General features: G+C 65.7%; 46 protein-coding genes (1 of these 46 cut by a window edge). 29 read left to right on the top strand and 17 right to left on the bottom strand.

Features of this window, described 5'->3' with window-relative positions:
• The first annotated feature begins 57 nt into the window (after nt 1-57).
• The 7 genes from M1D55_RS01480 to M1D55_RS01450 all read left to right on the top strand — a co-directional run bounded on the left by M1D55_RS01480 (nt 58) and on the right by M1D55_RS01450 (nt 5926).
• On the top strand, nt 58-387 hold the full coding sequence (locus tag M1D55_RS01480; RefSeq protein WP_064574258.1) for an RNA chaperone Hfq: 330 nt from the start codon (nt 58-60) through the stop codon (nt 385-387).
• 189 nt (nt 388-576) lie between these two features.
• Nucleotides 577-1770: a flagellin FliC gene (locus tag M1D55_RS01475; RefSeq protein ID WP_023264267.1), complete on the top strand. Its 1194-nt coding sequence runs from the start codon at nt 577-579 to the stop codon at nt 1768-1770.
• A gap of 135 nt (nt 1771-1905) precedes the next feature.
• Nucleotides 1906-3354 (top strand): flagellar filament capping protein FliD, encoded by a 1449-nt coding sequence (gene fliD, locus M1D55_RS01470; RefSeq protein ID WP_064574259.1) that lies wholly within the window; start codon nt 1906-1908, stop codon nt 3352-3354.
• A gap of 21 nt (nt 3355-3375) precedes the next feature.
• Nucleotides 3376-3834: a flagellar export chaperone FliS gene (fliS, locus tag M1D55_RS01465; protein ID WP_006577181.1), complete on the top strand. Its 459-nt coding sequence runs from the start codon at nt 3376-3378 to the stop codon at nt 3832-3834.
• Nucleotides 3834-4169, top strand: coding sequence for a flagellar protein FliT (locus M1D55_RS01460; RefSeq protein WP_006577182.1), 336 nt, complete (start codon nt 3834-3836; stop codon nt 4167-4169). The genes fliS and M1D55_RS01460 overlap by 1 nt, the downstream gene beginning before the upstream one ends.
• Nucleotides 4170-4238: 69 nt before the next feature.
• Nucleotides 4239-5642 carry a flagellar hook-length control protein FliK gene (gene fliK, locus M1D55_RS01455; protein WP_456280898.1) on the top strand — a complete coding sequence of 468 codons (1404 nt, stop codon included), beginning with the start codon at nt 4239-4241 and terminating at the stop codon, nt 5640-5642.
• Nucleotides 5639-5926, top strand: coding sequence for an EscU/YscU/HrcU family type III secretion system export apparatus switch protein (locus M1D55_RS01450; protein WP_053823468.1), 288 nt, complete (start codon nt 5639-5641; stop codon nt 5924-5926). The genes fliK and M1D55_RS01450 overlap by 4 nt, the downstream gene beginning before the upstream one ends.
• Before the next feature lie 177 nt (nt 5927-6103).
• On the opposite strand, the gene fliE is transcribed toward M1D55_RS01450, so the two are convergent.
• Entirely contained in the window at nt 6104-6424 is a 321-nt protein-coding gene (fliE, locus tag M1D55_RS01445) for a flagellar hook-basal body complex protein FliE (RefSeq protein ID WP_198753044.1), read from the bottom strand.
• A gap of 461 nt (nt 6425-6885) precedes the next feature.
• Here fliE and fliF point away from each other — a divergent pair, with 461 nt between their 5' ends.
• The 8 genes from fliF (at nt 6886) to M1D55_RS01405 (ending at nt 17045) form a co-directional block, all read left to right on the top strand.
• Nucleotides 6886-8604 (top strand): flagellar basal-body MS-ring/collar protein FliF, encoded by a 1719-nt coding sequence (fliF, locus tag M1D55_RS01440; RefSeq protein ID WP_456280897.1) that lies wholly within the window; start codon nt 6886-6888, stop codon nt 8602-8604.
• On the top strand, nt 8594-9586 hold the full coding sequence (gene fliG, locus M1D55_RS01435) for a flagellar motor switch protein FliG (RefSeq protein WP_023264265.1): 993 nt from the start codon (nt 8594-8596) through the stop codon (nt 9584-9586). The genes fliF and fliG overlap by 11 nt, the downstream gene beginning before the upstream one ends.
• Nucleotides 9579-10520, top strand: coding sequence for a flagellar assembly protein FliH (gene fliH / locus M1D55_RS01430; RefSeq protein ID WP_082928351.1), 942 nt, complete (start codon nt 9579-9581; stop codon nt 10518-10520). Before fliG ends, fliH begins: the two co-directional genes overlap by 8 nt.
• Nucleotides 10513-11988 (top strand): flagellar protein export ATPase FliI, encoded by a 1476-nt coding sequence (gene fliI / locus M1D55_RS01425; RefSeq protein WP_456280896.1) that lies wholly within the window; start codon nt 10513-10515, stop codon nt 11986-11988. Before fliH ends, fliI begins: the two co-directional genes overlap by 8 nt.
• Nucleotides 11981-12439 carry a flagellar export protein FliJ gene (fliJ, locus tag M1D55_RS01420; protein WP_456280895.1) on the top strand — a complete coding sequence of 153 codons (459 nt, stop codon included), beginning with the start codon at nt 11981-11983 and terminating at the stop codon, nt 12437-12439. Before fliI ends, fliJ begins: the two co-directional genes overlap by 8 nt.
• 14 nt (nt 12440-12453) lie before the next feature.
• The gene (locus M1D55_RS01415; RefSeq protein WP_456280894.1) at nt 12454-13926 is read left to right on the top strand and encodes a flagellar hook-length control protein FliK; all 1473 of its coding nucleotides are present in this window, start codon (nt 12454-12456) and stop codon (nt 13924-13926) included.
• Between the two features lie 309 nt (nt 13927-14235).
• Nucleotides 14236-14901: a DNA oxidative demethylase AlkB gene (gene alkB, locus M1D55_RS01410; protein WP_456280893.1), complete on the top strand. Its 666-nt coding sequence runs from the start codon at nt 14236-14238 to the stop codon at nt 14899-14901.
• A 299-nt stretch (nt 14902-15200) separates the two neighbouring features.
• Entirely contained in the window at nt 15201-17045 is a 1845-nt protein-coding gene (locus M1D55_RS01405) for a PhoX family protein (protein ID WP_456280892.1), read from the top strand.
• A gap of 123 nt (nt 17046-17168) precedes the next feature.
• Here M1D55_RS01405 and M1D55_RS01400 read toward each other — a convergent pair whose 3' ends face one another.
• Nucleotides 17169-19424 carry an FUSC family protein gene (locus M1D55_RS01400; RefSeq protein WP_456280891.1) on the bottom strand — a complete coding sequence of 752 codons (2256 nt, stop codon included), beginning with the start codon at nt 19422-19424 and terminating at the stop codon, nt 17169-17171.
• Nucleotides 19425-19466: 42 nt separating this feature from the next.
• On the opposite strand from M1D55_RS01400, the gene M1D55_RS01395 reads away from it, so the two are divergent.
• A complete protein-coding gene (locus M1D55_RS01395) occupies nt 19467-19781 on the top strand; it encodes a hypothetical protein (RefSeq protein ID WP_456280890.1) in 315 nt (104 codons plus the stop codon).
• A 45-nt stretch (nt 19782-19826) separates the two neighbouring features.
• On the opposite strand, the gene M1D55_RS01390 is transcribed toward M1D55_RS01395, so the two are convergent.
• Nucleotides 19827-20525, bottom strand: coding sequence for an aspartate/glutamate racemase family protein (locus M1D55_RS01390; RefSeq protein ID WP_456280889.1), 699 nt, complete (start codon nt 20523-20525; stop codon nt 19827-19829).
• Nucleotides 20526-20954: 429 nt separating this feature from the next.
• On the opposite strand from M1D55_RS01390, the gene M1D55_RS01385 reads away from it, so the two are divergent.
• The 6 genes from M1D55_RS01385 to M1D55_RS01360 all read left to right on the top strand — a co-directional run bounded on the left by M1D55_RS01385 (nt 20955) and on the right by M1D55_RS01360 (nt 36109).
• Complete coding sequence (locus tag M1D55_RS01385; protein WP_456280888.1) at nt 20955-22709, top strand: ShlB/FhaC/HecB family hemolysin secretion/activation protein; 1755 nt, start codon at nt 20955-20957, stop codon at nt 22707-22709.
• 81 nt (nt 22710-22790) lie between these two features.
• The gene (locus tag M1D55_RS01380) at nt 22791-33308 is read left to right on the top strand and encodes a hemagglutinin repeat-containing protein (RefSeq protein ID WP_456280887.1); all 10518 of its coding nucleotides are present in this window, start codon (nt 22791-22793) and stop codon (nt 33306-33308) included.
• A gap of 83 nt (nt 33309-33391) precedes the next feature.
• Nucleotides 33392-33766, top strand: a complete 375-nt coding sequence (locus M1D55_RS01375; protein WP_456280886.1) for a hypothetical protein — start codon at nt 33392-33394, stop codon at nt 33764-33766.
• A 698-nt stretch (nt 33767-34464) separates the two neighbouring features.
• Nucleotides 34465-34863 (top strand): hypothetical protein, encoded by a 399-nt coding sequence (locus tag M1D55_RS01370; protein ID WP_456280885.1) that lies wholly within the window; start codon nt 34465-34467, stop codon nt 34861-34863.
• Nucleotides 34864-34950: 87 nt separating this feature from the next.
• Nucleotides 34951-35370 (top strand): hypothetical protein, encoded by a 420-nt coding sequence (locus M1D55_RS01365; RefSeq protein WP_456280884.1) that lies wholly within the window; start codon nt 34951-34953, stop codon nt 35368-35370.
• A 37-nt stretch (nt 35371-35407) separates the two neighbouring features.
• Nucleotides 35408-36109: a tetratricopeptide repeat protein gene (locus tag M1D55_RS01360; protein ID WP_456280883.1), complete on the top strand. Its 702-nt coding sequence runs from the start codon at nt 35408-35410 to the stop codon at nt 36107-36109.
• A gap of 4 nt (nt 36110-36113) precedes the next feature.
• On the opposite strand, the gene M1D55_RS01355 is transcribed toward M1D55_RS01360, so the two are convergent.
• Nucleotides 36114-36986, bottom strand: a complete 873-nt coding sequence (locus M1D55_RS01355) for a LysR family transcriptional regulator (RefSeq protein ID WP_456280882.1) — start codon at nt 36984-36986, stop codon at nt 36114-36116.
• 144 nt (nt 36987-37130) lie between these two features.
• Here M1D55_RS01355 and argH point away from each other — a divergent pair, with 144 nt between their 5' ends.
• Nucleotides 37131-38669 carry an argininosuccinate lyase gene (gene argH, locus M1D55_RS01350; protein ID WP_456280881.1) on the top strand — a complete coding sequence of 513 codons (1539 nt, stop codon included), beginning with the start codon at nt 37131-37133 and terminating at the stop codon, nt 38667-38669.
• Between the two features lie 74 nt (nt 38670-38743).
• Here the strand turns inward: argH and M1D55_RS01345 are convergent, their stop codons facing one another.
• The 4 genes from M1D55_RS01345 to M1D55_RS01330 all read right to left on the bottom strand — a co-directional run bounded on the left by M1D55_RS01345 (nt 38744) and on the right by M1D55_RS01330 (nt 42194).
• Entirely contained in the window at nt 38744-38938 is a 195-nt protein-coding gene (locus tag M1D55_RS01345) for a DUF1059 domain-containing protein (RefSeq protein WP_006575970.1), read from the bottom strand.
• 123 nt (nt 38939-39061) lie between these two features.
• Nucleotides 39062-39712, bottom strand: a complete 651-nt coding sequence (leuD, locus tag M1D55_RS01340; RefSeq protein WP_456280880.1) for a 3-isopropylmalate dehydratase small subunit — start codon at nt 39710-39712, stop codon at nt 39062-39064.
• On the bottom strand, nt 39705-41135 hold the full coding sequence (gene leuC / locus M1D55_RS01335; protein ID WP_456280879.1) for a 3-isopropylmalate dehydratase large subunit: 1431 nt from the start codon (nt 41133-41135) through the stop codon (nt 39705-39707). The genes leuD and leuC overlap by 8 nt, the downstream gene beginning before the upstream one ends.
• 84 nt (nt 41136-41219) lie before the next feature.
• Entirely contained in the window at nt 41220-42194 is a 975-nt protein-coding gene (locus tag M1D55_RS01330) for a tripartite tricarboxylate transporter substrate binding protein (RefSeq protein ID WP_456280878.1), read from the bottom strand.
• A 168-nt stretch (nt 42195-42362) separates the two neighbouring features.
• Here M1D55_RS01330 and M1D55_RS01325 point away from each other — a divergent pair, with 168 nt between their 5' ends.
• Complete coding sequence (locus tag M1D55_RS01325; RefSeq protein ID WP_232205406.1) at nt 42363-43289, top strand: LysR substrate-binding domain-containing protein; 927 nt, start codon at nt 42363-42365, stop codon at nt 43287-43289.
• 25 nt (nt 43290-43314) lie between these two features.
• Here the strand turns inward: M1D55_RS01325 and M1D55_RS01320 are convergent, their stop codons facing one another.
• From M1D55_RS01320 to M1D55_RS01310, 3 genes are all read right to left on the bottom strand, one after another.
• Nucleotides 43315-44772: an MFS transporter gene (locus tag M1D55_RS01320; RefSeq protein WP_456280877.1), complete on the bottom strand. Its 1458-nt coding sequence runs from the start codon at nt 44770-44772 to the stop codon at nt 43315-43317.
• On the bottom strand, nt 44772-45641 hold the full coding sequence (locus tag M1D55_RS01315) for a ParB-like protein (RefSeq protein WP_456280876.1): 870 nt from the start codon (nt 45639-45641) through the stop codon (nt 44772-44774). Before M1D55_RS01315 ends, M1D55_RS01320 begins: the two co-directional genes overlap by 1 nt.
• 153 nt (nt 45642-45794) lie before the next feature.
• A complete protein-coding gene (locus tag M1D55_RS01310; RefSeq protein ID WP_456280875.1) occupies nt 45795-47243 on the bottom strand; it encodes a Fic family protein in 1449 nt (482 codons plus the stop codon).
• Between the two features lie 101 nt (nt 47244-47344).
• Between M1D55_RS01310 and M1D55_RS01305 the strand changes: the two genes are divergently transcribed.
• Nucleotides 47345-47950 carry a uracil-DNA glycosylase family protein gene (locus M1D55_RS01305; protein ID WP_456281348.1) on the top strand — a complete coding sequence of 202 codons (606 nt, stop codon included), beginning with the start codon at nt 47345-47347 and terminating at the stop codon, nt 47948-47950.
• A 7-nt stretch (nt 47951-47957) separates the two neighbouring features.
• Here the strand turns inward: M1D55_RS01305 and M1D55_RS01300 are convergent, their stop codons facing one another.
• From M1D55_RS01300 to M1D55_RS01290, 3 genes are all read right to left on the bottom strand, one after another.
• A complete protein-coding gene (locus tag M1D55_RS01300) occupies nt 47958-49223 on the bottom strand; it encodes a HipA domain-containing protein (protein ID WP_456280874.1) in 1266 nt (421 codons plus the stop codon).
• Nucleotides 49210-49449 carry a type II toxin-antitoxin system Y4mF family antitoxin gene (locus M1D55_RS01295; RefSeq protein ID WP_006575980.1) on the bottom strand — a complete coding sequence of 80 codons (240 nt, stop codon included), beginning with the start codon at nt 49447-49449 and terminating at the stop codon, nt 49210-49212. The genes M1D55_RS01300 and M1D55_RS01295 overlap by 14 nt, the downstream gene beginning before the upstream one ends.
• 127 nt (nt 49450-49576) lie before the next feature.
• Entirely contained in the window at nt 49577-51019 is a 1443-nt protein-coding gene (locus M1D55_RS01290; RefSeq protein WP_456280873.1) for an aminotransferase-like domain-containing protein, read from the bottom strand.
• 121 nt (nt 51020-51140) lie between these two features.
• On the opposite strand from M1D55_RS01290, the gene M1D55_RS01285 reads away from it, so the two are divergent.
• The 3 genes from M1D55_RS01285 (at nt 51141) to M1D55_RS01275 (ending at nt 54615) form a co-directional block, all read left to right on the top strand.
• Nucleotides 51141-52478: a hydroxymethylglutaryl-CoA reductase, degradative gene (locus M1D55_RS01285; RefSeq protein ID WP_456280872.1), complete on the top strand. Its 1338-nt coding sequence runs from the start codon at nt 51141-51143 to the stop codon at nt 52476-52478.
• Between the two features lie 212 nt (nt 52479-52690).
• Nucleotides 52691-53200 carry a hypothetical protein gene (locus M1D55_RS01280; RefSeq protein WP_456280871.1) on the top strand — a complete coding sequence of 170 codons (510 nt, stop codon included), beginning with the start codon at nt 52691-52693 and terminating at the stop codon, nt 53198-53200.
• A gap of 23 nt (nt 53201-53223) precedes the next feature.
• Nucleotides 53224-54615, top strand: a complete 1392-nt coding sequence (locus M1D55_RS01275; RefSeq protein ID WP_006575984.1) for a tripartite tricarboxylate transporter permease — start codon at nt 53224-53226, stop codon at nt 54613-54615.
• A 57-nt stretch (nt 54616-54672) separates the two neighbouring features.
• Here the strand turns inward: M1D55_RS01275 and M1D55_RS01270 are convergent, their stop codons facing one another.
• The 3 genes from M1D55_RS01270 to M1D55_RS01260 form a co-directional block, all read right to left on the bottom strand.
• A complete protein-coding gene (locus tag M1D55_RS01270; RefSeq protein ID WP_456280870.1) occupies nt 54673-55173 on the bottom strand; it encodes a cupin domain-containing protein in 501 nt (166 codons plus the stop codon).
• A 180-nt stretch (nt 55174-55353) separates the two neighbouring features.
• Nucleotides 55354-56181: an IclR family transcriptional regulator gene (locus M1D55_RS01265; protein WP_456280869.1), complete on the bottom strand. Its 828-nt coding sequence runs from the start codon at nt 56179-56181 to the stop codon at nt 55354-55356.
• Between the two features lie 3 nt (nt 56182-56184).
• Nucleotides 56185-56958 (bottom strand): IclR family transcriptional regulator, encoded by a 774-nt coding sequence (locus M1D55_RS01260; RefSeq protein ID WP_456280868.1) that lies wholly within the window; start codon nt 56956-56958, stop codon nt 56185-56187.
• A gap of 307 nt (nt 56959-57265) precedes the next feature.
• Here M1D55_RS01260 and M1D55_RS01255 point away from each other — a divergent pair, with 307 nt between their 5' ends.
• On the top strand, nt 57266-57671 hold the beginning of the coding sequence (locus M1D55_RS01255; protein ID WP_456280867.1) for an MBL fold metallo-hydrolase. 554 nt of this gene lie beyond the right edge of the window; 406 of the gene's 960 nt are visible here — the first part of the coding sequence; the start codon lies at nt 57266-57268; its stop codon lies beyond the right edge, outside the window.

Genomic DNA, 57671 nt, shown 5'->3' with positions numbered 1-57671 from the left:
CTGATCCCCGTACCGTTGTCTGCCGACAGAACCCTATCGGGCTCGACCGGAGAAGTCGTGAAGTATCAGGAAATCAGAAGTATTCGTCCGGGCCGCCAGCTCCAGGACCGACAACTGGCCTTTCATCGCGCCAGCCGGCATCCGGTGGTGCTGCATCTGACCAGCGGCGTGCGCCTGCACGGGGTCGTGGTTGGCGCCGACGCCTATATGGTGTTGCTGGCCCTGGCCCACGGCGACCCGGCGCCGCAGATCGTCTACAAGCATGCGATCGCGGCGATCACCCCGGACAACGTCGACGGGCAGCCGATCGAGCTGCCCCGCGACGAGGTGCCGCCCGAGTTCGTGCGGCTGTTCACCCCCCGCACGCGGTCCCGCCGGCGCGCCTGAGCCAGGCCAGGAGCCGCCCGCAGCATTGCAATGACAGCTTTCCGCGCCACCGACTGAAAGTCACTCTAAACCTTTCGGCAGCCCGGTCGATAACCTTGGCAACGGAGGCACTTCACGCCCTGCAGTGCAGGCAGCCAACGTTACGGCACCCGCCGGAATGCGTAAAACATTGCAAATAGGAGTCGTACCATGGCGCAAGTCATTAATACCAACTCGTTGTCTCTGATGACTCAGAACAACCTGAACACGTCGCAATCGGCGCTGAACACCGCGATCCAGCGCCTGTCCTCGGGCCTGCGTATCAACAGCGCCAAGGACGACGCGGCCGGTCAGGCGATTGCCAACCGCTTCACCGCCAACATCCGCGGCCTGACGCAAGCGCAGCGCAACGCCAACGACGGCATCTCGCTGGCTCAGACGACCGAAGGCGCGCTGACGGAAGTCAACAACAACCTGCAGCGTATCCGTGAACTGTCGGTGCAAGCCGCGACCGGCTCGAACTCGGCTTCGGACCTGCAATCGATCCAGGACGAAATCAAGCAGCGTCTGGAAGAAATCAACCGTGTCTCGGAACAGACCCAGTTCAACGGCGTCAAGGTTCTGGCCAAGGACACCAAGATGAACATCCAGGTCGGCGCGAACGACGGCGAAATCATCGCCATCGACCTGAAGGAAATCACCGCCAAGACCCTGGGTCTGGACGGCTTCAACGTGTCGGGCCCGAAGGGCACGCCGGCCGCTCTGGTCGCCGCCGACTACCAAACCGCCTACGGCACGACGACGAACGTGACGACCACGGCCGTGACGGAATCGAACGCTGGTGACCTGGCTTCGCGCCTGGGCGTCGCCGCCGGTAGCGTGGTCCTGGCCGGTACGGCCGAGAAGGACGACAACGGCAACTGGTACGCCACCGTGACGATCACCGCCGCCGACGCGACCGAAGTCAGCACGCTGAAGGCCAAGGGCTTCGAAGTCGAAGCGACCGTTGCGAAGGAGTTCTACATCGCTCTGGATCCGCAATCGGCCGACGTGACCACGACCGCCGGTACCGCCGCTTTCGCGATCGACACCGCCAACATCCAACTGTCCAGCATCACCTCGGGCGCCAGCTCGAACCCGCTGGCCAAGCTGGACGCAGCGCTGGCGAACGTCGACACCCTGCGCAGCTCGCTGGGTGCGGTGCAAAACCGTTTCGACTCGGTGATCTCGAACCTGGGCACCACCGTGACCAACCTGTCGGCTTCGCGTTCGCGCATCCAGGACGCTGACTACGCAACGGAAGTGTCGAACATGACCCGCGCGCAGATCCTGCAGCAAGCTGGTACCTCGGTGCTGGCGCAAGCCAACCAGACCACGCAAAACGTGCTGTCGCTGCTGCGTTAATTCGCAACGGCGCGGAAAGCCGGGCCCGCAAGGCCCGGTTTTCCGCTGGGAATGCTTCGCAGGCAGTTCGCTGCCTGCAAAGCGTTTCTTGGGACGCGTTGACGTAGACAGGCTGAACAACAAAGGCAAAAGACTATGGCTACCATCTCCAACATCGGTGTCGGCTCCGGACTTGAACTTGGCGCGCTGCTTGAGAAACTCGAGGCCGCGGAAAAGACGCCGCTGAAGCTGCTCGAGACCCAGGCGTCCAGCTACCAAGCCAAGCTTTCCGCCTACGGCACGCTCAGCAGCGTGCTGTCCGCCTACCAGAGCGCCGCCAAGAAGCTCGCCGATGCGGCCACCTTTGGCGCCGCCAAGGCGGTGGCCGGTTCCACCGACATCATGACCGCCGCGGCAGGCTCCAACGCCGTGCCGGGCACCTACTCGGTCAACGTCACCAGCCTCGCGCAGGCGCAATCGCTGGTGGGCACCAACGTCGCCAGCCAGACCACCGCGATCGGCACCGGCAAGATCACCTTCGAATTCGGCACGCGCCAGGGCTACAACGAAGGCACCGGCGGCTACACCGATCCGCTGGGCTTCACCGCCGATGCCGCGCGCACCAAGACCGTCGAGATCAAGCCCGGCCAGAACTCGCTGCAGGGCATTCGCGACGCGATCAATCAAGCCAGCGTCGGCGTGACCGCCAGCATCGTCAACGACGGCAGCGGCACGCCCTATCGCCTGGTGCTGACCTCGAACACCACCGGCGAACAGTCCAGCATGCGGATTACCGCGGACAGCCCCGAACTGAGCAATCTGGTCGGCTTCGATCCGACCCAGGCGGTGCAGCCGAGCGGCATGCAGGAGACGGTGCGCGCGACCAACGCCAAGCTGAAGATCAACGGCATCGACGTGGTCAGCCAGAGCAATACCGTCACCGATGCGGCCCAGGGCGTCACGCTGACGCTGAACAAGACCGGCACCAGCAGCCTGACCGTGACGCGCGACACCGACGCGATCAAGGCCGCGATCCAGGGCTTCGTCACCGCGTACAACAACATCCAGAGCACGGCCAAGTCGCTGACCGCGTTCGACACGACCACCGGCAGCAGCGCCGCACTGAACGGCGACAGCACGCTGCGCTCGATCCAGACCAGCCTGCGCAGCATGCTGAACGTGCCGCAGCCGGACGGCAAGGGCGGCACCATCACGCTGTCGGAGATCGGCGTCTCGTTCACCAAGGACGGCACGCTGCAGGTCGACGACAAGAAGCTGACCAAGGCGATCAGCGAGAACCTCGGCGGCGTGACCTCGATGTTCTCGCACACCACCGGCACCGGCGGCTACGGCAAGCAGATCACCGACGCCATCGACGACCTGAACGAAACCAACGGGGCGATCAAGGTTGCCACCGATGGCCTGACCGAGAGCCTGAAGGACCTGGAAGACCGCTACGCGCAGGTCGAGGACCGCGTCAACACGACCATCGAACGCTACCGCGCGCAGTTCACCCAGCTGGACCTGCTGGTCAGCAAGCTCAATCAGACCCGCAGCTATCTGACCGAGCAATTCGCCGCGCTGGCCAACCAGACCAAGAAGTAACCAACGGCAAGGACCGCCATCATGTACGCGCGCCAAGCAATCAACGCTTATGCCCGGGTCGGCGTGCAGACCGGGGCCATGAGCGCGAGCCCGCACAAGCTGATCGCCATGCTGTACGACGGCGCGCGCTCGGCCATCGCACGGGCCAAGTTCCATCTCGATGCGGGCGACGTGCAGGCGCGCGGCCAGGCCATCTCGAAGGCGATCGACATCGTCGACAACGGCCTGCGCGCGGTGCTGGATCACGACACCGGCGGCGAGATCGCCGCCAACCTCGAAGCGCTGTACGACTACATGACCCGCCGCCTGCTGCTGGCCAATGTGCGCAGCGATGTCACGCTGCTCAACGAGGTCGACGCGCTGCTGGAAAACCTCGCCACCGCATGGGCGCAGATCGGCGAGCCGGAAGCCGGCGACCACGCCGCGCAATCGGCGGCCGCCGCTCAGCCGGAAGCCGTTGCCGTGGCGCAGGAGAACTGATGATGCATACCGTGTCTCCCACCGTGCTGAACTACGAGGAACTGCTGCTGCTGTCCGAGCAGATGCTCGAAGCCGCCGAGGCGGAAAACTGGACCGCATTCAACGATGTGCAGACGGTCTACCTGGCCGTGGTGGACCGCCTGCGCGAGCTCGAGCACAACGTGCCGGTCTCGGCCGAAGAACGGATGCGACGCCACGCGCTGCTCGACCGGATCCTGGCGTACGACGCCCGCATCCGCGACCTGATGCTGCCGCACCTGGCACGTCTGGGCCAACTGCTGGGCGACTCGCGCCGCCGCCAGAATCTTTCGCACGCCTACGGCAGCCTTGCCTGACCCCGCACCGGGTCCCGCTGGCCGTCGCCGGCAAGCCGGTGACCCAGCGGACCACCCGGAAGCCACCCCATGACCGCGATCCATCTGCCGCCCGGCTCGCCGTCAGGGCAAGGTCTCGATACCAACACGCTGCGCGCGCAGGTGTCGGCGAACAAGCTGGCGGCGCTGATTCCGACGGCCAGCCCCGGCGGCGCCACGGTGCGCCAGTCCGACGGCACCGCCACCGGCGCGGTCGAGCTGCCGGTGCGAACCGGTCCGCAGGGACAGACTTCGGCAAACACGCCGGTCGGCTCCACCCGCGAAACGCTCAGCTTTGCCGCCCGCACCATCCTTACCCTGCTGGCGCAGGGCTCGGCCGCGCCACTGCGCAGCGCCGGTCCGCTGCTGGCCGTGCCGCCTACGCGCCTGCCCGAAGGGACCGCACAGGTGCGGCAGGCGCTGATGCATCTGGTGCAAGACAGCGGGCTGTTCTATGAATCGCATCTTGCGCAGTGGATCGCCGGCGAACGCGGGCTGGCCAGTCTGGCGCGCGAGCCGCAGGCGGGAATCGGCCGGGATCCGTATCCGGGTAATAGCGCAGGCAACAGCGCCGGTAACAGCGCCAGAACCGGCGCCGGCGGTGCCGCGTCCGGTCACGGGGCCGCGACGGGCACCTACGGGCAGCAACCGGGGGCGCCGATGCAACCTTCGGGCACGGCGCCGCTGCCGACTCTGCTCCCCGCCTCGCCCACCGACGCCCAGGCCCTGAGCAGCGCGATCCAGGCACTGGCAGCCGCCGATCCCTCGCAGGCGGTGCTCGACGCCGCGTTGAATGCCGCGCGCTCCGCCACCACCGGCCTGGAGGCAGGCGCCGAAGACCCGGCCGCGACGCTGGGCGACGCCGCTGCACGCGCCAGCGACGCCCCACGCGGCAACGAAACGCCGCGCTCGTTGCAGGCGGCAGCACAGGCCTACCAGGCCGCCGCCAACGACGCCGCCCGCCAGGCCGGCTCGCAGACGCTGCTCAGCGCCAGCGACGACGCCCAGGCACGGCCGGATGCGACCGGCAATATGGCCAAGGCCGAAGCCGCACCGGCCATCCATCCGAATACCGAAGGCATCGTGCGCCAGCAGCTCGAGCTGTTGGCGACCCAGCAGTTCCGCTGGGCCGGCGAAGCGTGGCCCGGCACGCCGATGCAATGGGACATCGCCGAACAGCACCAGCACGGCGGGTCGGCGGAACACGGCGACGACGCCGACGAACGCGCGTGGTCGAGCCGGCTGGTGCTCGAGTTACCGCAGTTGGGAACGGTGGAGGCCCGGCTGACACTGACGCCTACGGGTCTGGAAACCCGGCTGGCCGTGCAGGAAGACCGCATCGCACGGATGCTGAACGACGCGCAGGATCGCCTTCGCACCAACCTCGGCGCGCGCGGCATCGACCTGCTGCATTTCTCGATCCGCCGCGACGCCGACGCGGAGGGCGCCGCATGAGCCAGCAGGACTCGCCCCGCGGCGCCGCCGTCGCGCTGTCGTACCAGAAGAACGACGCGGCCCCGCGCGTGGTCGCCAAGGGCTACGGCCTGATCGCCGAATCGATCATCGCGCAGGCCCGCGAGGCCGGCGTCTATGTCCACGATTCGCCGACGCTGGTCAACCTGCTGATGCAGGTCGACCTCGACAGCCAGATCCCGCCGCAGCTCTATACGGCGGTGGCCGAACTGCTGGCCTGGCTGCATCGGCTGGAAGCGGATACGGGGATCGTGCGGATCGAGTGAAGGTACCCCGGGCGCAGCAATAAACGAATAAGGCGGCCGCAAGGGCCGCCTTCATGTTTCCACTCACATCATCGTCCCCGCGGAGGCGGGGACCCAGTGACGTCAAAAGACGCTGGATTCCCGCGTTCGCGGGAATGACGAGATGGCATACGGTAGGTAGCGCGCGATCCGCGACGCTTACACCGCCATATTCATCACTTCCTGATACGCCATCGCCAGCCGGTTGCGCACCTGCACGCCGGTCTGGAACGAAATGCTGGCCTTCTGCATTTCGATCATCACGTCGTTCAGCGCGATTCCCGGCTTGCCGAGCTCGAACGCCTCGGCCAGGCCGTAGGCGCGTTCCTGGGCGCCGCTGATCTTCTGCAGCGAACGCTGCAGCTCGCCGGCAAAGCCGGAAGCGGCGGCCGGCGCGGTCTGGGACGTCGTGCCCGACGCGCTCTGCGCCAGGCCGCGCAGCTGCTGCAGCATGCCTTCGATGGAAGCAATCGAACTCATCGGTCTATCTATTCCGTAGTTGGCGAGGCGCCGAGACAAGGTCGGCGGGCCCCCGGATTGGGTCGGTCGGACGGGAACGGGTTCCGCGCGGGCGCTCCTTCCCATCCAGCAGCCGAAGCGTACCCGTCGCGCCTCGCCCGGCATAGGCCGAAATCGGACCGAAAAGCCGTCCTATTCCTCCGATTGTCTGTGCGCGCGGTAACCGATCATCGCTACCGTGCCGGGTCTGGCGGGTTGTCGCCTTGCCGCTCCCCACCCGCTTTCCTGGTTTGGTGCCAGCGAATGCATTAACGACACCGGCGCCCCTTTGTTTAACTATCGCGGAGAGTACGCGTGTTTTGTCTGCTGCGTGATCTGAGCCATGCCGACATCGGCCACCGCCAGGGCGGCGCATTGCGCCCCCGGCAAGGTTCGCCCCTGCCCGGCCTGCTCGGCGGGTCGGCCAACACGGAGGCCCGCGCATGAATGCCGCGGCCGTGCTGGGCAACCGCTCGGAATTGATCGAGCGCTTCAAGGGCAATCCGCGCCTGCCGCTGATGCTGGGCGGCGCCGCGCTGGCCGCCGCGATTGCAGTCGGCGTGCTGTGGTCGCGCAGCCCCGACTACAAGGTGCTGTACAGCAACCTGTCCGAACGCGACGGCGGCGCGGTGATCGCGTCGCTGCAGCAGATGAACGTGCCGTACAAGTTCGCCGAGGGTGGCGGTGCGGTGATGGTGCCGGCCGACAAGGTCCATGAGATGCGGCTGCGGCTGGCCTCGCAGGGCCTGCCCAAGAGCGGCAACGCCGGCATGGAGTTGATGGACAACCAGAAGTTCGGCATCAGCCAGTTCGCCGAACAGGTCAATTACCAGCGCGGGCTCGAAGGCGAGCTCGCGCGCTCGATCGAATCGATCGCCGCGGTGCAGTCCGCCCGCGTGCATCTGGCCATTCCGAAGCCGACGCTGTTCGTGCGCGAGCGCCAGAAGCCGACCGCGTCGATCGTGCTGACGCTGCATCCGGGCCGCGCCATCGACGAAGGCCAGGTCGCCGCGATCAGCCATCTGGTGTCGTCGAGCGTGCCGGAGCTGACGCCCAAGTCGATCTCGATCGTCGACCAGCATGGCAACCTGCTGTCGGGCAACGGCAGCAACGAGCGCATGCTCGATGCCACGCAGCTCAAGTATGTGCAGACGCTCGAGCGCACCTACGTGCAGCGCGTCGAGTCGATCCTCGCTCCGATCGTCGGCCAGGGCAATGTGAAGGCCCAGGTCACCGCCGACGTCGACTTCAGTATCGTCGAGCACACCGACGAGTCGTTCAAGCCGAACCAGGATCCGACCCGCGCGGCGATCCGCAGCCAGCAGACCAGCGAATCGAACCAGCAAGGCGGCTCGCCCGTCGGCGGCGTGCCGGGCGCGCTGTCGAACCAGCCGCCGCTGCAGGCCGCCGCACCGGTGGTCACGCAGCAACCGGGACAGCAAGGACAACAAGGACAGCAGGGTCAGCAAGGACAGGCCGGCCAGCAGGCCCAGGGTCAGCAGGCCGGCACCGCGCAGGCCGCGCTCGCCGGCGCCCAGTCCGGCCCAAGCAGCAACCGCCGCGATTCGACCACCAACTACGAGCTCGACCGCACCGTGCGCCACGTGCAGCAGGCACCGGGCGGCATCCGCCGCCTGTCGGTCGCGGTGGTGGTCAACCATCGCCAGGTGGCGGGCGCGAACGGCAAGGTCACCAGCGAGCCGCTGACCGCCGCGCAACTGGCGCAGATCGAGAACCTGGCCAAGGAGGCGATGGGCTTCTCGCCGGCGCGCGGCGACTCGCTCAATGTGGTCAACAGCCCGTTCACCTCCGGCGACGAGATCAAGCCCGAACTGCCGCTGTGGAAGCAACCCGAGATGATCGAGCTGGCCAAGACCGCCGCGCAGTATCTGCTGCTGGCACTGCTGGCCCTGTTTGTGTGGTTCAAGGTGGCACGGCCGATCCTGCGCAAGTACACCGCGCCGCCGTTGCCGCCGCCCGCCGAGACCAACGCGGCCGAGTCGGTGCTGCTGCCGGTCGAGGAGCAGCAGCCGGATCCGGAAGTGCTGCGCCTGACCGCCAAATACGAAAGCGATCTCGCCCTGGTGCGCGACGCCGCGCAACGCGACCCGCGTCTGGTCGCCAGTGTGATCAAGAACTGGATGTCTAGCGATGAACGGTGAGGGCTTGCAGAAGAGCGCCATCCTGATGATGTCGCTCGGTGAGGATGCGGCGGCCGAGGTGTTCAAGCACCTGTCGCCGCGCGAAGTACAGACGTTGGGCTCTGCCATGGCGTCGCTGAACGCCGTCACGCGAGAAGAAATGGCGGCCGTGCTGGCCGAATTCCGCAGCGAGACCGAACAGTTCCTGGCGCTGTCGGTCGACTCGAGCACGTTCATCAAGAGCGTCCTGAACAAGGCGCTGGGCGAGGAACGCGCGCTGTCGGTGATCGAGGACATCCTGGAATCGCGCGACCCGGGCAGCGGCATCGACTCGCTGAACTGGATGGATGCGACCTCGGTGGCCGAGCTGATCCGCGACGAGCATCCGCAGATTATCGCCACCATCCTGATCCACCTGGACCGTCAGAAGTCCTCGGAAGTGCTGGCGCTGTTCACCGACCGGTTGCGCAACGACGTGGTGCTGCGGATCGCGACCTTCGGCGGCGTGCAGCCGGGCGCCCTGCAGGAGCTGACCGACGTGCTGACCAAGCTGCTGGCCGGCCAGAGCCTGAAGCGCAGCCGCATGGGCGGCATCCGCACCGCGGCCGAGATCATCAACCTGATGAACACCACGCACGAGGAAGCGGTGATCGCCGGCGTGCGCCAGCACGACAGCGACCTCGCGCAGAAGATCATCGACGAGATGTTCCTGTTCGAGAACCTGCTGGAAGTGGACGATCGCGGCATCCAGCGCGTGCTGAAGGAAATCGCCACCGAGTCGCTGATCGTCGCGCTCAAGGGCGCGCCGCAGGAACTGCGCGACAAGTTCATCCGCAACATGTCGACCCGTGCGGGCGAGATGCTGCGCGAGGATCTGGAAGCGCTGGGCCCGGTGCGCGTGTCGCAGGTCGAGGCCGAGCAGAAGAGCATCCTGCAGGTGGTAAGACGCCTGGCCGACGCCGGCGAGATCCAGATCGGAGCCGGCGACGATGCCTATGTCTAATCCCTACGCGCGGCAGGCGCTGGGCCACCATCTGGGCGGCCCGCTCGGCAACGAGCGCGACGATGAGCGTGACGACGGTTTCGGCGCACGCTACGAGCCGCGTGCACAAGCCCGCGCCGCCGCGCAGTCCGCGCCCGCCGCATCGCCTTCCTCGTCCGCCGGGCTGAACCTGCGTGGTGGCCGCGACGGCGCCGCCTTCGAAAGCTTCGATGCGTTGGGCGCCGATGAACGCCAGCCTGGCAGCAAGCGCGGCGACCGCGGCGGCGACGGCAACGGCTGGCGCCGCTGGAAGATGTCTGCCTTCGACGCGCCGCCGCCTCCGCCACCCGCGTTCGAAGCCGAACCGGAAGAACCGGCGCCGCCGCCGATCGACTTCGCCGCGCTGGACGCGATGCGCGAGGGCGCCCGCAAGGAAGGCTATGCCCAGGGCTACACGCAGGGCCAGACCCAGGGTTACGGCGACGGCCATCGCGAAGGCTACGCACGCGGCCTCGAGACCGCGCGCCAGGAGGCCGCCCGCCTGCAGGAACTGGCCGGCACCTTCGCCGGCGCGCTGCGCCGCATCGACGACGAGGTCGGCCAGACGCTGATCGCGCTGGCGCTCGATGTCGCCCGCAAGCTGGTGCACGACACCGTCGCGCACAACCCGGCCGTGCTGTTGCCCGCGGTGCGCGAGCTGCTGGCCAACGAGCCGGCGCTGTCCGGCGCGCCGTGCCTGCTGCTGAACCCCGACGATATCGAGCTGGTGCAGACGCATCTGTCCGGCGAGCTGGAAGCGGCCGGCTGGTCGGTGCGCGCCGACGCGACCGTCGCACGCGGCGGGTGCATCGCCAGCGCCGCCAGCGGCGAACTCGACGCGACGCTGGCCACCCGCTGGAGCCGCGTAGTCAAGGCCCTCGGCCGCAACGATCCGTGGGAAGCGCCCGATGCGTGAGCCGATCGCCGCGCCCTCGGCCAACGCGACCACCGATGCCGCAGCCGGCGTGCCCGAGCTGCATGGCCAGCGCTGGCGCGATGCGCTGGCCGGCGCCGCCGCCAATGTCGCCGAGCTGGACAGCAAGCGCAGCTGCGGCCGGCTGACGCGCGCCGCCGGACTGGTGCTGGAAGCGGTGGGCCTGCGCATGCCGGTCGGCAGCGACTGCCTGATCGAGATCCCTGGCCATGCCGGCGCGCCCGGTCAAGGCCCGCGCATGGCCGAGGCCGAAGTGGTCGGCTTCGGCGCCGACCGTCTTTATTTGATGCCGCAGTCCGACGTGCTGGGCCTGGTGCCCGGCGCGCGCGTCTATCCGCTGGAACCGTCGCCACTGCCCAGCGGCGACAGCGCGCCGCGCGAGCCCGGCTCGAAGCGGTTGCCGGTCGGCGAAGGGCTGCTCGGCCGCGTGCTCGACGCGGCGGGCCGGCCGCTGGACGGCCTCGGCCCGTTGCAGGCCGCGCGCGAGGTGCCGCTGGCCGGCTCGCAGATCAATCCGCTGTCGCGCGCGCCGATCGATACCGTACTCGATGTCGGGGTGCGCGCGATCAACGGCATGCTGACCGTCGGCCGCGGCCAGCGCATGGGCCTGTTCGCGGGCTCGGGCGTCGGCAAGAGCGTGCTGCTGGGCATGATGGCGCGCTATACCAGCGCGGAAGTGATCGTGGTCGGCCTGATCGGCGAACGCGGGCGCGAGGTCAAGGACTTCATCGAGAACATCCTTGGCGAGGAAGGCCGTGCCCGCTCGGTGGTGGTCGCCGCGCCGGCCGACACCTCGCCGCTGCTGCGCATGCAGGGCGCCGCCTATGCGACGCGCCTTGCCGAATATTTCCGCGATCAGGGCCGCCATGTGCTGCTGATCATGGATTCGCTGACGCGCTATGCGATGGCCCAGCGCGAGATCGCGCTGGCCATCGGCGAGCCGCCGGCGACCAAGGGCTACCCCCCTTCGGTGTTCGCCAAGCTGCCGACCCTGGTCGAGCGCGCCGGTAACGGCGCCGAGGGCGGCGGCTCGATCACCGCCTTCTATACCGTGCTGGCCGAGGGCGACGACCAGCAGGATCCGATCGCCGATTCGGCGCGCGCGATCCTCGACGGCCATATCGTGCTGTCGCGCAGCCTGGCCGAGGCCGGCCACTATCCGGCGATCGACGTCGAGGCCTCGATCAGCCGCGCGATGACCGCCTTGATCTCGCCGGAGCAATTCGGCTCGGTGCGCCGCTTCAAGCAATTGATGTCGCGTTACCAGCGCAACCGCGACCTGATCAGCGTGGGCGCCTACGTGCCGGGCGCCGATCCCGAACTCGATCTGGCGATCCGCCTGCATCCGCGCATGGAAGCGTTCCTGCAGCAGGACATTCACGAGCGCGCGGGCTACGGCGAATCGATCGACCAACTGCATCTGCTCTTCGACAGGAGCGCAAATGGCTAAGACCTCCCCGTTGAACACGCTGGCCGATCTGGCCCAGAACGACACCGACACCGCCGCGCGCGAGCTCGGACGGCTGCAGGGCCAGCGCACGCAGGCCGAACAGCAGCTCGCCGCGCTGACCCAATACCGGCAGGAATACCGCGCGCGCATGCAGGCGCTGATGCAGAACGGCATGCCGTCGGCGCGCTGGCACGACTTCTCGCAATTCCTCGATTCGCTCGACGCGGCGATCCGGCATCAGACCGAGGCGCTGGCCAAGGCCGAATCGCAACTGCTGGCCGGCCGCGCCAACTGGCAGAAACAGAAGCAGCGGCTGAACTCCTTCGACACGCTGATCCAGCGCGCCGAGTCGCGCGAGCAGCAGATTGCCGCGCGCCGCGAACAACGCGCCACCGACGAATACGCCGCCCGCCTGGCGCGGCAGCAGGTCGGCAGCGGACACAACCAATAAGCCAGCAAGCACAGATGATCGATATCAGCCAAATCGTCAGCGGCGGCACTGCAGCCGCCAACGCCCCGCGCAACCCGCAGCCGGCCTCGGGCGCCAGCGAGTTCGGCGATGCCCTGGCGCGCGCGCGCCAGACGCAGGCCGGCGACGCCGGCGCGGCCAGCCAGCAGCGACCGGCGGCCAATAGCGGCAAGGCGGCCGACAGCGCCGGCAAGAGCGCGGCCGAAACCGGCAAGAAGGCGGACTCTACTGACGCCAATACCGAAGCTGATGCCGGCAAGACGCAGGCGCATTCGGGCAAGGTCGGCGGCACGACCGAAGATCGGCAGGACGATACCGACCTGGCGGACGGCGACACGGGCACCAACGACAACGCCGGCGCGGCCGCCGCCGCGGCACTGCTGGCGGCGATGCTGCCGGCCGCGCCCGCTGCCGCAGCCGCCGCTGCGGTCGCTGCCGGAACTGCCAGCACGGGCGCGGAGGATGGTGCAGCCATGCCTGCGGCGTCGACGGCCGCGATCGCCGGCCAGCTGCCGGCCACGGCAGCCGCACCCGACGCTGCCCCTTCGCTGGCAGAGGACACGCTGAACACCATCGCGTCGCAACGGGCGGCGCTGGCGGCCACCACGGCGGCGCCGGAAGCGGCCGTGGCCAAGCCGACCACGCCGACCGATGCGCAAGCGGATGCCGGCAAGCCGGCCATGTCGTTCGACGCGACCGCCAAGGCCGCGCTGAGCGCCGCGCAAATGCAGGCGTCCACCGGCAACGGTGGCGCGCATGACGGCGCAGCCGGCGGCCGCGACGGCAGCACCGGCCAGTTCGCCGCCCCCGCGCAGCAGCCCGCTGCGGCGGCAAGCAGCACGGCCGTATCGCCGACGGCCGCGTTGCAGGCCGCGCTGCAGGCCGCATCGGCCGCCGCCAAGGCACCGGGCGAAGACAGCGGCGCGGTGGCCGCGCCGATCGAAGGCGCCACACCGCTGGCGCATGGCACCGCCACCACGCTCGGCGCGCAAACCGGTGCGCAGGGCCCGGTCACGCTGCCGCTCGCCCCGCGCGTCGGCGATCCGCAGTGGCCGCAGGCCCTCGGCCAGCAGATGGTCCGCCTGACCACGCAAGGCAACCACACCGCCGAGCTGCAACTGAATCCGCCCGACCTCGGCCCGCTGAAGGTCGTGCTCAATGTGGTCAACGATCAGGCCCAGGCCCAGTTCGTCTCGCCGCACGCCAGCGTGCGCGCGGCGGTCGAGGCCGCCCTGCCCCAACTGCGCCATGCGATGGCCGACAGCGGCATCCAGCTGGGCCAGACCTCGGTCGGCGCCGAGCAGTTCGCCGGCCAGCCGGGACAGGGCCAGCAGCAGGCCCCGCAACACCGTGGACAGGGCTTCGCGCAGGGCGTGACCGAGTTCCAGCAGCCTGCCGCGACCCAGACCGCGACGGCCCCGACCGCGCCGCGCCGCGTGGCGCTGGGTGAGGTCGATACGTTCGCCTGAGTCCGCAAATAGTCACCTCTTGGTGTTCTCCCTCTCCCGCGTGCGGGAGAGGGCCGGGGAGAGGGCAAGGGGCGATCGTCATTGCGGACAGCGTTCGCACAACGACCGCCGTTTCGCTCTCCCCCAACCCCTCTCCCGCAAGCGGGAGAGGCGAGCAAACCAGCGGTAGTTGATACGCTCGCCCGACCCGCAAGAAGGACCCACTGTGTTCTCCCTCTCCCGCAGGCGGGAGAGGGCAGCCAACCCGCTGGTAGCCCGCTCACCGGCGTATCATTCCCCTCCCAATGAATCGATACGCGCGGTACCCCCATGACCTTCGACCTGTTCGACAACCTGCCGGAGCCGGATAGCCGCGGCGGGGAACACAGCGAAGCGATCGGCCCGGGTGCCGTTGTGCTGCGCGGCTTTGCGCTGTCCCGCGCGACCGCGCTGCGCGAGGCGATCGAGCAGGTTCAGGCCGATGCCCCCTTCCGTCATCTGATCACGCCCGGCGGCTTTCGCATGTCGGTGGCAATGACCAATTGCGGCACGCTCGGATGGGTCTCGGACGAGCGCGGCTATCGCTACGACCCCATCGACCCGGACAGCGGCCGGCGCTGGCCCGCGATGCCGGATGTCTTCACCGAGCTGGCACGCGAGGCCGCCGCCGCAGCCGGCTATCCCGGCTTCGCGCCGGATGCCTGTCTGATCAACCGCTATACGCCCGGCACGCGGCTGTCGATGCATCAGGACCGCAACGAGCGCGATCTGCGCGCGCCGATCGTCTCCGTGTCGCTGGGCCTGCCCGCAGTCTTCCTGTTCGGCGGAGCAAAACGCGCCGACCGTCCGGCGCGCGTGCGCCTCGCCCACGGCGATATCGCGGTCTGGGGCGGGCCGAGCCGGCTCTTCTATCACGGCATCGCGCCGCTGGCCGAGGGCGATCACCCGCTGACCGGGGCGCTTCGCCTGAACCTGACCTTTCGCAAGGCTGGCTAAAACACGTCGTCATGACGGCGCGATGACACATCGATGAAGCGTCGATGAAGATTCGTCGCCAAGCACACCGGCCGCGGCTTCCCATGCACTTGATGCCATTGCATCAGACATCTTTTCATCGCGACGTCACGGACCGCCCCTAGCATCCACCTCGCCGTCAATTTGCACTTGCCGCTGCATTCATCGCATTGGCACGATGCGGCCGCGCAATGTCCACGACATGCCTTCGAAAAAAAGGCTTCGACATGGCCGCGATGCGATGCCCGGCATTCAATCCAACAAAGGGAGGTCCCCCCGTCATGTCTTACATCACCGATAAGGCGCGCGAGCCGCGCCGTGCGGCTGAAGGCTACATTACCGTTCCTGGCCAGACGCTCGAAGAGATCGTCGCCGCCAACCCGGCCCGTCGCAAGGTCCTGCGCGGCGGCCTGAGCCTGTCGCTGCTGTCGGTCTTCGGTTCGACCAGCCTGCTGGCCGCCTGCGGTGGCGACGACGATCCCGCGCCGGCCCCGGCTCCGGCGCCCGGCCCGACCCCGACCCAGCCGCTGGACTACAGCATCGGCTTCAACCCGGTGGCGGACAAGGTCACCGCAGACACCGTGACGCTGCCGGAGAACTACTCGTACGAGGTCCTGTTCTCCGCCGGCGATCCGGTCGAGATCGGCTCGGTCGGCTATAGCGGTTCGTTCCAGAGCTCGGCCGAAACCGAGCGCCAGGCCGGCGGCAACCACGACGGCATGCACTTCTTCGAGATCCCCGGCGTCGACCCGCAGAAGGGCGGCCTGCTGGCGATCAATCACGAAGCGATGGATTCGGCCATCCTGTTCCCGGGCAGCTACAACGAAGCCACCGCGACGGCCGAGCAGAAGCGCCTGGCACTGTCGTCGGTCGGCGTGTCGATCATCGAGATCGAATTCGTCGACGGCAAGTGGCGCGTCAAGCGTGACTCGCGCTACAACAAGCGCTATACCGGCAACACCATCTACAAGGTCGGCGGCCCGGCGGCCAGCGCGATCGGCGGCAGCGTGGTCGGCACGCTGAACAACTGCTCGAGCGGCAACACGCCGTGGGGTACGTACCTGACCTGCGAGGAAACGACCGACAACTACCTCGACCAGTCGAACCCGGAAGAGGGCTACGGCTGGGTCGTCGAAATCGACCCGCTGAACCAGCTGGGCGCGCCGACCAAGCGCACCGCGATGGGCCGCTTCGACCACGAGAACACCGCCTTCATGACCGACGCCAACAACCGCGTGGCGTTCTACATGGGCGACGACGGCACCCCGGGCTGCATCTACAAGTTCATCCCGAGCAATGCCTTCGATCCGAACAACCGCGCCGCCAACGCCAACCTGCTGGACCAGGGCACGCTGTACGTCGCCAAGTTCAACGGCGACGGCACGGGCCAGTGGATCGAGTTGACGCACGGCAAGAACGGCCTGGTGACCGGCGCCAGCGATCCGGGCAACTACACCCAATCGACCACCCCGCCGGCGCCGACCATCGTCGACTTCAACTCGCAGGCCGACGTGCTGATCAAGACCAAGGCCGCTGCCCGCGTTGCCGGCGGCACGCTGATGGACCGTCCGGAGTGGATCACGGTTGCGCTGGACAAGACCGTCTACTGCACGTTGACCAACAACGGCAGCCGCCGCGTCACCGACCCGGCCAACCCGCGCGCGACCAACCCGCATGGCCACATCATCCGCTGGAAGGAACAGGGCGACTCGCCGCTGGCCACCACCTTCACCTGGGAAATCTTCCTGCTGGCCGGCGACCCGTCGCTGTCCGCGGAGAACCTGAAGGGCAACATCGTCGGCGATACGTTCTCGAGCCCGGACGGCATCCGCGTCGATCCGAAGGGCCGCCTGTGGGTGCAGACCGACGCCGGCACCGGCGCCAGCACGACCGACATCTTCGGCGCCAACTCGATGCACTACGTCGACCAGCAGACCCGCGAGTGCAAGCGCTTCCTGGTGGGCCCGCACGGCTGCGAGATCACCGGTATCGCCTACACGCCGGACCTGACGACGTTCTTCATCAACATCCAGCACCCGAACGGCGCATGGCCTAGCGCCAGCCTGCCGGCGCGCTCGTCGACCATCGTGGTTCGCCACAAGGACGGCAAGCCGATCGGCGCGTAAGTCTCGGCGTTCGATGCCGGCCCCCGCGCCGGCACTCCCAGAAGCCCGACGGCGACCTGCCGTCGGGCTTTTTGCTTGTTGCCGCGAAAGCGGTGGGCTTTGCTAAGGCGCAATCGCTTGCCGTCAACCGGCCGCCGGCAAGCGGCGCCAGCGGCGGCGCGCAGGAGCCAGCGTCGCGATCGCTGCCACCCCGGCATGCGCCTGCGCGGCATGGCGGCGCGCGAGCAGCGCCTGCTCCAGCAGGAAGCGGTCGCGCCATTGCGTCGCGGCTACCTGCGTCGCGGCCTCCTCGGTGCGGTCGACCGGCGTGGTGTCTCCGTTCACCGCGCCCTTCACGGCGCCCTTCGCGGCGACATCGGCCGTTGCGCCCTCGCCCGGCCGCGCGGCCAGCGTCGCGAGCTCGTCCTGCACCTCGGCAAGACGCCGCCGCGTGCCTGCGCTGGCGGGCACCGGTGCTTCGCTGCCGACCGCTTCCGCTCGAATCACGCCTGCCAATGCCGCCATCCTGCGCACGGTCACATGCAACCGCGCGAATTCCGTGACGATGGCCGGTCCCAGCTCAGGGCCGGCCTGCTCCAGCGCCTGCTCCGCACGTGCCGACGCGCGGCCGGCGGCCACGCGCAGCGCTTCCAGCCGCATCTCGGAATCGCCGAGCGCGCCATCGGACATTGCCTGCGCAAAGGCGGCGCGCAGATAGATTGCATGGATCGCGACCGCCTCTCGCGCGCGCCGGCGCGCCCGCGACAGCTCTGCGCGCGGCGCCAGCACCAGGTAGCTGGCCAGCGCGATCAGGCAACCGAATGCGGTATCGGCGCCGCGCAGCATCGCCACATGGCTGCTGTCGGACGCGGGTTCGCCGATCCACGAAAACAAGATCACCGCCGGCGTGAGCATCAGTGCGAACAGGCCGGGGCTGCCGGCAAGGCGGGCCACGTAGGCGGCGGACAGCGACACCGCGCTGATCGCCAGCGCGACCGGCGCGGCGGGATGCAGCAACCCGACCATGCAGGCCAGCAACGCGCCGCCCAGCGAGCCGGCGAAGCGCTGCAGCGAGATGCGCCGCGTGGTTTGCAACTGCGGGCTCAGCACCATGATCACGGTCACCGCGACCCAGTAGCCATGATCGAGCTGCCAGATCAGACCCGGCATCAGGCTCAATCCGCCCGCCAGTGCGAGGCGCACCGCGTGGCGCGTCACACGGGCATCGCGGGCGCCAAGCTCCGCCAGCGTAGTGCGCCACTCTCGCAGGCCGATCCACAGCGAGCGGCGCGGCCAGTGGAAGGCAGCGCGCCATGCAGCGAAGTCGGGGAAGCGCGCCAGCGAAGCCAGCGCGGCGTGGTACAGCGGCGGCGCGCTGGCATTGGCGACCTGCCCGTGCACGCGCTTGAGCTGCAGGTACATCGACCGCGTCAGCGCCGGCAGATCGGCCGCATGACGTGCCAGGCCCTGCCCGATCTGCTCGCGCAGATCGTCGACGCAGCGATGCAGGTGGCGCAGCGGCAGTTGTTCGTGCCCACGCCTGCCGCGCAGATCGGACGCGACGATCAGCAAAGCGAACACCGCCTCGGCCATCGCGATCAGGTAGCGGTAATGCAGCAGCGTGGCCGCATCGAACCAGCTGCGCTGCGCGGCGATCAGCTCGCGCGCCTGCTCGATCCGCTCGCGCACGCGGCGCTTGGCGAGATCGGTCTGCCCGTCCTCGGACGTGTTAGCAGTCCGGTCGTCGTGCACCGTAGCGGTTTCGGCCAGCGTGCGCGCCAGCGCTTCCAGCGCCGCGAAGATCGCCACCATCTGTGGACGCGGCCGCGTGTCCCGTGCCGAAGGCAGCAGCGCCAGCGACACCACGCAGGCGAAGGCGCCGCCGAGCAGATAGTCGCGTCCCATCTGCAGCGCCCACGCCGCGGCGCTGATATCCGTGCCTACATCAACCACCGGCCGCAGGCAGGCGGCAATCAGCACCACATACAGCAGCTTGGCCGACAGCGCGGCCGCGGTCCCGCGCAGTTCGACCATGCCGGCCGCGAGACCGGCGAACAGCACCACGACCACCGCCACGATTGGACTGCCGGCCATCGCACCGCCCAACGCACTGGCGAGCGCCCCGCCCACGCCGACCGCGGCAAGCGGAAGCAGGCGATCGCGCGCGGTGCCGCCGGGATCGGCGAGGCACGTCCAGATCGAAGCGGTGGCCGACCACAGCAGGCCGTGGTCCGCCCCGAGCCAACCCATCACGGCCAGCGCGAGAAACGAGGCGCCATAGACGGCGCCGCGACGGCATCGGGCGGCATTGCGCGCTTCGGCGACCGTCGCGCGGACATTGACCGAGACCGCGGCAACGACGTTGGTGACGAGACGATTCAGGGCGGAGACGGCGCGCATCGGGCTGGAAAAAGCAATGTTCCAGCCACTCTAGGGGATTCGATGTTGCGATGCAATAAAACGACGCTGGGAACGGGTTCTTCGCCGCTCTGGTGCGGGCTTGCCGCGGGATGGTGCGAACGATTCGCCGGTGTGGTGCAGCATGAAGACCAGAGGCCGGCATTGTCGCGGCGCTTCTTTCGATATGCGGAAATCGCCGGGAAAACTGCCTATGCCGGCATGCCGCGCTACGTTCAGTACGGGCAAAAAAAAACCGCGCGAAGTTTCGCGCGGCTGGAATCCACCGAGGTGGTGGAGGAGACAGACTCGACTATATACCATCTGCTGCGACGCAACAAGTCGACCGCGATTACCTGACGTCGCGATGCGGGATTTGTGGCATGGACACCACAACTTTGGCCTTCACCGGTCCGGCTCCACTGCCCGCCGCAAGGCGGCGCGAGCCAGCAACCGCGTCGAGTCGAGCGTCGGCAGCGGCGAATTGGCATCGCTGATGATCAGCGGAATCTCGGTGCAGCCCAGCACCACCGCATCGCAGCCCTGCGTCTTCAGGCCGGCGATCACACGCTGGAAGTACGCGACGGTCTCGGTTCGGAAAATGCCGCATACCAGTTCGTCCATGATCAGCCGGCCGATTTCAGCGCGCTCCTCCAAGCCCGGGCGCACCGCCTCGATACCGCGCGCGGCCAGCTTCTCCGGATAGACCTCGCTGTCGACAAGCCATCGGGTACCCGTCACGCCCACCTTGCGATAGCCGCGCCGTACCGCTTCGTCCGCAACGACCTCGGCGATATGCAACCAGGGCAGCGTAGAACGGGGCACGACATGTTCGAACGCCTGATGGATCGTGTTGTCCGGACAGATCAGAAAATCGGCCCCAGCCCGCGCCAGCTTGTTGGCGGAATCGAGCATCAGACCGACCACGCCGCGCAGATCGCCTCGATCCAGGCAGTCGACATACTCGGCCAGCGAAGGCGTATGCATCGAGATCTCGGGATGCCCGTGCGGTCCGAGAAACTGCGCGCCTTCCGCGCAAATGGTCCGGTAGCACAGCGCAGCGCCCTCGGCCGAGCAGCCGACGATGCCGATGTGTTTTGGCATGGCGTGATTTCCGTTTGATTGGTTAGGTAACTGTAAAGAATTGTAGCGGCCGCCCGGTCATACGATTGATTGCCCGAACGCCCCTCTCTGGCGCGGATCCCAATCGGCATCGTCGAGGACTGCCGACCAGGACTGGCGGCTGCGCCACCATCCGCGACTCTTCATCCCCTCTTTAGTCGGGTTGAGGGTCCCATGTCCCGAGCCGTTAAATCCGGCGCGGGTAATGCAAAGTTCGAGCCACGACTCGGACCTCGCATTACCCCAATTCATTCGCCTTTTATCAACCGGCGCAAAGTCCGGAGCCGCCCTGAACTTGCACGTTGTCGCTTGCGCCACGGCAGGAGGCCGCCGTGCGCCAAGACGTGTTGACCCATGGGTTGTCGCTTTTCTCTGTTGTCCCGGACGGCAATTGTCGCTGCGGCCGGTCTGATGTTCGCGCGTATTGCATTCGCCCAAAGTTCCAATGGCGTGGATGAGGCGGTGCGCCGCTCCCAACTCGAACAAAACCAGCAGCTTCAGCGCGAACGCACCATCGAGCAGGCGCAAGAGCGGGCGCGTCAATTGAACGTGCGCAGTGCTTCGATCGACGGCAGCACGACGGCGGCAGACGCCTTCTCGACTACGCTGCCGCAAGAGACACCGTGCTTCACCGTCAATCAAATGGTCGTGGAGGTCCCGGACTCTTTGCCGGAATCAATTCGGTCGCAGGGCGCCAGCACGTTGCCACAGGACCCATTTCGATTCGCCCAGGACTACCTGGATCGCTTTGCGGGCAGGTGCATCGGCAGGGACGGCATCAACACGCTCGTACGGCGTCTTGGCGCACAGATACTCGCAAAGGGCTACACCACCACGCGTATCGCAGTGCCACAACAGGATCTGTCCACTGGCACCCTTCGGCTCGCGCTGATCCCCGGCGTGATCCGGCAGATCCGGTTTGCCGACGATTCTTTGCGAGGGTCATGGAAATCGGCTTTTCCGGCGCGCCCCGGCGATTTGCTGAACATCCGCGCCCTGGAACAGGGCCTGGAGCAATTGAAGCGCGTACCGAGCCAGGACGTCGACATGCAGATTCTGCCGGGCGAGTTGCCAGGCGAATCCGATATCGTCATCGCGGTCAAGCGGACCAAGCCGTGGAGATTGATGGTCTCGCTGGACGACAGCGGCAGCACCGGTACAGGACGCCTGCAGGCCAATGCGTCGCTAGGTATCGACAACCCGCTCGGGCTCAATGACCTGCTCAACATCGGCGTCAGCCATGATGCCAATTTCAACCAGGACGATCGCGGTACACGGGGCGCCAATGCGTCTTATTCCTTGCCATGGGGCAATTGGACGCTCGGTGCGTCGGCCAGCGCCTATCGCTACTTTCAGCGCATTGCCGGCGTGAACCACGTCTTCGAGACCAGTGGGGAATCCAGGACCGCCGAGTTCAGGGCGCAGTACATGTTCCATCGCGACCAGTTTCAGAAGAACACACTGCAATTCCGCCTCGGTCACCGCTGGAGCCACGCGTATATCGAAGATACCGAGATTCTGAATCAGCAACGCAGCACGACGTTCGCGGAAATCGCGTGGCTGCATCGTCGCCACCTCGGCTCATCCCAATTGGATGTCGCCCTCGCCTACCGCTTCGGCGTGCCTTGGCTGAATGGTCAAACCGAGATTCGGACGATTGAACCGGACTTTCCCAGCCAACGCGGCAAGTTTCTGTACCACCTTGCCATTCTCGACGCGACGCTCGTCTTGCCTTTCTCCGTGCCGGCTCTTGTGGGCGACGCGCGCATGCCGATGCGCTACGTCACCACGCTCCACGGCCAATACACCGGCCCGTCGCTTTTCGCCAGCGAGTTCATTTCCATCGGCAACCGCTGGACCGTGCGCGGCTTCGACGGAGACGCGACGCTTGCCGCCGAGCGTGGCGCGTACTGGCGCAATGAACTCGAGGTGCCGCTGGGTGCGAGCAGTCAGGCGGTCTACCTCGGCCTCGATGCCGGCACGGTCGGTGGCCGCAGCGCCAGCCATCTGGCAGGCCGAACCCTGGTTGGCACGGCGGTGGGCCTGCGGGGAAGCCCGGCGAAGGGCCTGTACTACGACGTGTTCCTTGGTTGGGCGCTGGTAAAGCCGGAGAACTTTCCTACCCGCTCCCCGGCCGGTGGATTCGCACTGTCCTACCAGTACTAAATCACGCTGGCCGCGCGAACCGAACCAGCAAACGCTGCCTTGCAGCATGGTCTGCCGCTACCTCGATACCCGTCCCAAGTCATGAATAACAATCGCTATCGTCTGGTATTCAACAAGACCCGCGGCATGCTGATGGCCGTCGCGGAATGCGCCAACAGCATGCGCAAATCCGCATCCGGTGAAACGGCGGGATCGGCCGCTGCGGGAGCGCAGAGCGTCGTGGTCACCCTGCGCCCCGTCGCCTGGACCATCCTGCTCGCCCTTGGTGCAGTACAGATTGCCGGCGCGCAGATCGTGCCCGACCATGCCGGCGGACGTGGCCCCGGTGTCGGCGCGGCACCAAACGGCACCCCTCTGGTGAACATCAACGCCCCGTCCGGCGCAGGCGTATCACACAACCAATACCAGCAGTTCTCGGTGGACGGGCGAGGCGCAATCCTGAATAACGCCACCGGAACCACGCAGACCCAACTGGGCGGCTACATTCCCGGCAATGCAAACCTGGGCGCGAGCGGACCGGCGCGCGTGATCCTGAACGAAGTCATCGGTGCCCACCCCAGCCGGCTGAACGGCTATGTCGAGGTCGCCGGCCAGCGCGCCGACGTGGTGATCTCGAACGGCAATGGCATCTCGGTCAACGGCGGCGGCTTCATCAATGCCAATCGCGCAACGATTACCACCGGCACGCCCGTGTTTGGCGGCGATGGCAGCCTCGCCGCCTTTCGCGTGACGCGCGGCGGAATTCAGCTGGAAGGACAGGGCTTCAACGGCACCAGCCTGGACCAGGTCGACCTGATTGCGCGGTCGGTGACGTTCAACGGTGCGCTGTGGGCCAATACGGCGAACGTGATCGCCGGGACCAACCAGGTCGACTATGCCTCGCTCGGCGTACAAGTGATTCAGGGCGATGGCAACCGCCCCACCGTCGGTATCGATGTAGCGAGTCTGGGCGGCATGTATGCGAACCGCATCCGCCTGCTGGGCACCGAGGGCGGGGTAGGCGTGCGCAGCGCGGGCACGCTGGCCGCGCAGGCCGGCGACTTTACGATCGACAGTGCCGGACAGATATCGCTCGCCGGCACCACGTCTTCCACCGGTTCGCTGCTGATCCGCGGCGCGCAAGGGGTCGACAACCGCGGATCCACCGCGGCCCGCACGACGCTGACGGCAACCAGCGAGGGAACGATTGTCAATTCTGGCGCACTGGTAGCCGGCAACGATCTGGCCCTTGCAGGCCAATCGGTGCAGTCCACCGGCACGCTCGCGGCCGGCATCGACGCCGGCGGCAACATGACCCAAGCCGGCAATCTGACACTGCGCGCGGCGCAATCGGTCGCCGCCAACGGCCAGAACCTGGCCGGGACGCGCCTCGACGCCAGCGGCGGCACTGTCAGCCTTGCGGGGAGCCAGACGCGAGCCAACGTCGATATCGCGCTCGAGGCCCAATCCGGCGACCTCGATTTGTCGAACAGCACCTTGGGTGCAGGTCAGGCGATCAAGGCGGATGCCGCAGGCATGCTGCGCACGGATGGCGTCAAGGCGAGCGCCGCACGCCTGTCGGCATCGGCGCAGAGCCTGTCGAACCGTGGCGGCGCGCTTTACGCAAAGGATGGCGCGCGCGTTGCCGTACGCGGCGACGCGGACAATACCGGCGGCGATATCCTGACCGATGCCGGAATTCTCGATGTATCGGCCCAGGGCGCGCTGGTCAATGCGAACGGCCGCATCGTCAACGCCGGCACTGGTGAGACCATGCTTCGCGCGGCGCGCGTCGAAAACAGCAACCGCGGTCAAGCTGCCGGTGCCGGCACCATCGGCGGCAACGGCACGCTGACGTTGAGCGCCGACGTGCTGACCAATATCGATGGCGGCCGGTTGGTGGCCGGCACAGACCTGACGCTGCAACTGGCCCAGGCAGGGAACAACTCTGGCGGCCGGATTCAGGCGGGCACGCAGCTTTCCCTCCGCGGCGACCAAGCGGCGTGGCGCAACGACGGCGGCACGCTGTCCGCCAGCGCCATCGATTTTGACGGGGCGACGCTGTCAAACCGGCAGGGCAGCGTGCTGGCCAACGGCGCGTTGCATGCGCGCTTTACCGGCGACGTCGACAACACCGGCGGCACCCTGCAAGCGGGAGACACGCTGGAGTTGAACAGCAACGGGACGGTCACCAACGATGCCGGGCAAATCGCCAATACCGGCACCGGTTCGACCGATATTCGAGCCACCGCGATTCGCAACCTCAACGGCGCGACGCTGGGCGGAAACGGCAGCGTGAGTCTGACCGCGCAATCGCTGGCGAACACACAGGCGGCGCGCATCGTTGGCGGCACGGACGTGGCCCTGCATCTCGGGCAATCTGTGGACAACGCCGGCGGACGCATCCATGCCGGGCGCCAACTGAGCAGCGAGGGCAGCGGAGCCGCATGGCGCAACGATGGCGGCACAATCTCCGCCAAGACAGTTCAGCTCACCGGCGCATCGCTATCGAACCGGCAGGGATCGGTGTTGGCGGACGAAGCGCTCAACCTGACGCTTCTGGGCAACCTCGACAACAACGGCGGCACCATCCAGGCCGGTCAGTCGCTGACCGTGGCGGCAAGCGGCGTCGTTGCGAACGATGCGGGCGAAATCACCAACAGCGGTACGGGCGACACAGCCATCACCGCGGCAACCGTGGCCAATACGAACGGCGCCCTGCTTGGTGGCAACGGCGCATTGGCCGTCACGACCGATGAGCTGTTCAATACCGGCGCCGCACAGCTTGTCGGCGGCAAGGACGTCAGCTTGCGAATCGGCCGCGCCGCGGACAACTCGGGGGGAAATATCTATGCCGGCCAGCACCTGTCGATCGACGCCAGCCAAGCTGCGTGGCGCAACGACGCAGGTACCCTGTCGGGAAAGTCGCTCGACTTCGCAAGCCGCTCCCTGTCGAACCGACATGGTACGTTGCTGGCGGAGGACGACCTCGATGCCACCGTCGGCGGCGATGTCGACAACGGCGGCGGCACAGTACAAGCCGGCAAGACGCTCGCAGTCAACGCCGCCGGCCATATTGCCAATGATGCCGGGCAGGTGATCAGCACGGGCACCGGCAATACAAGCGTGGCCGCGGCTTCGGTGAACAACACCAACGGCGCAATGCTGGGCGGCAATGGCGACGTCGCGCTGCGGGTGCAACATCTGGCCAATACTGCCGGCGCGCAACTGGTATCCGGCCGGGCATTGCAGGCCGATATCGGCCAGGGCTTCAACAATGCCGGAGGCAAGGTGTTCGGCGGCACCGGCCTTGGCATTACCGGCTCGCAGGCCCTGCTGGCCAACGCCGGCGGCACGCTGGCTTCGGGCGGCAGCAGCACCGTGCAAGTGGGATCGCTGGACAACCAGGCCGGCAAGCTGATCGCCGATCGCGATATAGCAGTCGATACCGGGGCAATGACCGGCGTGGGGACCATGCATGCAGGGCAGGATCTGCGTGTGAGCGTCCAGTCGGACTACGCCAATGCTGTGGGCAACCAGCTGAAGGCAGAACGCAATCTGGAGTTTCGCGCGGGTGGGACCTTCGAGAACCGGACCCGCCTCGAGGCCGTGAATGCATTGACGCTGACCGCCAACCGCATCGTCAATGAAGCTGGCGCGGTGGTGAACGCATCGAACACCACGCTGAATGCGGCCGCCGACATCGCCAACTCCGGCCGCATCGAGGGCGATCAGTTGGAGATGCACAGCGACGTGCTGACCAACACCGCGACGATGATCGGCGGCGTCGTCACCGCGAAGGCGCGGGAGGTGAACAACGCCGGTGCAGCCGCCATCATGGCGGCCACCGATACGCTTAATGTCTACGGGCGCGATCAGGTCAGCAATACTGGCGGCGCAACGCTTTATACGCTGGGCGACCTCAATATCGCCGCCGATGGCGAACGCGATGACCGCGGCCTGCTCAGGAACCGGTCCGGCCAGGTTCTGAACGACAGCAGCACGATCGAGGGTGGCAGCAGCTACAGCGTGGTCGAGATCGCCGCGCAAAACGTGCTCAATCAGCGTCCGGCACCCACCGTCATCAGCGATACCACGGTCGAGACCAAGCACGAGCTCAAGCGCGAGAAGTACATTCATTGCGCGACAGGCAATGCCTATCCGCAGATGGGCTGTACCCAAGAGGTTTGGGAAGGCCCCTACAAGAAGCCGATCGATGCCACGTTCAGCGCCAGCCAGATCGTCTCGCGCGACGATGAGAAGAAGCGTGTCGTCGTGGAGATCAACGGCGTCGCGACACAGATCGACTACAACACGCTGACGGACAGCGGCGGTGCCATCTCGCTGAACTACTGGGACGGCTACAACCGCGACATTCACTACGATCCTGGCACCGAGTACGAGACGCGCAACGACGGACCGCGCGGCTGGCAGCGCGTCGAGATCGCACGCGACACGACCACGACAACAACGACCGAGCGCGATGCGAACCCAGGCCAGCCCAACGCCAACCTGATCTCGGGCGGCGACATGATCCTGGCAAATGTCGGCAGCCTCGAGAACCGCTACAGCACGGTGGCGGCCGGCGGCAACATGCTGATCGGCGATCAGGCGCAGAACGGTGAGGTGGCCACCGGCCAGTACGGGACCACCACGCTGACCAATATCGGCCAGACCTTGTACCAACGTGCCACGCAGGAGATTGTCTCGACTTACGCCTGGAACAAGGACACTAGCCAGGCAGTCGGTCCCGTGGCGCAACCGACCGTCGTGAAAACGCCGGTCGCAGTAGGAAAAATCGGCGGCACGATCACCGCTGGCACGCGGCTGACCGTCTATGGCGGCGAGATCCACAACGAGGATGTCGGCCGTGCGGACCCCATGGCGGGCACGGGCAGCACGACCGTGACCGGCGCATCGGGCACGACGGCGCCCTCCGTCAAAGGCGGTACTGGTGGCCGGACCGAAGGCAGCATCACCGGGGCAACCGCCGAGGCACCAACCGCCATCGCGCGTGGCACGTTGGCCAATGCCCCCATCAGCCTGCCCAGCAACGGCCTGTACACCTACCATAGCGAACCCGGCTACACGTACCTGATCGAGACCGACTCTCGCTTTACCAACTACGGCAACTTCGTATCGTCGGACTACATGCTCGGCTTGCTCGGCATCGAGCCGGCCATGACGCAGAAGCGCCTTGGCGACGGATTCTTTGAACAGAAGCTCATTCGCGACCAGGTAACGCAACTGACCGGCCGCGTTCACCTTGCGGGTTATGACAGCGCGGAGGAACAGTACAAGGCGTTGATGGCCGCCGGCGTCAATGCGGCCAAGGAGTTCAACATCCTGCCCGGCATGGCGCTGACCGCCGCGCAGATGGACGCCCTGACCACCGACATCGTCTGGCTGGTGTCCGAAACGGTGACGCTGCCCGATGGCACCACCCAGGAAGTACTGGTGCCGCGCATCTACCTGAGCCGCGCTCATGCGGCCGACCTGCAGCCCAACGGTACGCTGATCGCCGCCGACGACATCGAGCTGCACAGTGCGGGCACGATGAAGAACAGCGGCGTCATCGATGCCGGCAGTCGCCTGTCCGTTGCCGCCAAGGAGGACGTGGTCAATCGCGGTGGTGCCATCCGCAGTCAAGGAGTGACCGCCATCTCTGCCGGCCGCGACATCGTCAACCAATCGGGTCAGATCGGCGGAGACAAGGTCGGATTGGTGGCCGGCCGCGACATACAGAATGTCACGCTATTCGATCAGCAAGGCATCCAGTCCGCCGCCGGCAATTCGAAGGCCTCCACCAGCCTCTACGGTCAGCAGGCCAGCATCCAGTCCAGTGGTGACATGTTGATTTCGGCCGGCCGAGACGTCACGGCGTCAGCGTCGAACATCGCGGCCGGTGGCAACGCCATCGTCATCGCCGGGCGCGATCTGACTTTGGACACCCTGGCAGGCAAGACGCAGCAGTCGGTGTACAACAGCGACAAACACCACAGCGCGGACAGCCGAACCGAACATGCCGTCAGCACAGTCAAGACCGGCGGCAGCCTGACCACCACCAGCGGTGGCGACACGATCCTGAAGGGCACCGATGTCCAGAGCGGCACGGACCTGACCATGGTCGCCGGCGGCGACCTGGCAATCGCCGCGGTCACCAACGAAACGACGCATGACAACGTGGCCCGCCAGACCAAGCGGCGCCAGCTCGAGGAACACAGCCGGGATCAGACCACCGTTGGCGCGAGCCTGACCGCGGGCGGCAATGCAACGCTGGCCGCGGTCAAGGCGGCCGATCAAGGCGGCGGCATCGATCGCGCCGATGGCAAAGGCAATGTCACCGTGACCGGGGCGACGATTACGGCCGGCTCCGACGGCAAAGGCAACGGGGCATTGACGGTCGTAGCGGACCGCGACGTGACCATTGGCGAGGCCCGCGAGCTGCACGACAGCAGCCTCGATATCCAGCGCAAGGGCGGCAGCTTCGTGTCGCGCTCGTCCAGCAGCCTGCAGACCAGCAGCCATGCAGACCTTGGCGTGGGCAGTACGCTTTCCGGCGATTCGGTCGCGGTAAGGGCCGGCAACGACCTCACCGTGCGCCAGAGCGCTGTCGCAGGAACCGAGGGCGTGGCGTTGACCGCGACGGAAGGCAATGTGCTGATCACCGCCGGTCAGAACTTGCGCGAAGACAGCGCGTCTCGGCAACAGAGGAAGTCCGGCATCTCGGCCTTCGCAGGCCAGGGCGGCATCGGTCTGACGGTGGGCAGCAGCAGCGCCAGCGGCGCCAGCCACACGCTGGCGATCACGCAAAGCGACGCACGCAGCGTGATCGGAGCCAGCAATGGCAACGTGACCATTACCGCGGGCAAGGACGCCACCATCATCGGTAGCGACCTGGTGGCTGGACGCACAGCCGACAGTGCGAACGCCGCCGCCGGCAACATCGACATCCTCGCGGAGAACGTCACGATCGCCGAAGGCATCGATCGCATCTCCCAGTCGTCGAGCGCCAGCAGCAAGTCGAGCGGTATTACTGTCGCGCTGGTCGGCACGCCTTACGACACAGCGAGGAATCTGAAGGCCGCACAGGAGAACTCCAGCGGCGTCTCGCGGACCATGCAGACCGTGCGCGAGCTCGGCGCGTCTGCACTGACGGTGCCTCAGATCGCCGTGTCGGTCGGCAGCAACAAGAGCAGCAGCCAGTCGTCAAGCGACGCCACGGTCAGCAGCGGCAGCAGCCTGACCGGTGCCGGCGACATCCGCGTCCGGGCCAAGGGCAATGGCCAAACCGATGCCGATGGCAAGGCGTTGGATGGCAACATCCTGGTTTCCGGCAGCAATATCAATGCAGGCGGTGCAGCTATCCTTGACGCGGCTCGCGACGTGACACTGCGCGCCTCCACCGACAGTTATACGGAGGCAAACAGCGCCAGCAGCAGCGGCTGGAAGTTCAACAACGCCGTGCCTAGCCTTGGCGATGTCGCTCGCCATCTCGGCGGCGGACCGAACAACAGCGGTGTGGGCATGGTGCCTTACGGCAGCCAGAAGGCGAACGCCAGCGGCGACATTGCCAGCAGCAAGCAGAACGCCAGCGTGGTGACGGGCAACACCGTCGCCGTGACCGCCCGCACCGGCAACATCACGATCGCCGGCAGCGGGATCGCGTCGGAAGGCGATGCCGCGCTGTCGGCCGCTAAGGGCAAGATCGATATTCTGTCTGGCCAGGATACCCTCTCGCAGCGCTCGGACAGCTCGAGCCGGCAGATCGGCGACCTCGGCGGCAGCGGCTACTCGGGCACGATCGGCGTACGGAGCGAGTCGCACCATATCGACACCGACCAGGCCACGCAAAACACCATCCGCAGCCAGGTCGTCAGCAACGGCGGCAACGTGACCATCGTCGCGAAGGACGACATCACCGCCCGCGGTGCCGACATTGCCGCAGGCAACGACGTCACGATGATCGGCAAGAACGTCGTGCTCGATCCGGGCGTCGATGCCGCGAGCCAGAACGAAAGCCACCGCGTCAGCCAGTACGGCACGACGCTCGCCCTCTCCGGCTACACGGTGACGGCAGCCCAGGCGCTGGAGAACGCTGCGCGTGCTGTCGAGGAAAACAAGGACAGCCGCGTCGCCACGCTGTACGGCGTACAGGCGGGACTGGCGGTCGCCAACGGCATCGCCGGGATCCAGGCGGTGACAAGCGGCGGGGTCAGCTCCACCGCGGCGATCAAGGTCACCGCCAGCATCGGCGGCGGCAGCCAGAGCAGCGAATCGCACAGCCAGTCCAGCAGCCATCAAGGCAGCACCGTCAAGGCAGGCAACGCCGTCACCATCGTGGCCACCGGCTCGGGCGGCAAGGATGCCGACGGCTACGCCGTGGACGGCGACATCACTGGTCATGGCGCGCAGATCGAAGGCAAGACCGTCAACCTGAGCGCCGCCAGGGACGTCAATCTGGAAAGCGCACAAGACCACAGCAGCCTGGATAGCCGCAGCCGAGGCAGCAATGCCAGCATCGGCGTGGGCGTCGGCATTGGCGGCGACCAGAATGGCTTCACCCTTGAACTGGCAGCCAGCCAGAACAAGGCAAAGGCCAACGGCGAGTCGGTGACGCACCAGAATTCGCACGTGGTCGGTACCGACAAGGTCAGCGTGACCAGCGGCCGCGATACCAACCTGAAGGGCGCGCAGCTGATCGGCGATACCGTCGAAGGCACGATCGGCCGAGATCTGAACATCGAGAGCCGGCAGGACACCGAGACCTATCGCTCCCGTGAATCGTCCTCGGGCATGCAGGCCAGCGTCTGCGTGCCGCCGTTCTGCTATGGCACCACCGTCCATGCCAGCGGCAGTGTCACGCAGGGCAATACCGACAGCACCTACCGCTCGGTGCAGGAACAGAGCGGCATCTACGCCGGACAAGGCGGGTTCGACGTCAACGTCAAGGGCAACACCGACCTGAAGGGCGGCATCGTCGCCAGTACGGCCGAGTCCAACAAGAACCGCCTGACCACGGGCACGCTGACGAGCAGCGACATCGAGAACAAGGCAGAGTACAGCAGCAGCACTTCTACCATCGTCGGCAGCTATAGCGGCGGCAGCAGCGTGGCGGCCAGCGATCCCAACCTCGGCCCCGTACAGCCGGCCCACGTGGAATGGGCGGGCAACACCAACCTGCTGCAAGGCGCGGCCAACAGCCTCGCGGCTACAGCCGCCGGCAATGCGCAAAGATCAATCGACGGCAATGCGGCCGGTATCACGAAGAGCGCGATTGCGGCTGGCACCGTCGTTGTTACTGATGATGCCGGGCAACAGGCGAAGACCGGCAAGTCGGCGGACGACACCGTCGCAGAGCTGAACCGCGACACTGCGAATGCCAATCAGAGCATCGACAAGATCTTCGACGCGCAGAAGGTAAAGGACCAGCAGGAGCTCAACCGGCTCAAGAGTGAAGTGGCGCAGCAGCTGGCGCCGATGGTCTATCAGCAAGTGGGTGACGTGCTGGTCGGAGCGTCGCCCGAGACGAAGGCGGCTGTGCACGCGCTTGTGGGCGGGCTGATGTCGCAGGCGCTGGGCGGCAGCTTCGCGGCGGGTGCGGCCGGTGGCGCGGCGGCGTCGCTGGCCATGGAGGCCTTCGGGCAGACGTTGCTTGAGCAGAAAGACCTTAGCGAAGCCGATCGTAAGGCGTTGGTGCAGTTGGCTGGGGCTATCGTGGGCGGTACGGCCGGAGCGGCGGCAGGTGGTTCGGTATCGGACATCGCTGCGGGTGCCAATGTCGGAAAGGTGGCGACGGAGAACAACTATCTGAGCCACGTTGAACGCGAGAAATATGAAAGGTCGAAACAGGCATGCGGCAACGGCGATGCAAACGCTTGTGCGGAGGCGAAGACCTGGGAAACGCTCGATCAGGAGAAGGACCGCAATCTGGCTGGTTCTGTGAATCGATGCCGTACCGGCGAGGACTGCCAAGGGGTGTCGGATTTTATCCTCGACCAGATGAAGGCAGCCGGATGCGGCACTAATCCATCGAGCACGGACTGCACCAAACTAGGCAACGCCTGGTTGACCGCCCAGACGAAAGCCCAAGGTCTTGAAGCCCCTCTAATATCCCCGGATGATCTGATACCCTCCAAGAGCCTGTCTGCGCTCACTATCGCCGGCGTGAAGGGAGCCATCGCTAAGCTTGCGCAGGTTGGCCTTCTGGGCATAGTGAAAACGGCTGATGCAGAGGTAGCCGAATCCGTGGCCAAGCTCGCCGCCAGAGGAAGCGCCGCGGCTGTGGGCCCAAATCCAGGTCGGACTACCGTATATGTATCAACGGCAGCAGACGGGATAACTCAGTATGTCGGAATCACAGATGATGTAACAGCGCGTGCGGCTAGGCACCTGTCCCAGAAGCGGATTGTGATCGACCCAATTCCTGGTCTACAGGGTATTTCCCGAGAAGATGCACGTGCAGTCGAACAGGTACTAATCGAATTTAATAAGTTGGGCAAAAATGGAGGATCACTGATGAACAAGATAAATAGTATTGCTACCACCAATCCAATTTACGCAGATTCCCTAACCAGAGGCGCTGCGTTGCTCAAATGGGCAGGCTATCCGGGATTCTAAACATGATAAAGACAGGGGATGTATTTAGCATCAAGACGAAATGTGGTCTTGCATATTTCCAGTACACGAAGAAAGTCGCCCCGATGGGGACCTTGATCCGCGTGCTGCCGGGAATCTATCACGCAGAGCCGTCTGATTTGCCAGCTTTGGTCGGTCAAGCAACAAATTTCTGGATTTTCTTCCCAGTCGCGGCTGCCCTGAAGCAAAAGATCGTTCAGAAGGTCATGAACACTCCCGTGCCTGAGCATTCACGTCAAACGCCAGTTTTCAGAGCCGGTGTTGTCGATCCATCGACCGGTAAGGTGGGGACCTGGTGGCTTTGGGATGGTGAACGTGAGTGGAAAATTGGCGGCCTGACTGATGAACAGAGAAAGCTGCCCATTCGCGGCGCATGGAACGACACTATGCTTGTGGAACGAATCGAGGCTGGTTGGCTTCCGGAGAAGGATGACCGGTAGCGTGGCGCCTAGTCTTCTTGCACACTGCTCATAATGACATTCATCCGAAAGAAATTTGCCTACAGCCGATATGATAGCAGTCTCGACGGGAAGCTTCTTGAAGATATAACGCGAAGGGATCGCCCGTTGGAATTACTGGAAAGCCTTCCTGCAAGCGGTGACTAGCTAGCCGCAAAGGCGGTGTTAATGCGAGCCGCACTGTTTGCTCACCCCAACATCCAAACTCAATTATTCATAAAGTTAGCCATAGCTCAGACCCCTACGCTTTCGTGCGCAGCTTGGTAAGGAATGTCTTCAGCACAGCCTCTCGCGGACACGGCCTGAATCCCGACCCGGCCCCAAGCCCGAGAGAGGATGCGTTCAAATCGGTGGCAGATGTCTACCTGTCCGCCACCGAAGGGGCCATGCAAATGGCACAAGCAGATGTGCATGATGTACCTGTCCGGTCTAGCTGGATTACGCAATCGCCCACCGCAGGCAGTCGAGAAATGCCCACGCCAGTGCGGGCTCCGGATGCTGCCGGCGCAACACGTAGCTGTTGAATACAATCGCAGGCCCGAACGGCAGCACGGTGTTGCTCAACTTGGCGGATTTCCCTTGAGCGCAGATCAGGTTGCAAGATATATACCGTCAAATGCCGCTCCCCGGTTTTCGGCATCATCCAAAAATGGTTCGATCACGGTGCCAAACGCGAGGTAATGATGTCACTTGCAATGAATATTGAGTTGTCTACAGATTGTCGCTTCGCCGACGTGTTCGGATGCATCGAGGCCCTTGATCCGACTTACATCGATAATGAGGATGATAGAGTTCGCGCCACCATCTCGAATGGTTTAGTATCTATTTTGGCCTATGTGGAGAATCCGCCGAGCGAGGTCGTTACTGCAGGCTTGCCCCAACCAAAAAACTGGCTGGTTGGCATGAGAGTCTCGTTTCAATATCGTAGTGCCGGCTATGAAACCGCAATGCGTGCAGCTCGCTCCTTTGTGGAGCACATGGCAGCGCGCACGCAAGCCGAGTTCATTCTGTCGTTTCAGTACGATAGCGTTTATGCGATTCGGGATTCTGCTGGGCTTCATTTTCTTGTTGACCTCTAGACTACGAAGTAGCGTAGCACAGCGGGAAATGTTTGGAGGCGAAGAGTCTGTTTTTCCAATGTACCCTTATTGCAGTGATAAGGATATATGTCCCAGGATTTCGTCGTCTACCTGAAGCAGCGCGACATGCCGTCACCTGTGGCATGGGGTTCTGCCATCGTCGAAGCTGGATTTTCCGCAAAACTATATACAGACTTTGATGTACGATCCTTCTCGGGTTTTCTGCCTTGCTCGGTCAATGATGAAATTTCGGGCTTCGAATACTACGCATCCGCTGTCTCGGCGAAAGAACTAGAGCAGTTGCAATTGGCGCAGGAGATTGATTTCTCGATCCTTTTTTGTGCCGGATCGCGACCTTCGGAGTTAATCGCGGCCCTTGCAGCTTCGAGTGTCCTCGCCGCAATGTCTGACGGGACTATAGAAGATCCGCAGGTTGGTGAGTTCATCGCCGCGCCCAACGCCATTGCCTGGGCCAGATCGAAGCAGGCGAGATTGCTGGCAATGTGACAATGAATGCAGGGAGGTCGCACCTAGCTTTGTGCCAATGAAATTCACATTGAGCGACTCACTGGCGGTCTCCTTTGGATCCGGAACAAGAAGTGGTGCTCGTCTAATCGACTTCATCGTCAATAGAACCATCACGCGATCATGCTGGCCTATAAACAATGATTTTTTGAAGATGAGAAGATCAGGGTTAATTCTCTTTGCTTGCATTGCAATCTTCAGTGCTCCCTCTCAGGCAAGAGAGCCGTTGGGATTGCTAAGCTGTGACAGCCTGAGCTGCGCGTCCCCATTGTTTGCGTATTGTGTGAACCGCGTAGAGCGCGACGGCCTATTGCTCGGGATCACCGAATCGGATCAAGAACAGCGAAGAGCTATTGCGGCCTGCTACAAGGCATCCGAGCTCGGCCTGCCTGAAGCGCAACACTTTGTTGCCGGCATGAAAATGGTGGGGGCGCTAAGGGGGCGCGGCGGGGACGCTGATATCAAGTCTGCAGCAGAGCTGTCTATCTCGGCGGCGGAGCACGGACATGCTATGGCTCAGCAAGAAATTGGCCAGATGTACTTCCGTGGTGCGCCAGGCTTCGAGAAGAGCGACGTTAAGGCGTATCAATGGTTAAAGCTCTACTCGCTGCAATCCCTGCGCTCGGAAGAGCCACCAGAGTTAATGCAACTCCGACGGTCGATGAAGGAAGAGGAATTGCGGGAAGCGGAGAAAATGGTCGAAGCTTGGCGCCCCAAGTGAAGGACTACGCGATCGCCCGCCGCAAGCACTCCAGAAACGCCCGCGCCAGCGCCGCCTCCGGATGCTGCCGCGCGCGCAGCACATAGCTGTTGAACACGATCGCCGGCTCGAATGGTAGCGCCTTGACGCCGGCAATGCGCAGGCTGCGGATCACCAGCGGATTCACCACGCTGACGCCCAGGCCCATGCTGACCATCGTGCAGATCGTCGCCGCGTAGGGCGTTTCCAGCGTCAGCTTGCGGCGATCGGGCGCGAAGGCCGCGTCGATGGCGGCGCGCGTGCCGTCGCCGTGCGTCAGCGAGATGAAGGTCTCGCCATCGAGATCGCGGGCGACGACGCGTCGCTTGCGCGCGAGACGGTGATCGGCTGGAACGATGCAGACGCCCTGCACCTCGCGCAGCGAGCTGGCCTCCACGCCCGGCGTGTCGGCTACGTACGAGACCAGGCCGAAGTCGCAGAACTGCGTGGCGGTCCATTTCGCAACGGTCGGCGAGTCGCTGGTATGGACCGAGATCGGCACGTCGGGGTGCCGTTTGCGAAATTCACGGATGGCGGGCGACATCACGCTCATCGCGATCGACGGCACCGCGCCGACGCGTAGCGTGCCGGTGCCCACTTGTCGGATCGCGCGGGCGGAATCGCGCAAGGTGTCCAGGCCGACGAAGGCGCGTTCGACATCGCGAAACAGGGCCTCCCCCTCGGCGGTCGGTACCAGGCGTCCCGCGATGCGCTCGAACAGCCGGAAGCCCGCCTCACGTTCCAGCTGGGCAATCACGCGGCTGACATTCGGCTGCGACGTATGAAGCTGCTCGGCCGCGATGGTCATCGAGCGCGACAGCATCACCGTGCGGAAGGTCTCGATCTGCTTGAAGTTCATCGTGTCGTCGGCGAAAAAAAGGGCGCGACGATGGTATATCAAAACCGTATGCATTGGCCCGATATTGTGATTTGACGATATGCGGCATGCATTTCCATACTGGCCCCACGACACAACATCCCCCTCACCGAGGTTTCGGGCCATATGGACACGACAGCAACCAACGCCACCAGCAACGCCCCCTCGAAAGTCAGCCGCCGCCTGCAGCAGGCGACCGCTCCCGAAGTCTGCGAACTGATCTACCTGCCGCGGCTGAATCGCGACTTCGGCAGCGGCTTCCGTTACCTGACCGACATCAACCAGGCGCATCTGCTGATGCTGCATGCCGCGGGACTGGTGCCGCGTCCGTTGGCGGCGCGAATTGCGCGAGCGCTTGAGGAGATGGAACACGCAGGCCCCGACGCGGTACCGCTCGACCCGGCGCGCGAGGACGCTTACTTCAACTACGAAGCCCAGCTGATGCAGACCGCAGGCGCCGACGCCGGCGGACGCCTGCATGTCGCACGCAGCCGCAACGACATCCTGGCGACCCTTGACCGGCTGCGCGCGCGCGACGCAGGGCTGGCTCTACTGGAGGCAATCCAGGACCTGCGCACGACCACGCTAAACATGGCGCAGCAGCACGTCGACACCGTGATGCCCGGCTATACCCATCTGCAGGCGGCGCAGCCGATCACCTACGGCTATTACCTGGTGGGTCTGGCCGATGCGTTTGCCCGCGATGCCGAACGACTGCTGCGTGCGCTCGATACGCTGGACGCCTGCCCGCTCGGTGCCGGTGCGTTGGCAGGCACCGCTTTCCCGATCCGGCGCGAGGAAACCGCACGGCTGCTCGGCTTCTCGCGCTGCGTCGCGAACGGGCTCGACGCGGTGGCGTCGCGCGATTTCGCCTGGGAAATGATGTCGGCGATGACGATCGCGGCGGTCGGCTGGAGCCGCGTCGCGCAGGACTATTTCGTCTGGTGCACGCCGGAGTTCGGGCTGATCGATTTCCCGGACAGCGTAGCCGGCACGTCGAGCATCATGCCGCAGAAGAAGAACCCGGTCGTGCTCGAATACCTGAAGGGCAAGGGCGCCCATCTGACCGGCCTGCTGACCGCCGCGCTGTCGACCGTCAAGGGCACGAACTTCTCGCACACCGGTGACGGCAACCGCGAGAGCATGCGCGGCTTCTGGGAATGCGCTGACGAATGCGTGCGCAGCGCCAAACTGCTGACGCTGGTGATCGGCGCGGCCACGCCGCTGCGCGACAACATGCTGCTGCGCGCGCGCCGCGATTTTTCGGCGGCGACCGATCTGGCCGATGCGCTGGTGCGCGAGGCCGATCTGTCGTTCCGCGAGGCGCATCACATCGTCGGCGCCGTGGTGCGCCAGGCGCTGGACGCGCGGCTGCCCGCCGACGGCATCACCAGCGAGATGGTCGATATCGCGGCGCGCCAGCAGATCGGCCGCGCCATCGGCCTGAGCGACGAGGCGGTGCGGCGCTGCCTGGACCCGGTGCAGGGCGTAAGCGCCCGCATGTCGTCCGGCGGGCCCTCGCCCGCGCTGGTGCGTACGCGGCTTGTCACGATGCAGGCCGACCTCGAGGCGGCCGCCGCCGATCTGCAAGCCCGGCGCGCCGCGGTTGCCCGCGCGCGCGAGACGCTGAAGCGCGAGAACGCCGCGCTCGCCGCCACCCCGTGAGAACGAAACCGCCGGCCCAGGGGCCGGCGGAAGGTCATGGCGCAGTCTTCTGGCTGCCGGAAGTCATCCCGGCATTACTGCGGCGGCGAGCCCTCCTTGAAGGCCGCCCTGATCTGCTCGCGCAATTGCGGCGAATCCTGATGCTGGTGGACCGTCACCGCATGCTGCACAGCGGCCTCCAGCAATTCGTCCTCGCTGTCGGCGCTGATCGCCACAGTGCACTTGGTGTCGCTGGGAATTTCCCGGCAATCGATATATTTGCGTCCCATTGCTGCCTCCTGACGCTGCCTGCATGAAATGGCGGAACGAATTCCGCGCTGGCACCACCGGCGCGACACCGGTCAAGGCCGGCGGGCTGCATTGAGTATAGGCAGGCGGCAGGCAATCGATGCTTACCCGGCGCTGCCGCTGAGCCGCCTGCGCGTCGCCGCGGCGATGTCCCGCGTCCATGGCTCGGCGGCCCAGCGGCGCTCCGCGAACGCCTCGATCTGCTGCCGATACGCCAGCGACAGTCCGATGATGTCGAGCCCTTGCAGGAACATCTCGCGATGACGCGCTGACAGCGTAAAGCCCGCATCGAATCCATCGGCGCGCACGCGCATCGCATCGATATCGATGCTCACGGGACCGCCGTCGCTGCCTTCGGCAATCTCCATCAGCGCGGCGACCTGCTCCGGCGGCAGCATCACCAGCAGCAGCCGGTTGTTCATCGCGTTCGAATAGAAGATCTCGCCGAAGCTCGGCGCGATCACCGCGCGGATGCCGTATTGCTGCAAACCCCAGACCGCGTGCTCGCGGCTCGAGCCGCATCCGAAGTTGGAGCCGCCGATCAGGATCGACGTGCCGGCATATGCCGGGCGGTTCAGCACGAATTGCGGACGCGGCTGGCCGTGCGCATCGAAGCGCAGGTCGTACAGCAGGCCCTGCGCCAGCCCGGATTTATCGATGCCGCGCAGGAACTGCTTCGGCATGATCTGGTCGGTGTCCAGGTTCTCGATGCGGATCGCCGCGGCCTTGCCGTCGATGCGAAGCGGTTCAGTCATGGTGATGCTCCAGTGCGCGGACATCGGTGATGCGGCCGGTCACGGCGGCGGCGGCCGCCATTGCCGGACTCATCAGATGGGTGATCGCCCCCCTGCCCTGCCGGCCTTCGAAATTGCGGTTGGTGGTCGACGCGCAACGCACGCCTTCCTCGAGCACATCGTCGTTCATCGCCAGGCACATCGAACAGCCCGGCTGCCGCCATTCGAAGCCGGCCTCCATCAGCAGCGCGGCAATGCCCTCGGCCTCGGCCTGCGCCTTGACCGCGCCCGAGCCGGGCACCACCATCGCGCGCACACCGTCGGCCACGCGGCGGCCGCGCACGACTTGCGCGACCGCACGCAGATCCTCGATGCGGGCATTGGTGCAGGAACCGATGAACACGTGCTGGATCGGCGTGCCGGCGATCGGCGCGCGCGCTTCCAGGCGCGTATAGGCCAGGGCCTGTTCGGTGCTGCGGCGTGCGGGACCTTCGGGCTGCTCGATCGGATCGGGAATGCGTCCGCCCACCGGCACCACCTGGTCGGGGCTGGTGCCCCAGGTGACATGCGGGGCGACGTCGCTGGCATCGAAGCAGTGCTCAACGTCGTAGACCGCGTCGCCATCGCTGCGCAGCGCGCGCCAGGTGGCCAGCGCCTGTGGCCGCAATGCGTCGTCGATATCCGGCGCGCGTTGCAGCACGTAGTCGATCGCCGTCGCGTCGGGCGCGATCAGCGCGCCGCGCGCGCCGGCCTCGACCGCCATATTGCACAGCGTGAAGCGCGCCTCGACGCTGAGCGCTTCGATCGCGCTGCCGCAGAACTCGACCACATAGCCGCGCGCACCCTGGGCACCGATCCGGCCGATGATCATCAACACAAGATCCTTGGCCGTGGTGCCGGCCGGCAGTGTGCCGTCAACGCGGATCCGCATGTCCTTCGCCAGCCGGTAGACCAGCGTCTGCGTGGCCAGCACGTGCTCGACCTCCGAGGTACCGATGCCGAAGCCCAGGGCGCCCAGCGCGCCATAGGTGGTGGTATGGCTGTCGCCGCAGATCACCACCATGCCGGGCCGGATCATGCCGTGCTCGGGCGCGACCACGTGCTCGATGCCCTGCAGCCGGTCGTTGGTATCGAACAGCGCAATCCCGTGCCGATCGCAATTGGCCTTCAGATTGCTCGCCTGCAGCGCCGACGCGGGCTCGGCAATCACGCGGATCGCGCCGGGCTGCGTCGTCGGATGCGTCGGGATGATATGGCTGACGACGGCGACGTTCTGGCCCGGCATCAACACCGGCCGGCCCTGCTCGTGCAGGCCGGCGAAGGCCTGCGGGCTGGTGTACTCGTTCATCAGATGCAGGTCGCAGAACAGCAGGACGTTGTCGTCGTCCAGCCTGACGACCGTGTGCGAATCGACCAGCTTGCGATAGAGCGTGCGGGGGGTCATGCAGGGTTCCCAATGAGGCGATATGTCATGCCGCGATGTTCCGCGGCGTGTGGCACGGGCAAGGTTGCGGGCAATGTTTGCGGCTTATTCCGCCGAGATGCCGCGTTCCTTGATCAGCTTGGCCCACAGCGGCATTTCCTTCGCGAGGCGTGCACGGGCCTGCTCCGGCGTGGTCGGCATCGGATCGAAGCCCTCGCGCACCATGCGCGCCTTCAGCGCCGGCGCGTTCAACGCGGTATTGAGCGCGGCGTTCAGCTTGGCGATCACCGGCTGCGGCGTGCCGGCCGGCGCGAACACCATGAACCAGGTTTCGAAGGCATAGCCCGGCAGACCAGCCTCCGCGATGGTCGGCACATCGGGCATCAGCGCCGAGCGCTTTGGGCCCGTCACGCCGATCGCGCGCAGCTTGCCGGCCTGCACCTGCTGCTGCGCGGCAGACAGCACCGGGAAGCTCATGTTGACCTGGCCGGCAATGGTGTCCATCAGCGCCGGACCGCCGCCGCGATACGGGATATGTTCGATCGGCACATTGGCCACGCTCTTGAACAGCTCGGCCGCCATATGGAAGGTGCTGCCCGGCCCCGCCGAGCCATAGGTGTACTTGCCGGGCTGGGCCTTCAGCATCGACAGCAGCCCCTTCAGGTCCTTGGCTGGCAGCTGGTTGTTGACCACCAGCACGTGCTGGGAACTGGCCACCATGCCGATCGGCGCTAGGTCCTTCTGCGTGTCGTACGGCATCTTCGCGAACAGCGAGGGATTGATCGCCAGCGACACGGTCTGCAGGCCGATCGTGTAGCCGTCGCCGGCCGCCTTGGCTACCGCGTCGACGCCGATATTGCCGCCGGCGCCGCCCTTGTTCTCGATCACGATGGTGCCGCCGAGCGCTTTGGCCCATTCGTCGGCGACCAGCCGCGCCGCGATATCGGCGCTGCCGCCCGGGGCGTACGGCACCACCAGCTTGATCGGCCGCTCGGGATAGTTCTGCGCATACGCGCCGGCGGCGCCGACCGTACTACCGAAAGCCAGCGCAAGGCCGGCGCAAAGACGTTGCAGTTTCATCGTTGTCTCCATCCACCCGTGGGTTGGTCGTTATGGTTTGGTCATTGGTCTTGTAGTGCGAGGCATCGTATCATTGATGAAAACCAGCATAATTTCCGGTCGGATCATGCTTGATTAACTAGAAGTCATGAATCGGCATTTCCGCTCGCCGCAACAAACAGAGCCTCCATGGACGGTTTTTCCGATCTCGCCTTCTTCGCCACCGTCAACAAGCACGGCAGCCTGGCCGCCGCCGCGCAGCAACTCGGCGTCACGCCGCCCGCGGTCAGCAAGCGCCTGGCCGCGCTTGAACGCCGCCTGGGCGTGCGCCTGCTGCAACGAACCACGCGGCGGCTCAGTCTGACGCCGGAGGGCGAGACCTATCTGGTCGAAGGCGCCCGCGTGCTGGCCGAACTGGAGGCGCTCGAGCGCACCGTCGCGGGCAGCGGCGCGACGCCGCACGGCCTGCTGCGGATCAGCGCCACGCTCGGCTTCGGCCGGCGGTATATCGCGCCGGCACTGTCGGCGTTCGCGCGGCTGCATCCGCGCGTCGAGGTGCAGCTGCATCTGAGCGACCGCCCGGTCAATCTGGTCGAACAGGGTTTCGATGCATCGATTCGCTTCGGCGAGTTGCCGGACGCACGGCTGACCGCCCGGCTTCTCGCCAACAATCGCCGCCTGCTGTGCGCCACGCCCGGATATCTGAAATCGGCCGGCACACCGGCCACCCCGCAGGATCTGACACGGCATCAATGCATCTTCATTCGGGAGAGCGACGAGACCTTCGGCACCTGGCATTTGCGCAGTGGCGCGCGGCAGGAGACCGTCAAGGTGCGCGGTGCGCTGAGCACCAACGATGGCGAGTCGGCGCTGGGTTGGGCGCGCGAAGGGCACGGCATCCTGGTCCGTTCGGAGTGGGACGTGGCGCCGCTACTGCGCAGCGGCGAGCTGCAGCCGGTGCTGAAGGAGTGGAGCCTGCCGAACGCCGATATCTACATCGTGTTCCCGACGCGCAGCCATCTGTCGGCGAAGACCCGCGCGCTGGTCGACTTCCTGCTGCAACGCTTCGCTGCGCATCGGCGTGTCGACAGCGGTGCGCCGCACAACGGCTGGTGATCGTGACAGCGGTGCGCCGACGCGCTTACTCGCGGTATGGGCGCAGCGGCGCGGCCACGGCCTCCAGCGGCTTGCGTTCGGCATCGACTGCGTATCGCCACGCCAGCAGCCCGGCGACGATCACCAGCGCCGCGCCGATCGCATAGCCGATCGCTACCGCCTCTCGGCTGCCGGTCTCGACCAGCATGCCGAACAGCGCCGGCGCGGCAAAGCCGCCGGCACCGGTGCCGATCGCGAAGAAGATCGAGATGGCCAGCGCGCGGATTTCGAGCGGGAAGACCTCGCTGACGGTCAGATACGCCGAGCTTGCCGCGGCCGAGGCGAGAAAGAACACCGCCGACCAACACAGCGCCAATCCGCGCGCATCGACCCAGCCCTGCACGAAGGCCCAGCCGGTCAGCGCAAGGCCCACGCCGGACAGGCAATACGTCAGCCCGATCATCCTGCGCCGGCCGACCTGGTCGAACAGTGGACCCAGTATCAATGGACCGAGCACGTTGCCCAGCGCAAAGGGGAATAGATAGAGCGCGACGCGGCCATCGGGCACGGCGTAAAAGCGCGTCAGCACCAGCGCATAGGTGAAGAAGATCGCGTTGTAAAAGAAGGCCTGCGAGATCATCAGCGCCAGCGCGACCACGGTGCGCCTGCGATAGCGATGCAGCATCACGTCGGCGACCTCGCGCCATGGCGTCGCCTGCGCCGCGGTGCGCGGCATTTGCCTGAGCACGGTATCGTCCCGAACGGTATGCGCGGAATGGCCGTAAACCTCGGCCTCGATCCGCTCGACGATGCGCAGCGCCTCTTCCGGGCGGCCATGCGTGAGCAGCCAGCGCGGGCTTTCGGGCACATCGCGCCGCACCAGCAGGATCGCCACGGCGAGGATCGCGCCGAGCGCAAAGCCGGCGCGCCAGCCCAGCTCGGGACCCAGCACGCGAGGGTCAAGCAGCACCAGACTCAGGCCCGCGCCAAGCGCCGCGCCCAGCCAGAAGCTGCCATTGATCGCCAGGCTGACGCGTCCGCGCACGCGTGCCGGCACCAGTTCGTCGATCGCCGAATTGATCGCCGCGTATTCGCCGCCGATGCCCAGACCCGTGACGAAACGGCATAGCGCAAAGACCGCGAAGTTTGGCGAGAAGGCGGTCGCCAGCGTCGCGCCCATATAGACAGCCAGCGTCAGCAAGAACAGCCGCTTGCGGCCAAGGCGATCGGTCAGGCGGCCGAAGATCAGCGCACCGAGCACGGCGCCGGCGATATAGATGGAGCCCGACCAGCCGAATTGCGCAGCCGACAACCCGAGCGTATCGGGCCGCTGCAGCACGCCGCCCAGCGAGCCGACCAGCGTCACCTCGAGACCGTCGAGCACCCACGCGACGCCGAGCGCGATCACCACGCGCCAGTGCCAGCGGGACCACGGCAGCCCATCGAGCCGCTCAGGCAAGGCCGCCGCCAGCGCGACCGTGCTCGCCTGCGTGCCCGCCGTCATCACGCCTTTCCGTCGGACTTGCCGGATTTGCCGGATTTGGCCGCCTTCGCGCCCTTGCCCTTGCCGGCCGGCTTGGCATTCGCCTTGCCGCGCGGCTTGTCGCCCTCCCTGTCCTCGAGATGGCCCGGCAATCCGCGTGCCTTGCTGCTGCGTGCCAGCTTGACCGCATGCGCGAGCGCCAGCGCGAAACCCGAAACCGTGTCGAGCCGCCCATCGATATGACGGCGAAAGAAATCGGCCCAGCGGAAATCCGGATACGCCTGCTTGACCTTGTCGTAGCCGCCGGCCAATTGCGCGTAGGCCTCCAGACTGCGGTACGGATCGTCGCGCATCTCGGCCAGCGAATGCGGCAGCGCCGCGAGCCCCTGCCGCTCGCCGTATTGATCGTAGGGATGGACCAGGTGCCGCGCCTCCATCTCGAGCCAGAAGCGATCGGGCGGCAGGCCGCTCCAGTTGTGCTTGATCACCGCCGGCACGGATTCGATGCCGAGTTCGTACCACGCGCGCGCCCAATGATGGTGGTCGATCACGTAGAACGCCGGACCCGGGCCAATCACGACATGGATGCGATGCCGCTCCATCAGCTCGATCTGCTTGCGGCCCTGATGGCGCAGCGTCACGTCCATCTTGCTCTGCACGTGATACAGGCCGACCGTCATCTGCGTCGGCCGCAATTGCCTGACCGGCAGCGTGACACGGGCGCCCTTGCGCCAGATTTCACCAGTGAGCGCCTCCGCCGGCGGCGCCGATATGACACCGCCCGCCGTCGTCTTGTCGTCAACCGGATCCAAAGATTCGCGCAGCCGGGCGGGCTCGCCAATGCGTTTCATTGCCTTGCCCCCCTTGTGACCGTCTTGCCGTGGGTTCATGCGGGCCTTTGGTGGTTTGTTGATGCCCCGGGCGGGGCAAGAAGCATGCCGTAGCGGGATGCGTTTTACGCCGCCAATCCTTTGCCGGGTACGCGACGCGTTTGTAAAAGCTGCAATATCCGGTTGCCGGAACTGCCCGACGTCGCGTCTATTTCACTTCCACACCTGGACCCATTTCTCGAACTCGCTCGGACGCAATCGGAACCGTGCAATGCTGCCGAGATGCAGGGTCATCAATTGCGTTTCGACGACCTCGACAAAACGGGAGCGATCCTGTTCCGCCAGCCGCTCTGCACGGCTTCGGATAAACGACACGGCCTGGACCTTGGTCATTGCCATGCGTACCACCTCGGCCACGGTCTCCCCAATCTGGATTCGATATCGCATGCGGAAAGGGTCCGGCTCCCCGACCGACTGCCGGACAGCGGAATAGCGCGCGCACGAGCGCTGGTAGGCCCATACAAATACGTCGCGCAGCAACTCGACGCGATTCAATTCATAGATGGCCAGCATGGCGCTGATATAGACCTGCTGCGGGACATCGACGAAAGAAAGCGGACAGAGGTTGTGCTTGATCAGCGGAATATTGGCGGCCAACCGCGAGACGCGTTTATTGACGTCCTCGAACGGCTGCAGATAGGGCAAATGGACCATCGCAAAAAATGCCTGCTCGAACGGGTCGTCGATCGCAGCGGCCGTCTCCAACGCGCGCTGGAAGCACTCTGCTATCCGCTGTGGCCCGTCCAACGGCGTGAACGACGTTTGCCCGATACCGACCGCGATGGTGCGAAGTCGCCCGCTGGCGGCAGGGTCCGGCAGCAGATTTTCGGAAAGCAGCGCGTGCAGGTTCTGAATCGTATAGCTGTTGAACTGAATTTCCTCGGCGCTGGCCAACAGGAACTCGATGGCCTCCTTGTGGTTCAGGATCATCTGCGCTTCGATTGCGCCCTTGCCTTCCGCGGCTTCGCCGACGGACAGCAGATGCTCTGTCTCCAGCAAGGAATACGTATTGCCCTCCAGGCGGCTGGAATTCCACGACAGGTCGATCAGCAGGCGGCTCGCGATCTGGCGTGCGTATGTCCCGGCAGGCTCGTGCGAGCCCACCATGCTTCCCTGCGACCTCAACTCCGTGCGTATGGTCTCGGGCAGATAGAAGGTCCGGTTCGGGCGATAAGCGTCGAGAAACGCGCGGTTGTAACGCGCCGCACGGCGCCGGCCCAACGGCTGGAGGACATGGGCCTGAATCGATTCGGCCTCGGCCGTCAAGGGCACGCGGATCTCGCCGCGACCAGTCCGTCCGAGTTCCAGTTTGACGTTGCCCTCCGCGGTAACCAACGTCGCCGTGCGATACCGAGTCGCGCGTCCGGCACGCTCACGGCGCAGGTATCCTTGCGCAATCAGGTCGTTCAGCCAGCGCTGAACAGTGCGACGTGTGGCCACTCCATGCAGGCCGGCATCGATCTGCTCGATTCCGACGCCTTCCGGGTGGTGTGATACAAGGTCAAGCAAGACCTCGTATTGCTTGTTGGCATGGGTTTTTGGCATCACTTCAACGCCCGCCTGATGTCGCGATTTGGAGAATTGCGACATCACCAGCGTCACCAATGTCGCGAAAGCCGATTATCACGACATCGCCCATGTCGCGCAACAGCGTCTCTGCCGAACCTGGCTACGCGCAAGAGCATTCCGCGGCACGATCCGACATGAAGTTGCAACGTATCCTCCCCCTCCACACACTCCTTTCCGAAGTCCGCGCCTGCCGAGCCTGCGAACCGGACCTGCCGCTCGGTGCCCGTCCCGTCCTGCAAGCCTCACCGCAATCGCGCATCCTGATCGTCGGCCAGGCCCCCGGGATCAAGGTCCACGAGACCGGCATCCCGTGGAACGACGCCAGCGGCAAGCGGCTGCGCGAATGGCTCGGGGTCGATGCCGACACGTTCTACGACCCGACCCGATTCGCCATCGTGCCGATGGGCTTCTGCTATCCCGGCCGCGCCGCGAGCGGGGACAAGCCGCCGCGGCCGGAATGCGCGCCGATGTGGATGGATCAGATTTTGGCGAGGCTGAAGAACATCGAACTGACGCTGCTGGTCGGCCTGCATGCGCAGCGGTATTTCCTCGGCGCGGCGAACAAGGCATCGTTGACCGAAACGGTCAGGGACTGGGCGGAATATGGTCCGGGCGTCGTGCCGTTACCGCACCCGTCGCCGCGCAACGTCGCGTGGTTTCAACGCAATGGCTGGTTTGGCGAGGCAGTATTGCCGGCGTTGAAGGCGGAGGTCGGTCGGGTGCTGGCCGGAGTTCGATAAAGCGGGATCAATACTCGGCGCTGGACAGCCTTCGAATGGTGAGCGCCGCCCTCTGTTCAATCAGTCGAACGATTCTTGCCACGACGTCCGACCCGCCGAAAATATCCGCCCTTTCAGCTAGCAAGCGCATGGCGACCACAGGCAATTGTTCCGCCATCTGAACCACTGCCCTTAGAGATGGCGGCACTGCCAGTCCGCCATCTTGTGCGAGCCGTTCCCAATGTTGGACGTAGAGCTCCGTGAATTTGTACTTGCCGCCCAGTTTCATCGCCATCTTCGGTGTCAGATCCGAATAGATTGCGGTGGACAACGTGTCGTAAAGCGGCGCCAGCTCTGGCCCGCTGCTGCGGTACAACAGCGAAAAATTCTTCGCATGGGCGTCGTGATTGCCTATCAACGCATGAAATACGGTATAGCGAAACAGGCGGAGTACAGCCGGAGCAAAGGGACGGACGACACGGCGAAGTAATGCAAAGCATTGCGCCATATCAGGACCACCTTCATTCTGATATTTGGATTCCGGTACCACACCCAGCGCCTGGCAAAAATCTTCCTGGTGCATCCGATGAATCTGCCCAGAGCCGTCCCGGAGGCGGTCATAGCGCTCGACAAGCAGATAGCGCCGTGCACCCACCATGCTGATCCGCGCGGGCGCCACTGCCAAGCCCATCGCTTCCGCCAGCGCCATGCAGAAGCCCTCATTGCTTACGCTGTCCTCGATTCCCTCGATAGCCGGCTTCAGGATGTGTGTGCTTGGCGCCCCGCCTAAAGGCAAGCCTATGCGCTGACCGTCGACTATCACGGGAAGCTTGTCTTGTACACCGGCCAACGACAACCTCAAATCGTCCTTGCCGACAAGCATGGGGCGGCGCGGCAGCTCATCGAGCAGCGCAGCCAATTCGTCGTCATCCAACCACTGCACCGAACCTTGATGCTGCGATGGCAACGGTTGGCCGGGCTCGACGAATGTCACGGCACCGGCGCACTCACCACCGATGTGGTCGAGCAAGGCAAAGTCGTTCTGGACCGACACGTGAAACTGTTGTGCGATCAGCCTGCGCAGTCGTCCCTCGGGCAGCAGACCAGCGAAGAAGGCCCGGGCAGCAAAATCGTCGAACGGCTCTTCTTGCAGCGGCAAGGAGCAAGACAGAGCGAGCGCATCGGGTCGTTGCAACCAATCGGTGGAGTAGGCAAAGCGCAAACGGCCGTGCGACAACGACAAGGTGCCGACCCGACTGCGCTGCAGCCATACCTCCAATTCACGCGTCATCATGGTGTTCTTCAGTGTTCAAGCCTTGGAGTACCAATCGCCCTCCCACCGCGTCGATCACGCGCAATAACGTATCGAGCCTCAGTGTGGGCTTGCCGGCTTCGGCCTCGACGATAAAACGAAGGCCGCATCCGGCAGCCATCGCCAATTCTGACTGTGTCAAATGCAGACGTTTTCGAGCGGCGCGCAAGGCCGGCCCGAGGTCTGACGCGGAGCGGATCAGTGTCATGCGGTTTTCCCGTTCGGGATATAAGACGCCGTCACGAAAGTATAGGCAATGAAATTTCCCGATCGGGAAATTTGAGGCTCCCAAACATTGTAATCGGACGGATTTATCCCGTTCGGGAAAATTCGCCCTACGGCCGCCGGCGCACCAGCTTGCTTCCGCTCCCCGCCCCCAACACCCTGCGCAACGCCGCCTCAAACCTCGGATCGAGGACGGCGCCCACGTTGAACCGGGCCCATTGCGATCGCGCCTCGGGATCGACCCGGAACACGCGGCCCGGGGCGATCATGACCTTTTGCGCCAACAGGACTTCGGCCAGCGCCAGGGAGTCCGGTACCTCGGGAAATGCCGCCCACAGGTACAGGCTCTGCGGCGGCCGCACCCATACGTCGGTGCCGAGGCGATCGAACAGGACCAATGCCTGCTCGGTGGCATCCGCGAGCCGCGCGCGCAATTTGGCGAGATAGCGCTGGTAGTGGCCTTCGCTGAGGATCACGTCGACGGTGCGCTCGCAGTATTCCGAACTGCTGACATGGATCAGCGCCTTCAGGTCGGCGAGGTCGCTGGCGAGCGCATCGTTGCAGGCGATATAGCCGACCCGCAACGCCGCCGAAAAGGACTTCGAGAAGCTGCCGATATAGATAGTCCGATGCAGCTGGTCCAGTGCGGACAGCCGCGGCAGCGTGGTCGGCTTGAAGTCGGCCAGCGCGTCGTTCTCGACCACCAGCAGATTGAAGCGCTCGGCCAGCTGCAGCAGGCGATAGGCCTTGGCCGCGGAAAGGTCCGAGCCAGTGGGGTTGTGGCCGACCGATTGCGTGAAGAACAGCCGCGGCCGCTCGCGGGTCAGGATCTGTTCGAGCGCCTCGATGTCGGGCCCATCCGCGAGCCGCGGCACGCCGACGATGCGGGCGCCGGCCAGCTTCAGCTTCCCGAACAGCGGGTAGTAGCCCGGATCGTCGACCAGCACCGTCCCGCCGGCCGGCACGAAATAGCGGATCACGAGGTCCAGCGCCTCGTTGGCGCCGTGGGTCAGCACGATCTGCCTTGCCTGCGCGCCGATGCCGACATCGCCGAGCTTGCGCACCAGATGGTCACGCAGCGGACCAAAGCCGAAGCGGTTGCCGTAGCGGAACAGCGCGCCCAGGCCGGTACGCACGACCTTGTGGTGATAGCGGTCCAGCCGCGCCTCGGCGAGCCAGGACACCGGCGGAAAGCCGTCGCCGACGGCCAGCACGTCGGGCCGGCTCTTCAACTGTTCGCGCATCAGCCAGACGATGTCCATCGCGCGGCCAAGCGTGCCGGCATCCTCCTCCGGCGCCGGCCTGGGTGCCACCTCGCGCACGAAGAAGCCGGAACCACGCCGCGGCTCGACCAGCCCGCGCGCGACCAGCAGCTCGAAGGCGGCGACGATGGTGTTCTTGCTGTAGCCATGCAACTGCGCCAGTTCGCGCAGCGACGGCAGGCGATCGCCGGTGCGATACGCGCCCTCCGCGATCTGGCGCGCGATCGAGTCGGCCAGCGTGGCGGCGAGCGAGGGAGATCTGCGGGCGGTGCCGGGAGCGGTGGAGGTCATCGAAGGGGCGTAAAAACCAGGCGAGAGGTCACTGTCCCCGCAAACTGTACCCCTATTGACTGGTACAGTCACCCTAGACTGTCTCCATTCCATACCAGAGAACCACAGAACGGAGACCTCGATGCTCGCTTCCCTGCCCTCGTCCGACGCCAACGTCGCCGAGCCCCGCCGCAAACCCGTGGACTCCCGCCTGCCGCGCTTTCGCGAGATGACGCCGGCCCAGCGTCTGGCCGCCATTGCCGATGCAGCCGGTCTTGACGAAGACGAGCACGCGCTGCTGGCCGAGCCGGGCGCGTTGGGTGCGGTCCGTGCCGACGGCATGATCGAAAACGTGATCGGTACCTTCGAGCTGCCTTTCGGCGTGGCCGGCTATTTCCAGATCAATGGCAGGGACGTGCTGGTGCCGATGGCGGTCGAGGAGCCGTCCGTCGTCGCCGCGGCCTCGTATATGGCCAAGCTCGCGCGCGGCTGCGGCGGTTTCGAGACCTCGAGCTCCGGCCCGCTGATGCGCGCGCAGGTGCAGGTGGTCGGCGTCGCCGATCCCTATGGCGCGCGGCAGGCGCTGCTGCGCCATCGCGACGAGATCCTCGCCGTGGCCAACGCGCGCGACAAGGTGCTGATCGGACTGGGCGGCGGCTGCCGTGACATCGAGGTCCATGTGTTTCCCGACACGCCGCGCGGCGCGATGGTGGTGATGCATCTGATCGTCGACGTGCGCGACGCGATGGGGGCCAATACCGTCAACACGATGGCCGAGGCGGTATCGCCGGTGGTCGAGCGCATCACCGGCGCGCCGGTCCGGCTGCGTATCCTGTCGAACCTTGCCGACCTGCGGCTCGCGCGCGCACGCGTGCGTCTGACGCCCGAGGTGCTGGCCACCGGCGAGCGCAGAGGCGAGGCGATCATCGAAGGCGTGCTCGACGCGTACACCTTCGCGGCGATCGACCCGTACCGCGCGGCGACACACAACAAGGGCATCATGAACGGCATCGATCCGGTCATCGTCGCGACCGGCAACGACTGGCGCGCGGTCGAGGCCGGCGCGCATGCCTATGCCTGCCGCGCCGGCCGTTACACATCGCTGACCCATTGGGAGAAGGACGCCAGCGGCGCGCTGGTCGGCACGATCGAGTTGCCGATGCCGGTGGGACTGGTGGGCGGCGCGACCAAGACCCATCCGCTGGCGCGGCTCGCGCTGAAGATTCTCGGCGTGCAAAGCGCGCAGGAACTCGGCGAAATCGCCGCTGCCGTCGGACTGGCGCAGAATCTCGGCGCCTTGCGTGCGCTGGCGACCGAGGGGATCCAGCGCGGCCATATGGCGCTGCACGCCCGCAATATCGCGCTGGTCGCCGGCGCCGTCGGGCAGGAGGTCGAGCAGGTGGCGCGGAAGATGGCCGAGGAAAAGGACGTGCGGACCGACCGCGCGATTGAACTGCTGGCGCAGTTGCGGCGGGGATAAGGACACCAGGCCGCAAAGGCTGCCCTCTCCCCAGCCCTCTCCCGCAAGCGGGAGAGGGAGCAGGCCAACAGCGTGCGCAAGGCCGAGGTGTTCTTCCCTCTCCCGCTTGCGGGAGAGGGGTGGGGGAGAGGGCAAGCGCCCCGCGCCAACCCCACGCTCGCCACACCAACAAAAAGCGCCCGACAAATGGAGGCGCCACACAGGAGACAACGATGCCAACTGAAACAAAGCCCGCCGGCAGCCCGCTGGTCGAAGTCTGGGGCGACACCGCCAACCCGCGCCATCTTGCCTGCGCGATCGTCATCGGCGGGGCGCTGAGCCTTGCCGCGTTCGCCATCGCGAGCCGCATCCTGACCGAACTGGTCCGCACGCCCGAGCTCGCACGCGCCTATGCGATGCTCGCCGGGCTGGCCGGCTGCGTGCTGGCCGGCTTCATTTGCGCCTGCCTGTTCAAGCCGAAGCGCGTGGTGACCGAGGATATCTCCGCCACGGGCAGTGTGACCGCCGGTGCCGCTCGCGAGCAGGCGCTCGACCGCCTTGCCGAAGAATCCGGTGGGCTGGGAACCATGGCCGACCTCCCCGCCGCCACGGTGCAGGAACTTCGCGAACTGCAGCTCTACGAATTGTTCGCCGCCCGCGAGCGCGGTGCGACGGCCGCAGCAAGCCAAGCCGAAGCCGCGATACCGGACGCCGGTGCTCCGGTGCGCCCCAACGCCGCCTGACCCGCCACCGCCTGGAGCGCACCATGATCGAATCCACTCCTCTGCTGACGCAGATCCTCGTCGCGCTGGGCATGGGCCTGGCCGGTGCCATCGTGTTCGCGGCCATCGGTCTGGTGTCCGGCACCGACGAGACCACCACGCTGGCGCCACTGACGCTGCTCGTCGTGCTGCTCGGCGTGCCGCCGGCCGGCGTGTTCACCTTCTTCCTGGCCGGCGCGGTCGCCAAGCACATGACGCACGCGGTGCCGACTGCCTTGCTTGGCATCCCCGGCGACACCATGGCCACGCCGCTGATGCAGGATGCCAACCATCTGCGCAATCTCGGCGTGCCGCATATCGCGCTGCGCAAGATGATTTCCGGCGCAATCGTTGCTGCGTTCTGCGCGGTACCGCTGGCGGTGCTGTTCGCCGTGCTGCTGGCACCGTTCGGCGCAACCATCACCAAGGCCGCGCCGTGGATCTTCGTGGCCGCCGCGCTGGTGATCGCCTACGCCTCCCCGGGCCGCTGGGCCTCGGTAGCAACGCTGGTGCCGTTCGTCGTGGTGATCGTCGCGCTGCAGACCTTGACCGCGAAATTCGGCGTCAAGCTGAGCATCAGCTATTTCCTCGGCATCGCCATCGGCCCGCTGATCGCGGACCTGTTCTCGACGCTATCGCCGGTCGACCGCCCACGCATGCAGCGCAAGGAAGCACGAACCTTTACGCTGGCGCCGGACGTCAAGGGTTGGGGCGGCTATTTCCCGAATCCCCTGAAGGTCATGGACGGCACCCAGACCCGCTGGACCGTGGCGACCGCGGCCATCTCGAGCGCGACCTTCGTGTTCAGCCCGGTCGCGATGACGGTGGTGCTGGGCGAGCTCGTCGGCTCGCGCATCAAGCACGCCTATCACCGGCTGACCACGGTCCTCAGCGCCCGCAATGGCGTTACCGAAGCGACCTATATCGCCGAGGCATTGATTCCGCTGATCGCCTTCGGCCTGCCGCTGAGCCCGGTGGCCGCCGGTCCCGCCGCACCGCTGTTCAACGCCCCGCCCGTGTTCACCGTCGATGCGGCCAATGGCCAGACCCACAACCTGCACAACCTGCTGAACCACTGGGAATTCCTCGGCTACGGCCTGCTCGCTGTGCTGCTGGCGGCGATCGTGTCGTATCCGTTCGCAATGAACTACGCGCGCCGCGCCGCGCTGTTCGTGTCGCGCCGCATCTCGCACGAAGCCATCGTCGCGACGTTCGTCGGGCTGATCCTGGTGATCAGCGTGTGGGAAGGCCAGTTGCTCGGCCTGCTGGTGATCCTGACGCTGGGTTCGATCGGCGGGCTGCTGTCGCGCGTGCTGGGCTTCAACACGGGTGTGCAGTTCATGGGGTATTACACGGCGGTGCTGACGGTGCCGGCGCTGATCAAGCTGGCGGGATAACCGCCGCGGTTCGGCGGTTCGGCGGTTCGCCAGCCTGGAAAGCTGGCGAACCGGCCTTCACTCCCCCTCCCAATAGTCCAGACTTCCGTCCGCCCGGCCCATATAGGCAAACCCATTGCCTTGATCGAGCACGCCGAATTTTCCCGAGTCGGGATAGTGGCAAAGCTCCGGTGCGGCCATCGTGCTGACGGCCAGCACCTTCAATTCCTGCGCGCCGGTATTGATGATCTGATGCGCGGTTTCCGGACCGCCCGCCGGGCAGGAAATCACGTCGCCGGCGCGGATGGGATGACGGGCCTCCCCGATGCGCACTTCACCCGTGCCTTCGACAATAAAGAACATTTCCTCGTTGGCACGATGGCTGTGGAAAGGAAACACGCGCTTGCCGGGCTCGATCACAGTCAGGTTGTAGCCGAGCTTCTGCGCGCCCAGCATGCGCCCGATCGGCGCCATGCGGCCGCCATAGCGCTCGGCGGGCAGTTCGGAACCGTATTGGCGGGACAGGTCGGCGAAGTCCAGGTATTGGGCGTCGGCGATGTTGACGATGGGGTGGGGCATGGTGCTCCCCTCCTTGCAGGGTGTTTGTCGTTGCGGTCTGGCCTTTGACTCGGCACAAAGCAGCGATGACGCAGGCATCGGGGCTGTGGATTCACCAGAAGAGAATCTGAATTTTAGTGGCGTTGATTCCCAATTTTCGTCGCGTTGACTCCCGATTTTCACGGACCTCGTTCCCGAATTTCACGGCGTCGATTCCGCCCAGAGCGGCAGTCCAAAACGCCACGACAGACGTTGCGCTGCGGCGGTCAATCGGCGCGCTACGTTGCCATCGTGTCCGCTGTCGAAACTCCCCGCCGTCCCCATCGCCGCAAGCACAAGCACCACGGTACCGGTATGGTCGAACACCGGCGCCGCCAACGTATGGATGCCGGGCACAGGCTTGTCGAGCGCATCGTCCATGCGTTGCTCGCGAATGCGTGCGAGCCTCGCGGCATAGGCGGACCTTTCCTCTCGTAGCGTCTTTACCGGTGCGCCGGCCATCCGCACCGCTTCTTGTTGCAGCAATCCGTCCAGGACGTCTGCGGGTTGATGGGCGGCGAACACGCGGCCGATCGCGGTATTGACCAGCGACAGCACCGTGCCGACGCGCAGGCTGACGTGCTGCGGCCGCGCCGATTCTTCGAGCCGTACTACGGTAGGCCCGAGCGGACCGAGCACCGCCATCGCGACACTGAGCCCGGTATCGACTGCCAGGCCGCGCACTTCCGGCTCGGCCTCGCGCACCGGCGACAGCCGCTGCAGCGCGATCAGCCCCAATTGCAGCGCCAGCGGTCCAGGCAGGAAACGCCCATCGGCATCGCGCTCGAGTACGCCGGCTCGCACGAGGCTGACCAGATGCGGAAAGGCCTTGGCGGCAACCATGCCGGCGCCGCGTGCCAGTTCACTGAGCGCGAGCGGGCTGCCCGCACGCAGCAGCGCTCCGATCAGCTGGGCGCTGGCATCGAGCGCCTGAATGCCGCGCTGCGGCTTGCCTGCGGCCTCGTCGCTGGTTCCGATCGCGTTCGTCATGAGTCAGTCTTCTCCGCGCAGCGAATTTGCAACTTGCGCAGCCGTCGCCAGCAGGGCACGGGCCAGTTCGCCGCGCCAGGTGGTGTCGATGTTGGCCGTCGGCCCAATCGCGGTGAGCAGCAGACGAAGGGCGCCCCTAGCGTCCCGCACGGGCACGCACAGGCTGCTGACGCCGGGGCTCGGGATATCGATGCTGCGTGCGATGCCGCGGCTGCGCACCTCGTCGAGCTCGGCAAGAAACGCAGCGCGTGGGGGACGCGCCGGCAGCGCGTCGAACAGCGGCACCCATTGCGCTTGGTCCACGCAGGCGCAATACATGCGGCCGGTCGCGGTGGTGGCCAGCGACATCACGGTGCCGACATGCAGATTGACGTGCAGCGGCGCATTGCCGCGCTCGTAGCGGACGATGGTCGGACCCTGAGGACCGGGTACGCTGACGGCCACGCTGCAGCCGGTCCGTGCCGCCAGTTCGGCGACGAGGGGCACCGCCGCATGCAGGCCGGGATCCAGTTCCAGCCGCATCCGGGCCAGTTGCAGCGCCAGTGGGCCCGGCTCGAAGCGATCGTCGAGATGGTCGCGCTTGATCCAGCCCTGGCGCGTCAGCGAAACGAGATAAGGATGGGCCTGAGCCGGTGCAATGCCGACGGCCGTGGCGAGCTCCGCGGCCGATAGCGGCGCGCGCGCTTCCGCTAGCGCCTGCAGGAAGCGGCCGGCCACATCGACGCTCTGCACGCCGCGCTGTGTCTTTTCCTGTCCCGCCTGCCCTTCCTCGCCCATCGTCACCCTCCGAAAGGCTGGATATTAATCCAACGCCGCATGGAGACCGCGGCGGCGGCCTGCTGGGGCCCCACGCGACCCGTGGCAGCGCGGCCGCCCCCGGACTGCCTCTGCGCTCTTTTTATTTTCTAGCAAACCATTTGGATATTGACTAACACAAGAACGTCTCCTACCATCCGTCTACCCCGACAACACCGTGCGCGGTTCGCGCCCGGCCAATCCAATAACGAAGGGGCGAGACAGTATTCGTGCGTTGTCATCTGCAACGCCGCCCGCTGCCGCGCCCCGCACCCACGACGAGGCAAGCATGGCCAAAGCATTCGCATCGCAGGCCGACCTGGAAGCCAAAAAGGTCACCTTCACCCAGCTGTCCGAGAACGCCTACGCCTATACGGCCGAAGGCGACCCGAATTCGGGCGTGATCATCGGTGACGACGGCGTGCTGATCGTCGACACCACCGCGACGCCCGCGATGGCGCAAGACCTGATCGCCCGGATCCGCACGGTCACCGACAAGCCGATCAAGTACGTGGTGCTGTCGCACTACCACGCGGTGCGCGTGCTCGGCGCATCGGCGTATTTCGCCGAAGGCGCGCAGCAGATCATCGCCAGCCGCGGCACCTACGAAATGATCGTCGAGCGCGGCGAGGCCGACATGAAGTCGGAAATCGAGCGTTTTCCGCGGCTGTTCGCCGGCGTCGAAACGGTGCCGG

Source organism: Cupriavidus sp. JZ107 (assembly GCF_053903255.1).
Note: the sequence above shows the minus strand (reverse complement) of the source record. Positions and strands in the feature narration are given on the sequence as shown.

Excerpts from the sequence above, each read along its gene's own strand:
- M1D55_RS01475 (WP_023264267.1), top strand. The coding sequence starts at position 577 with ATGGCGCAAGTCATTAATACCAACTCGTTGTCTCTGATGACTCAGAAC.
- fliD (WP_064574259.1), top strand. The coding sequence starts at position 1,906 with ATGGCTACCATCTCCAACATCGGTGTCGGCTCCGGACTTGAACTTGGC.
- fliS (WP_006577181.1), top strand. The coding sequence starts at position 3,376 with ATGTACGCGCGCCAAGCAATCAACGCTTATGCCCGGGTCGGCGTGCAG.
- M1D55_RS01460 (WP_006577182.1), top strand. The coding sequence starts at position 3,834 with ATGATGCATACCGTGTCTCCCACCGTGCTGAACTACGAGGAACTGCTG.
- fliK (WP_456280898.1), top strand. The coding sequence starts at position 4,239 with ATGACCGCGATCCATCTGCCGCCCGGCTCGCCGTCAGGGCAAGGTCTC.
- M1D55_RS01450 (WP_053823468.1), top strand. The coding sequence starts at position 5,639 with ATGAGCCAGCAGGACTCGCCCCGCGGCGCCGCCGTCGCGCTGTCGTAC.
- fliE (WP_198753044.1), bottom strand. The coding sequence starts at position 6,424 with ATGAGTTCGATTGCTTCCATCGAAGGCATGCTGCAGCAGCTGCGCGGC.
- fliF (WP_456280897.1), top strand. The coding sequence starts at position 6,886 with ATGAATGCCGCGGCCGTGCTGGGCAACCGCTCGGAATTGATCGAGCGC.
- fliG (WP_023264265.1), top strand. The coding sequence starts at position 8,594 with ATGAACGGTGAGGGCTTGCAGAAGAGCGCCATCCTGATGATGTCGCTC.
- fliH (WP_082928351.1), top strand. The coding sequence starts at position 9,579 with ATGTCTAATCCCTACGCGCGGCAGGCGCTGGGCCACCATCTGGGCGGC.
- fliI (WP_456280896.1), top strand. The coding sequence starts at position 10,513 with ATGCGTGAGCCGATCGCCGCGCCCTCGGCCAACGCGACCACCGATGCC.
- fliJ (WP_456280895.1), top strand. The coding sequence starts at position 11,981 with ATGGCTAAGACCTCCCCGTTGAACACGCTGGCCGATCTGGCCCAGAAC.
- M1D55_RS01415 (WP_456280894.1), top strand. The coding sequence starts at position 12,454 with ATGATCGATATCAGCCAAATCGTCAGCGGCGGCACTGCAGCCGCCAAC.
- alkB (WP_456280893.1), top strand. The coding sequence starts at position 14,236 with ATGACCTTCGACCTGTTCGACAACCTGCCGGAGCCGGATAGCCGCGGC.
- M1D55_RS01405 (WP_456280892.1), top strand. The coding sequence starts at position 15,201 with ATGTCTTACATCACCGATAAGGCGCGCGAGCCGCGCCGTGCGGCTGAA.
- M1D55_RS01400 (WP_456280891.1), bottom strand. The coding sequence starts at position 19,424 with ATGCGCGCCGTCTCCGCCCTGAATCGTCTCGTCACCAACGTCGTTGCC.
- M1D55_RS01395 (WP_456280890.1), top strand. The coding sequence starts at position 19,467 with ATGTTGCGATGCAATAAAACGACGCTGGGAACGGGTTCTTCGCCGCTC.
- M1D55_RS01390 (WP_456280889.1), bottom strand. The coding sequence starts at position 20,525 with ATGCCAAAACACATCGGCATCGTCGGCTGCTCGGCCGAGGGCGCTGCG.
- M1D55_RS01385 (WP_456280888.1), top strand. The coding sequence starts at position 20,955 with ATGTTCGCGCGTATTGCATTCGCCCAAAGTTCCAATGGCGTGGATGAG.
- M1D55_RS01380 (WP_456280887.1), top strand. The coding sequence starts at position 22,791 with ATGAATAACAATCGCTATCGTCTGGTATTCAACAAGACCCGCGGCATG.
- M1D55_RS01375 (WP_456280886.1), top strand. The coding sequence starts at position 33,392 with ATGGGGACCTTGATCCGCGTGCTGCCGGGAATCTATCACGCAGAGCCG.
- M1D55_RS01370 (WP_456280885.1), top strand. The coding sequence starts at position 34,465 with ATGATGTCACTTGCAATGAATATTGAGTTGTCTACAGATTGTCGCTTC.
- M1D55_RS01365 (WP_456280884.1), top strand. The coding sequence starts at position 34,951 with ATGTCCCAGGATTTCGTCGTCTACCTGAAGCAGCGCGACATGCCGTCA.
- M1D55_RS01360 (WP_456280883.1), top strand. The coding sequence starts at position 35,408 with ATGAAATTCACATTGAGCGACTCACTGGCGGTCTCCTTTGGATCCGGA.
- M1D55_RS01355 (WP_456280882.1), bottom strand. The coding sequence starts at position 36,986 with ATGAACTTCAAGCAGATCGAGACCTTCCGCACGGTGATGCTGTCGCGC.
- argH (WP_456280881.1), top strand. The coding sequence starts at position 37,131 with ATGGACACGACAGCAACCAACGCCACCAGCAACGCCCCCTCGAAAGTC.
- M1D55_RS01345 (WP_006575970.1), bottom strand. The coding sequence starts at position 38,938 with ATGGGACGCAAATATATCGATTGCCGGGAAATTCCCAGCGACACCAAG.
- leuD (WP_456280880.1), bottom strand. The coding sequence starts at position 39,712 with ATGACTGAACCGCTTCGCATCGACGGCAAGGCCGCGGCGATCCGCATC.
- leuC (WP_456280879.1), bottom strand. The coding sequence starts at position 41,135 with ATGACCCCCCGCACGCTCTATCGCAAGCTGGTCGATTCGCACACGGTC.
- M1D55_RS01330 (WP_456280878.1), bottom strand. The coding sequence starts at position 42,194 with ATGAAACTGCAACGTCTTTGCGCCGGCCTTGCGCTGGCTTTCGGTAGT.
- M1D55_RS01325 (WP_232205406.1), top strand. The coding sequence starts at position 42,363 with ATGGACGGTTTTTCCGATCTCGCCTTCTTCGCCACCGTCAACAAGCAC.
- M1D55_RS01320 (WP_456280877.1), bottom strand. The coding sequence starts at position 44,772 with ATGACGGCGGGCACGCAGGCGAGCACGGTCGCGCTGGCGGCGGCCTTG.
- M1D55_RS01315 (WP_456280876.1), bottom strand. The coding sequence starts at position 45,641 with ATGAACCCACGGCAAGACGGTCACAAGGGGGGCAAGGCAATGAAACGC.
- M1D55_RS01305 (WP_456281348.1), top strand. The coding sequence starts at position 47,345 with ATGAAGTTGCAACGTATCCTCCCCCTCCACACACTCCTTTCCGAAGTC.
- M1D55_RS01300 (WP_456280874.1), bottom strand. The coding sequence starts at position 49,223 with ATGATGACGCGTGAATTGGAGGTATGGCTGCAGCGCAGTCGGGTCGGC.
- M1D55_RS01295 (WP_006575980.1), bottom strand. The coding sequence starts at position 49,449 with ATGACACTGATCCGCTCCGCGTCAGACCTCGGGCCGGCCTTGCGCGCC.
- M1D55_RS01290 (WP_456280873.1), bottom strand. The coding sequence starts at position 51,019 with ATGACCTCCACCGCTCCCGGCACCGCCCGCAGATCTCCCTCGCTCGCC.
- M1D55_RS01285 (WP_456280872.1), top strand. The coding sequence starts at position 51,141 with ATGCTCGCTTCCCTGCCCTCGTCCGACGCCAACGTCGCCGAGCCCCGC.
- M1D55_RS01280 (WP_456280871.1), top strand. The coding sequence starts at position 52,691 with ATGCCAACTGAAACAAAGCCCGCCGGCAGCCCGCTGGTCGAAGTCTGG.
- M1D55_RS01275 (WP_006575984.1), top strand. The coding sequence starts at position 53,224 with ATGATCGAATCCACTCCTCTGCTGACGCAGATCCTCGTCGCGCTGGGC.
- M1D55_RS01270 (WP_456280870.1), bottom strand. The coding sequence starts at position 55,173 with ATGCCCCACCCCATCGTCAACATCGCCGACGCCCAATACCTGGACTTC.
- M1D55_RS01265 (WP_456280869.1), bottom strand. The coding sequence starts at position 56,181 with ATGACGAACGCGATCGGAACCAGCGACGAGGCCGCAGGCAAGCCGCAG.
- M1D55_RS01260 (WP_456280868.1), bottom strand. The coding sequence starts at position 56,958 with ATGGGCGAGGAAGGGCAGGCGGGACAGGAAAAGACACAGCGCGGCGTG.